This window comes from Pseudoalteromonas sp. HL-AS2, assembly GCF_031198805.1.
Classification (GTDB): Bacteria; Pseudomonadota; Gammaproteobacteria; order Enterobacterales; family Alteromonadaceae; genus Pseudoalteromonas; species Pseudoalteromonas nigrifaciens.
The window spans coordinates 3,056,591-3,114,261 of record NZ_CP133571.1 but is presented as its reverse complement, the minus strand read 5'-3'; the positions used below and the strand labels follow the sequence as shown (position 1 = coordinate 3,114,261).

Below are 57,671 nucleotides of genomic sequence, written 5' to 3'. Positions count from 1 at the left end.
AGCTTAAACTACCCACCCAAGTTACCGCTACGCAAAGCCCTGTTTATGTATATGTTGCGCACACCTTACTAGGGCTTTTAGCTACGTTATGTTTGCCGCGTCAGTTTCATATGAGCTTTATTGAAAACAATAACGACAATGAACTGGCCAAAGCGCGGTGGATATTTCCACTTTATTTGTTACTAATTAATTTATTTATTTTACCTATAGCTTACGCCGGCTTGGTTTACTTTAATGGCAATGATATTGGCCACGATTCTTTTGTATTAGCATTGCCTATGGCGGCAAACAATACCCTGGTAACGTTATTGGCATTTTTAGGTGGGTTTTCGGCAGCAACCAGCATGGTGATTGTATCGTCGATTGTATTATCGGTAATGATCACTAATGATTTTATTAATCAGTTTATTTTACGTCGCTCGCAGCTTACCTCAAGTAGCCGTGGGTTAGATAAAAGCAATTTATTACATGCGCGTAAAATTGTTATTGTGCTCATTTTACTACTTAGTTACTTTACTCACCGAGTACTTGGAGAAACCAGCACTTTAGCCACAGTGGGCTTAATGTCGTTTACTTTAGTGGCGCAGTTTGCACCTGCCATGATAATTGGTTTGTGGTGGCGACATGCCTCTTGCAGAGGCGCGCAACTGGGTATTTTAACCGGCTTTGTTATTTGGGGTTATACCTTACTATTACCAAACTTGGCCAGTGGCCTGGGGAGCCAAAGTAGTTGGCTAACAGAAGGGCCATGGCAAATAGCTTGGCTGGCGCCTACCGATTTATTGTCGCTTGGTTTGGAGAGTATTAGCCAAGCGTTATTGCTATCTTTAGGTGCAAATTGCTTAGTGTATTTATTAATGCCCTTTTTTAGCCAAGCCACTCTTGCTGAGCGATTACAAAGTAATAAGTTTATTGCACAACCCCATGATTCACGCCTAGATACTACATTGCATCCGTTGAGTTATCATGACCTGGGGGCTTTATTGCAGCGTTTTGCTGAAAAAGAGGCCAGCCAATCGTTAGTTAATCATTATTTTCCAGATGATAAAAGCCAATGGAAAAGCCCGGCTAAAGCCGAGTTAGAGTTATTGGTAGAGCGTGAAATGTCGGCAGTAATAGGCGGTGCGTCGGCACGGCTTATTTTAGACGTAGCTAAAAATGAGCAGCGCCAACCATTAGAGCAAGTGGCCGAATTTGTAGATGAAGCCAGCCAAGTACTTAAATTTAACCGCGATCTTTTACAATCCACAATTGAAAACATTCAACAAGGTATAAGTGTGGTAGATAGTGAATTGCGTTTAGTGGCGTGGAATAAAGGCTATAAACGTATGTTTACTTACCCAGACGAAGCTTTATATATTGGCCGGCCAGTAGCCGATATTATTCGCTTTAATGCGCTGCGAGGGTTATTTAATAGCGGTAATATTGCCATTGAAATAGATAAGCGCTTAGCGTATTTAAAGCAAGGCAGTGCTTATAAGTTTCAGCGTTCGCACAGCGATGGCCGAGTGTTCGAAATGCAAGGCAACCCACTGCCCGGTGGTGGCTTTGTAACTACTTATACCGATATTACCGAGTTTGTAAAACAACAAAAAGCACTAACGCTAGCCAATGTAAGCCTAGAGGAAAAAGTAGCAACTCGTACCGCAGCATTAACGCAAGCTAACCAAGAGTTATCGCAGGCAAAACAAGTAGCCGAGCAAGCTACTGTGAGCAAAACCCGCTTTTTTGCGGCGGCCAGCCATGACTTATTGCAGCCGTTTAATGCCGCCAGCTTGTTTTGTTCTTTAATGAACGAAAAAGCACAAAGCTCTGAGCTAAAAGCGCTAGCACTCAATATTAAAAACTCATTAGGCAGTGCAGAAGAACTGCTTAGCAGTATTTTAGAATTAACCAAGTTAGATTCTGGCTCATTTAAAGTGCAGGCCAGCGAGTTTGATGTTAGTAGTTTAATTGAGCCGCTACGCAACGATTATTCGGCATTAGCAGCAGAAAAAGGCCTTAAATTTATTGTAAAGCAATACGATGTACGCATACATACAGATAAAGCGCTGTTGCGGCGGGTATTACGTAATTTACTTAGTAATGCCATACGCTATACCGAGCGCGGCGAGGTACGCTTAAAAGTGTTGCTTGAAGATGACAGCCATGTGTCGTTTGTTATTGAAGATACCGGTGTGGGGATTGCCGCAAGCGATCAGCAAAGTATTTATCAAGAGTTTAAGCAGCTGGGCGAAAAGCCCAATGCCGAAGGCCTAGGGTTAGGACTGTCGATCACTAAGCGTATTTGCGACTTACTGCAAATACCTTTGGTTATGGGTTCTGAGCTAGGTAAAGGAACGCAATTTACGCTCACGATGGCATGCACAGTAAGTAAAGCGGTACAACCTACTCAGCGGGTAATGCTTAATCCCGATACCGAACTAGGTCGCTTGCGTATTTGGCTGCTTGATAACGATAAAAATGTGCTTGATGCACTTAAGCAACTACTGCAAAACTGGGGCTGCGAAATAGCCACGGCAACTAATTTAGCTGAGCTTGAGCAATTAAAAGCAAGCGCTGCATTACCACAACTACTTATTATTGATTATCAGCTCGATGATGGTGTAACCGGGCTTGAGGTGCTTAATAAGGCGCAGCTTACTAACTTGCCGGTAATTGTAAATACAGCAAATCATGATGAAAGCATACGTGAGCAAGTGCTTGATGCAGGTTATCCGCTATTGTATAAACCGCTAAAAGCACCGGCATTAAAGCGTATGATTAAGCGACTAACCAAGTAAGTTAACGATGTAGTGTTTGTGGGCTAGTTTACTTCTAACTTACCGACTTGCGATAGCTGGTTAAATAAAATGCCAGCTTGGGTGCGGTTATAAACGTTGAGTTTGCGTAAAATAGCAGAAACATGCTGCTTAATAGTGGTTTCTTGAATCGACATTTCAAAAGCTATTTGCTTATTCAGTAAACCGTCGGCAATCATGGCAAGTACGCGGTATTGTTGCGGGGTAAGCTTTTCGAGATTTAGGGCAAAGCTGCTTTGCTCGTCATTAACAACTACGTCGGTTAAATCAATATCTGCGGGCAGCCAAGTGTCGCCATTGAGTACATGGCCAATAGCTTCGCCTATTATATCGAGCGATGATGATTTAGGAATATAACCTGCGGCACCTAAGCTCATAGCTTGTTTTATAATGCTGGGAGTTTCGTTGGCAGAAACCATAATTACTAAAATGTCGGGGTAATGATTACGTAGTTGCGATAGCGCTTGTAGGCCATTAGCACCGGGAATGGTTAAATCTAAAAATATAAGTTCTATTTCTGGGTGTATTTTGAGTAAGGCAAACAGTCCGTCTATGTCGCTGGTTTCTTGTATATGTTCTTCAGGAACGCAGGTTGCGGCTGCTTGGCGTAATGCACTTCTAAACAACGGGTGGTCGTCGGCAATTATGGTATTCACAGCAAAAGACATTCCAAATATTCTCCAATACATTTAGTTATAAGTGATTTTGCACAGTGAAACAAGGTTTGTCTGTTGGGGATAACACAGACAAACCTTTCACATAATAAAGACTAGAAGCGGTAGCCAACAGTTAACGACACAGTACGTGGGTCGCCAAAGTAGCCAATTAAGGTATTATCACCGCCTAAACCAGGTTGGTATTTGCTTACATTCGTAGGATCACTCGGATCGGGTGCTACAAACTGGTAACCGCCAATCATGTATTCTTCATTGGTGAGGTTTTTACCATATACACCAGCGGTCCAATGGCCGTCGGCGCTGTACCAAGTAACGCCTAGATTAAGCAGTCCGTACGCGTCTTGAGTTAGTAGGCTGTCTTCTTCAAATAAGGCGTAATCACCACGGTGGTAGTAATTACCATTAACTACAAAGTCGCCCATATCTGTGTACATGCGGTACGTAGCGCCTAAGTTAAAGGTTAAGTCTGGCGTGTTTGATACGCTAAAGCGATCAGATTTATCAAAGGCTGCGCCGGTATTTGGGTCAAAATCAATTACGTTATCAAAGCTACTGTCTATATAACCAATTGAGGCATTAAAGCTTAGTGACTCAGTAGCAACATAGTTAAGCTCTATTTCTACGCCATCTGATGTTGATTCACCAATATTACCTAAACGTTGGTTTAGGTCAGATCCGCTGTCGCCTGGGAGTACCGAAATATACTGGCGGTCTTTATGATCAAGGGTAAACAAGGTTATGTTTGCGCGTAAGTTATTATTCCATTCGCTTTTCATACCAAATTCAAATGAATCAACAACTTCTGGCTTTGCTGCTGGTTCAGGCGTGGTGGCTCTTGGGTTAAATGTACCCGACTTAAAGCCTTGGGCGTAACTGGCAAAAAACATAATGTCGTTACTGTATTGGTACTCAACGCCCGCTCGTGGGGTAAAGCGCGACCAATCTTCGCTATCATCTAGTACGGTAGGTACTAGTTGTCCTTCTGGACGAACATAACCTGGGATCCAGCCCGACTCAGGGTAAACAGTGTCGAATATGAGGCCATTATTTACAATCGCTTCTTTGCTGTCTTTGGTATAACGCGCGCCTAGGGTCATTGACCATTTGTTATCAAAGTCGTAAGAGCCTTGAATATAGGCAGCTTTACTTGTTGAGTTACTACAACCACTTACTTCACGAGTTAAACCTGGTAAGTTTAAAGATTTACCAAATTCTTCGAGTATGGCTTCAAACTGGCCACACGACTCGCCATCGTAGTAATACAAGCCCGACACTAATTTATAGTTATCGCCTTGATGATTTAGTTGTATTTCGTGAGTGGTTTGCTCATCTTCATATATAGCGGGTACATCAAAAATACGCTTTGAGGTGTTATCAAAGTCGATATTGGTTGGCGAGTAACCATCTCGGCTGGCGCCAACATATTTAATGCTTGTGCTGTCACTCATATCCCAACGTGCGGTAAAACTATAACCTTCAAGCTCTACTTCGTTCCAGGTAGGTAAGCTGGTGTAAGAGTCGTATACGCTGTCGGGTACTGGAGCGTCAGTGAGTATACTAGGTAGTAAACGATAGCCGCCTTTTGAGTTTGAGGTGTCTTTGGTTTTATCCCAAGCAAGTTTAAAAAATAAGTCATCTGTTGGCGTGTACTCTAGGGTAACGCGGGCTGCGGTTACGTCTTTGTTGTAGTTTTCACGATCTTGATTGGTTAAATCTGAGGTTAAAAACTCACCAAAACCATCGCGGTTTAAAGTAGCAAAACCAAAGCCAACATAGAGCTTTTCATCAATAAGCGGTAGTTGCCCGGTAACTTTTAGATCTTTTTGACCATAACTACCTACCGTGCCTTTAATGTTAAGGGTTGCATCGCCATCCATTTCTTTGGTGACGTATTTAATTGCGCCGCCAATAGTGTTTTTACCATATAGCGTGCCTTGCGGGCCGCGTAGGACTTCAATTTGTTGCACGTCGAGCAAGTCAAGTACCGCGCCTTGTGGACGCGCTATGTATACGTCATCTATATAAATACCTACACCGGCTTCGTATCCCCATAGCGGATCTTGTTGGCCTACACCCCTAATAAATGCAGTAATAGTTGAGTTAGTACCACGGCTAGATTGCAGTGTAGTGTTAGGCGAAAATTGTTGTACTTCGGTCATTACACTAATACCGTTTTCAGCCAGTTCTTGTGCGCCAATAGAGGTTACTGCTACCGGTACTTCTTGTAAGTTTTCTACCGTTTTACGCGCCGTTACTTCAATGCGCTCTAGCTCGCCTTTGTTAACTTGGTTAGTTTGTTGTTCTGCTGCATAACTATTTGCACCGATCAGCGCCAATGACACAGCGAGTGTAACGGGTGCGACTTTTTTATTGAGCTTTATCATGTTGATTACCTTTTATTGTTGTGATTAATGCCAACGGAATAAATACCAGCTATTTATTTGCCTATACCTAAGTGCCGTTGTTTAAGCCTCGCCATCGCTAACTACTAAGATTGCTGCAGACCTTTACTCATTGCTCATGTCACCTGTTAACTACTTTAGAAGATTGTTACAAAAAATGAATTAGTACCATAGTGCTATACCTAGGTTAAACCCATATATAACAATGCCTGCAAGCCTAAATGTAACTATGTAGTACCATAGTGCTATGTATTTAATTACAAATAAGCAACAATATAATTAACATTACTGCGATGTCACCTCATCTTTGTAATAACAATAACTTTAGGAAAGCTTATGCTGAGCATGATAGGGCTAGTAGGTGGTTTAATACTGCTGATTATTTTAACTTTGCGCGGGGTAAATTTATTTATAGCCGCACCGCTATGCGCGTTACTTGTAGCACTGAGTAGCGACATGGCAATTTTTCCTGTCACGGCCGATATTAATTTTATTAATGCTTATATGGATGGTTTTGCTAGTTTTTTAAGTGCATGGTTTTTTATGTTCTTGCTGGGATCACTATTTGGTAAGTTTATGGAAGACACCGGCGCTGCCGATAGTGTGGCCAGTTATATAGTTGGCAAATTAGGTATGAAACATGCTGTTTTAGCAATAGTGATAGCGTGTGCGGTATTAACCTATGGTGGTGTTAGTTTATTTGTGGTGGCTTTTTCGGTGTACCCGATGGCGCTTAGCTTATTTAAAGACGCAAACCTGCCACGGCGCTTTATTCCGGCTACGCTGGCTTTTGGCTCGGTTACTTTTACTATGACCTCGGCAGGATCGCCCGAAATTCAAAATTGGATCCCAATAAAATATTTAGGCACCTCCCCCTATGCCGCATGGGAAGTAAGCCTAGTGGTGGCTATTTTTATGGCGACATTTGGCTATTATTGGCTCAATAAAATGATAAAAAAAGCGCTTGCCAATGGTGAACATTTTGAAGAGCGCGATGACGATCCAAGCGTGGTTGATCGTAAAAGGCCACACCCTATTACTGGGCTTATTCCGCTATTAGTGGTGCTGCTATTGTCATTCACTTTACATGATACATTACAACAAACCGCGCTTATTATTGCCCTACTAGGTGGCGTGCTGAGTATTATGGTAATTAACTTTAAGTACTTTCATGATCTGGCTGGCGCTGTAAATGTAGGAACAACCGGGGCATTAGTGGCAATAGGAAATACAGCCGCGGTGGTTGGGTTTGGTGCAGTTGCCAAAGTGTCACCAGCATTTACTGCCGCGGTTGAAGTAATGACCCATATGCCAGGTAATGAGCTAGTAGGCGCGGCCGTAGCGGTAAGTGTAATAGCGGGGCTAACGGGTTCTGCCTCAGGAGGGCAAGTTATTGCATTACCACTGGTTGCTCCAGGATATATAGATATGGGGGTTAACCCAGAGCAACTACACCGCGTGGTAGCTATTAGTTCAGGTGCGCTAGATACCTTGCCGCACAATGGTTATGTAGTTACTTTGATCCGCGCTATTTGTAAAGAAACACATCAGCGTGCTTATTGGTCTATGGCTGCGTTAACAACCGTAGTACCGCTAATTGGGGTTGCATTAGCAATTGGCTTATTTATTTTCTTTTAAGGGATAACAATGAAAACTAAATTAATAATGAGTGTACTGCTGTTAATAGTAAGCACAGTTGCTTATAGCAATGATAAAATAGCGCCTATGTTGGTTGAAAAACAACATTTTACCACTAAAAATTTTACTACTGTGTCGGGAGTTACGCTTAGCCAAGTAGACGTAGGCTGGGAGAGCTACGGTACTTTAAATAAAGCTAAAGATAATGTGGTACTAATTACGCATTATTTTTCGGGCACGTCGCATGCAGCTGGTAAATATAAAGCCGACGATGCCTTAGCGGGTTATTGGGATGCGTTAATTGGCCCAGGTAAAGCAATCGACACTAATAAATACTTTGTTATTAGCTCAGACACTTTAGTTAATGCCAATTGGCACGATCCTAATGTAATTACGACTGGCCCTGCATCAACTAATCCGGCAACAGGTAAACCGTATGGCCTTGATTTTCCGGTAGTGACCATTACTGATTTTGTTGAAGTGCAAAAACGCTTACTCGATAGTTTAGGTATTAACAAACTGCATGCCGTAATAGGTGCCTCAATGGGATCGTTTCAGGCACTGGAGTGGGCGGTACGTTATCCAGAGCAAGTAGAGCGCTTAGTACATGTAATTGGCGCAGCAACCATGGATGCATGGACTGTGTCGGCACTAGAAAAGTGGGCTATGCCAATTCGTTTAGATAAAAACTGGCAGCAAGGTAATTACTATAATAAAGAGCGCCCGCTTGCAGGGCTTACCGCTACGCTACTAAACATTACCCAAGATGCTATGCATCCGCTTATTTATAACGCTAGTTTCCCAAATTTTGAGGTGCTAGATGACGACGCACTGCAAGATATTCGTACTCTACCAAAAGTAAACCAGGTTTTAGAGGCTAGAGCATTAGCTAAAGCTAAGCTACAAGATGCAAACCATGTGTTGTACTTAGTGCGAGCATCGCAGTTATTTACCGCAGGTAGATCAGCCAATTTAACTGATGCCCTAAAAAAGGTGCAGGCAAAAACCTTATTGCTACCTGCCACTAACGATTTATTACTACGTCCCGAAAATGTCCGCAAAATGCACTCAATAATGGATGAACTAGGTAAGGAGGTTACTATTTCTGAAATTGCGGGAGGCTGGGGTCATTTAGATGGGCTGTTTTCGATTGCGCCTAAAGCGCAGCAAATTAGTGAGTTTTTAGCCAACTAGGAGGCCTGCATGAGCAAAACAATTTTAATAACCGGTGCAGCCAGCGGTATTGGCTTATATATAGCACAGCAATTAGCCGTAGCGGGTCATCATATTATAGTAACCGACCTAAATGCAGCGCACGCAAAAGAAGCGGCAGAAGATATTGTTACTAATGGCGGGAAAGCCCAAGGTTATGCATTAAATGTGGCCGACAGCGAGGCAATTACCGTTTTTTTTAAGCAGTTACCGCAAGCTGTTGATGTACTTATAAATAATGCCGGCATTCAGCACGTAGCAAAGCTTGAAGAATTTCCGGCTGATAAATGGCAATTTTTGCAGCAAGTAATGCTCGTTGGGCCCGCAATGATGACCCAAGCGGTATTGCCTAAAATGCGCGAACAAAATTTTGGCCGAATTATTAATATTGGCTCTATTCATGCCATGGTGGCCTCTAAATATAAGTCGGCCTATGTGGCCGCCAAACATGGCTTAATTGGCTTTAGTAAAACCATAGCGCTTGAAACAGGAGATGCCAATATAACCATTAATACCGTGTGCCCCGCGTATGTGAAAACTCCGCTAGTAGAGCAGCAAATTGCCGCACAAGCCAAAGAGCATGGTTTATCTGAGCAACAAGTTATCGATACTATTATGCTAGCACCCATGCCTAAAAAAGCCTTTATTGGTTTAGATGAAATACACCATACGGTAACCTTTTTAATGGCTGATGCGGCGCGAAACATTACCGCACAAGCTATAGCAATAGATGGCGGCTGGACCGCACAATAGGAGCTAACAATGGCAGGATTCGATAAAGTAGTAAGCAGTTACAGCGAAGCAATGGCAGGGCTTGAGGATGGCATGACAGTGATTGCCGGTGGTTTTGGCTTGTGCGGTATACCGGAGGGACTTATTGGCCAAATTAAACGCCAAGGTATTCGTAACTTAACTGTGGTGTCTAATAACTGTGGCGTAGATGGTTTTGGTTTAGGCGTGTTACTAGAGGATAAACAAATACGCAAAATGGTGGCCTCGTATGTGGGCGAAAATGCCTTATTTGAGCAGCAACTACTTAGTGGTGAGCTAGATGTAGAGCTTACTCCACAAGGTACACTGGCTGAAAAAATGCGCGCTGGTGGTGCAGGTATTCCTGCTTTTTATACCGCCACTGGAGTAGGCACGCCAGTGGCTGAGGGCAAAGAAACGCGCAATATTAATGGTCGAGACTACTTGTTAGAACACAGTATTACCGGTGACTTTGCCATTGTAAAAGCCTGGAAAGCGGATCGCTTTGGTAATTGTATTTATCGCCATACCGCGATGAACTTTAATCCTATGGCCGCCACCGCAGGTAAAATAACTGTACTCGAAGTAGAAGAAATTGTAGAGCCTGGGGAGTTAGAGCCAAGCCAAATACACACTCCCGGTATTTATATCGATCGGGTTATAAAAGGGGTGTTTGAAAAACGCATAGAAAAAGTGACCACCCAAGCAGCAAAGCAATAAGGAGTAAGCTAATGGCATTAACACGTGAACAAATCGCCAAGCGAGTCGCGATGGAATTACAAGATGGCTATTACGTTAATTTAGGCATTGGTATTCCTACCTTAGTAGCTAACTATGTCCCCGATAATATTGCAGTAATGCTGCAATCAGAAAATGGCCTACTGGGTATGGGGCAGTATCCTACTGCCGATGCGCTCGATGCTGATATGATAAACGCCGGTAAAGAAACCGTTACTGCCGCCACTGGCGCAGCAATTTTTAACTCAGCCGAAAGCTTTGCGATGATCCGCGGCGGTCATGTTGACTTAACCGTATTGGGTGCCTTTGAGGTTGACCAAAACGGCAATATTGCTAGCTGGATGATCCCCAATAAGTTAATAAAAGGTATGGGCGGTGCGATGGATTTAGTGGCTGGTGCAAAAAACATTATTTGTACCATGACCCACGCTAACAAGCATGGTGAGTCAAAATTACTCAGTGAGTGCAGCTTACCGCTCACCGGCGTGGGGTGTATTAATAAAGTAATTACCGACTTGGCCTTACTGGAAATTAAAGATGGTGCATTTCATTTATTAGAGCGCGCCCCCGGAGTGAGCGTAGAAGAAATTCAAGCGAAAACACAGGGGCGTTTAATTATCCCTAAAAACACACCCGAAATGACATTTTAATAATAGCTTATTAATTAAGCCCGCATTGTTGCGGGTTTTTTTATAACTTAAAAAGCTACCAATTTGAATCCGCGTTATAAAACCACTCATGTTAAGTAGGTTAGATCAAGCTCTGGCACGTTTTGAAGCTCGGCAACAATGTTTTTCGGCTGCTGTTGAGGTGACGCAGTCTATGGTTGATACCCTATTTGGTTCAAAAGAGCGTGTTAGTACCACAACACGCTTACCCAAAGGAGTCGACTCGCTTACCTTAAAAAAAATAATAACTGCATTTAATGAACATAAAGAAACAGCATTTACAGCTCAGCAAATGGGTGATTTAGTGGGTGTAAGCCGATCGACTGCTCGCCGATATCTAGAATACATGCTTGAAGCAGAGCAGGTTAGAGCTGATCAAAGCTATGGTAGTATTGGTCGTCCAGAGCGTTGCTATAAAATATGCCAATAAAATAAAGAGTACAGAGTAAGGTAAGGCCTCATTAGGTAAATAGATCGCTCGCTCGCACTACAAAAAATAGCTATTTCAAAGGATGGATCATTTTTTTTATATAATTGGCTGCATTTTAAGCGACTTCTATGGTGATGTTCGCTTTAAGTGATGTTATACTCTGGCCGAATAATTTTTCGACTTTATTAAGAGTAAACTAATGGCAGATTTATCGAAGTACAGAAACATTGGTATTTTCGCGCACGTTGATGCGGGTAAAACTACCACCACTGAGCGTATACTAAAGCTTACTGGTCAAATCCACAAAAGTGGTGACACGCACGATGGCACATCAGTTACAGATTTCATGGATCAAGAGTCTGAGCGCGGTATTACTATTCAGTCTGCGGCTGTAAGCTGTTTCTGGAAAGATCACCGTTTTAACGTTATCGATACTCCTGGACACGTTGACTTCACTGTTGAAGTTTACCGTTCACTTAAAGTATTAGATGGCGGCATCGGTGTATTCTGTGGCTCTGGTGGTGTTGAACCACAATCAGAAACTAACTGGCGTTATGCGAATGAGTCAGGTGTAGCACGTGTTATTTTCGTAAACAAATTAGACCGTATGGGTGCTGATTTCTTCCGTGTAACTAATCAAGTACAAAAAGTACTTGGTGCAACTCCATTAATCATGACTTTACCAATCGGTAGAGAAGATGAGTTTGTTGGTGTTGTTGACGTTCTAACCAAGCAAGCATATGTTTGGGATGCGACTGGTCTTCCAGAGAACTACACTATTGAAGATGTTCCTGCAGACATGGTTGACCAAGTTGAGGAATACCATGAGTTACTTATCGAAACTGCTGTTGAGCAAGACGATGAGCTACTAGAAACGTACATGGAAGGTGTAATCCCTTCAATTGAAGATGTGAAGCGTTGTATTCGTAAAGGTACTCGTGACCTTGCTTTCTTCCCAACATACTGTGGCTCAGCATACAAAAACAAAGGTATGCAGCTTATTCTTGACGCAGTTGTTGATTACTTACCATCTCCTACAGAAGTTGATCCTCAACCTCTTATGGATGAAGAAGGTAATGAAAACGGCGAATTCGCTATCGTATCTACAGACCTACCATTTAAAGCGTTAGCATTCAAAATAATGGATGACCGTTTTGGTGCGTTAACATTCGTACGTATTTACTCAGGTAAACTAAACAAGGGTGACACTATCCTTAATGCGTTTACTGGTAAAACTGAGCGTGTTGGCCGTATGGTTGAGATGCAAGCAGATGACCGTAATGAATTAGCTAGCGCACAAGCTGGTGACATCATTGCTATCGTAGGCATGAAAAACGTGCAAACTGGTCACACATTATGTGATCCTAAGCACCCAGTAACACTTGAGCCAATGGTATTCCCAACTCCAGTAATCTCGATTGCTGTACAGCCTAAAGATAAAGGCGGTAATGAGAAAATGGGTGTTGCTATCGGTAAAATGGTTGCAGAAGATCCATCTTTCCAAGTTGAGACTGATGAAGATTCAGGCGAAACTATTCTTAAAGGAATGGGCGAGCTTCACTTAGATATCAAAGTAGATATCCTTAAGCGTACTTACGGTGTAGACCTTATTGTTGGTCAACCACAGGTTGCTTACCGTGAAACTATCACTAAAGAAATTGAAGATAGCTACACGCATAAGAAACAGTCTGGTGGTTCTGGTCAGTTCGGTAAAATTGATTACCGTATTAAGCCAGGCGAAGTTGCTTCTGGTTTCACGTTTAAATCATCTGTTGTTGGTGGTAACGTACCTAAAGAATTCTGGCCTGCAGTTGAGAAAGGCTTTAAGTCAATGATGGGCACTGGTGTTCTAGCTGGCTTCCCAGTACTTGACGTTGAAGTTGAGCTTTTTGATGGTGGCTTCCACGCAGTGGATTCATCAGCAATCGCGTTCGAAATCGCTGCTAAAGGTGCTTTCCGTCAATCTATCCCTAAAGCGGGTGCACAACTTCTTGAGCCAATCATGAAAGTTGACGTGTTCACGCCGGAAGATCATGTAGGTGACGTAATCGGTGACCTTAACCGTCGTCGTGGTATGATGAAAGACCAAGAGCCTGGTTTAACTGGCGTTCGCATTAAAGTAGACGTACCGTTATCAGAAATGTTCGGTTACATCGGTTCATTACGTACAATGACATCAGGTCGTGGTCAGTTCTCTATGGAGTTCTCACATTACGCACCATGTCCTAATAACGTTGCTGAAGCTGTAATCGCTGCAGAAAAAGAGAAAAAAGCTGCTAAGTAATTAGCACCTTAACTCTTTAAAAAAACCCGCACATGTTGCGGGTTTTTTATTGCCCATAATTTATTGCATAAAGCGCACTGTTAATTACCTAATGGTATAAAAGTTACAAATAATTAAAATAAAAAATTAGTAAAACATATTTATAAACAACTAGTTGACATTGTTTTTGTCATTACTAAATAAGTAGTAGTAACAATTGAAATAGGCTCAGTGCTGATGTAGGATTCGCGAGAGCAAGCCTCAACTGAGGATAGATTGCATATGTGGAAGTCTCCAAGTGGGATATTGATTATATTTATTTTTATATAAGACGTTTACGAACATGATTAAGTTAGTGCCAAATTGGTCTCTACAACTGTTTAAATATATTACTGTTATAGGCTTATTTCTTTTAATACCTATATTTTCCACCGTTACTTTTAGAGTGGCGATAATCGTGTTGATACCAACACTACTCACATTTTTTATTGTTAGTAAGATGAACTTACAGCTATTACATTGCTACAAGCCTGGCATATGTTATAAACGAATATTTGGAGAGCGTTATATTAGTAGAGAAGAGATAAAATCTATTTCCTTTAAGTCATTTTTTATTAATACTATTTTTAAAGTATCTCTATTAAATGGTAGAAGTATATATTTTTACAATTGGAGATTAGATGAGAAAACTCGTACTGCCATTTATAAATTATACAGTGATAAAGTAATTGGTTAATTATCTATAATTACGAGCTTGCTTTGTTTTGTAAATATAACCTAATCTAGTAATAAAAAAGGAGCTATTTGTAGCTCCTTTTTTATTTTAAAGTGTGGCGCTAGCTAAGCTTTTTAATTAGCTTTTCTTTTAGCGCTTTCATCTTTGGCGAGCGTGACTTATTAAAGCTTTGTATTGGCATGGTAACCAAGTGCTCTTTTGGCAATGCGGGTATAGTTAAAGGGTATTGCCCTGCGGTGGGTACCGAAATCTCTTTAAGGTGCACTTTAAGTGCCTCTAGCATGGTATCGTTATCTACTTCACTAGGGCAGATAAATATACCTAGCTTTCTGAGTTTAACCCCCAGTTTTATACTGCTTGAATAACGCACTATAGGTGCAGCTAGTACTAAACCTAGTAATATAGGTGATAGCCACCAAAAAAATACCGGCGTGAAGTAATACGCTGTGCTACCCCAAGCAATAGCGACCAAAGTAGAAAATAACGTATAACTAAACGCTTCTTTCCATGGCACCATACGGCCTTCTCGTGGTTGAGCATCCCACTTAACTTTTTTGCCTAAAAACACACAAACAACAAAATAAGCATGAAACACCATCATTAATGGAGCCATGACAATAGCAAAAACTGTTTCTATAATTGCGCCTAACGTAAGCTTAATAGCACCACCGAAGCGGTTTTTTCTGTGCACCAAGGTTACGATTATCCCCATTAGTTTTGGTAGCAATAAAATAACAATAGTAAGATAGAGCAGAGCATCAATTAAATCGGTTTTAGCTATTTGCCAAGTAGGGAACAATTGATAAGCGCGGTTAAAATAAACGTCGCTATTTAAAGCACGTGTTACGGCATCAACCGTACTTAACGCGAGCATAAGTAACCATATTAATGACGAAATATAAGCGGTAGCGCCAAGTAAAAAGTGAAATTTGCTCATCAGCTTTAACTTTGGTGACGGGAGTAATCCAATGTGTTGAATATTACCCTGTACCCAACGTCTGTCGCGCACGGCATAATCTAAAATATTACTTGGGACTTCTTCATAGCTGCCTTCAATATCTGCAAGTAGTAATACTTCCCAATTTGCACTGTGTAGTAATGATGCTTCTACAAAGTCATGGCTGAGTATTTCACCACCAAAAGGAGCATTGCCTTTAAGTGTGGGTAAACCACAGCAGTCAATAAATGCGCTTACTCTAATTATGGCATTATGGCCCCAGTAGTTTGCTTTATCGGTTTGCCAAAATGCCGATCCTGTTGCCAGCATAGGGCTATAAAGTACCGAAGCAAACTGTAAAAAACGACCAAAAAAGGTATCTTGGCGTACCGGAATAGGAATGGTTTGAATAAGTCCTACTTGCGGGTTGTTAATCATGCTTGCCGTTAGCTCTAGCATGCATTTACCTGTCATAACGCTGTCGGCATCAAGGACAATCATATGATCGTACTGGCTTCCCCAGCGCTCACAAAAGTCGGTTAAATTACCTACTTTACGGTGTTTATTATCTTCGCGGCGACGATAAAACAACTGCTTTGATGTCTCGCCTAGGCGCTCACACAAAGCATGCCAAGCACTTAGTTCATTTTTAGCTATTGTTGGATCTTGTGTATCACTGAGTAAATAAAAATCAAAGTTGGCTAATTCCCCAGTCTCTTTTAATGACTGTAAGCTAACTTCAAAGCCTGCAATAACACGGTGTGTATCTTCGTTATAAATAGGCATTACTATGGCAGTTTTTTGCTGAGAAAATGCCTGACTATCAAGCTTTATAGGTTTTATGCGCCTAAGGGTAAGCGGATCAATACGCAGTAACTGCAGTACAAACCCTATAGTACCACTACAAAATGCGGTAACAATCCATGCAAAGGTAATTGAAAATAATGCCAGCAAAGCATATTCAAGTGGTGTCATACCATTTGAGTTTAAAATTTCAAACATAATAGAGATGCCATACGCAGATATACCAATTGCGGCAATGGCAAATAACCAAATACGAAGTGCCTTAAAGGGCATAGATATTTTGGTGGTTTGTTTACTTGATGTCATTTGGATACCAAACATAACTCCATACCTCGCTAATTTCTTTATCATGCAGCTTTAACGATAAGCGCATGTCTACAGGTTTGCCGTTTTGTGGAGCTATTTTAAAAGCAACTCGCCAGCCTAATGAATCAGGTAATTTTTGCACAGTTACATCTCTAACCTCACCCGTTGTTAATTGGATGTCGGCATTTAAATTTAACTTTTCTGAAAGCTTATTTATATCAGGCCCAGCAAAATCAACCGTAAATTGGCGATGGCTTTTAGGTGGCGGATTATCTTCACCCGGTAATGCCGCGCTACCAATGCGAGTGCGAACTGCGCGTGCCTTATCATGCTGAGTTAAGTAAGCATTAAAGGTGGTCATTTTATAGCTTAGCTTTAACGAATCGCCTGCTTTAAATGGTTTTTCAGGTACCCAGTAGCTCACTATGTTGTCGTTTGTTTCTGTATCTGTCGGTATTTCTACCAGCTCTACTCGACCATTTCCCCAGTCACCTTCAGGCTCTATCCACAGGCTAGGGCGGTTGTGATAATGCGCTTCAATATCAAAGTAATTATTAAATTCACGATCACGTTGCGCTAAGCCAAATCCCTTAGGGTTCTCGTATGAAAAAGAGGTTACGCTAAGTTGCGACGGATTATTAAGCGGACGCCAAATCCAGTTGTTATCCTGAGATTGGGTTAACAGTCCGTCTGAGTCATGCACTTCTGGGCGGTAATCGTCAAAAAACTTAGTGCTGTTTTCGCCGTGATAAAACATGCTTGTTAGTGGTGCTACGCCTAATTTTTTCACGTCTTTACGGGCAAAAATTTGCATATCTACTTTAACGCTGGTGTTGGTGGTAGGGTCAATACTAAACTTATAAGCGCCGGCAACCGATGGGCTATCAAGCAGTGCAAAAATGATAATGTTAGTTTGTTCTGGCTGTGGTTTTACTAGCCAAAACTCTTTAAACACAGGAAACTCCTCACCAGACGCTTCAGCAGTATCAATTGCTAACCCTCGCGCCGATAGGCCATACACTTGATTAGGCCCAACAACTCTAAAATAAGAAGCACCTTGAAACACCATTACTTCATCTTTGTACTCAGTGGTATTAATTGGGTAATGCAGCCTAAATCCAGCATGGCCTAATTGTTTATTGGCAATACTCTTGGCTATTTCATCTTTTAAAGGTGCTGCAGTACCATCGTACTGATAAAAGTCAGTACTAAACGGCAAACGGCTAAGTTTAGAATCGCTATCAACTGTATTAATTGTTACTGGTGTTTTATATAAAAAGCCGGGGTGAAACAACTGTAGCTCGTAAAGACCTTCATCTTTCCACATTGACTTGTCTTGTTTAAAACGAATAGAGCGATAATCTTGATATTCAATATTATTTAGCGCATCTAGCTCGATGTTTTTAGGGGCAATATACTCCTCACTCGCTAATTTTTGAGCGCGGGCGCTGATCACATCAAATAAACTGTCTTGCGGGATGGCAACGTCAAGCGTGGCGGAAAATGCTTGCTGAGCTGAAAAAACAAGAAACAAGCTAAGTAATGGTACTGAGGCTTTTTTCCATGTTGATATTAGGTGAATTGGTGCTTTCATTTTCGTTCCTTTATAAAAACATGACTTATTTTTACAGTTAAGATTAATATCGATTTATTAATTTGTTTCATTGGTACTTTTAATAATAAACGTATAAAAAGGCTCAAGTATGCTTTGTTGTTTACAGGCTAAATACGAGAGTGAGTAGATTTAGTACGGATAGTACACAAAGTTTACTGAAGCTTGTCTGAATTACATTTGTATAAAAAGAGAAAAGCCGCAACAGCGGCTTTTTAACAATTATAGTGTTGGCTTTTAGCTTTTAAACCTGCGAAATAAAGTAAGAGGTGCCAAAAAAATAGTTAACCAAAATAATGAGCCAGAGTCATCGTCATCATTTTGAGCCTCATCACTATTAACATTTATAGTAACTGTTTGCTCTAATGATATATTGTCAGCACTATCCTGGGCTTGCACAACTAAAGTAATAAGACTTTGTTGTTCATAATCAAGTTCAGCAGTCACCACGATCTGACCCTGGTTGTTAATAGTTACGCTATTGCTACCCGACACAATAAATTTAACAACGGGAGAGTCATTAGCATTTGGATCGCTAAACGCTAACTGGCCAATCACAGTACCAACAGGGCTATTTTCATTAACAATAAATGTCTGGTTAGCTGCTATAACTGGGGTTTGCTCCTCAGGTGTTAAAATAACCTCAGATTTTATATCAACAATTATTGGATCGTGATCTGATGCACGATATGGGCCTGCTGCGTATAAGCTTGATTGTTGAGCATCACTTTTAAACTCGACATTGTAATCGAGTAAAGTGGGCTCATCGGCATTAATATGCCAATCATTCGTTGCAACTATTTTGCTTAATAATGATGGGCTTACTAAGGCATAATCTAAGCTACCCGCACGTCCAAAAAAACTATAAGAGTAGCCAAGGGTATTACCATCAAGCTCTGCAACTGCATTTTTATAGCCATTGTCGGCAAATGCACGAATAGGATCTTCCATGGCATAGGCATTTAAATCACCAATAAGAATAATATCCTCATCATCAATACCGGTTGGCTTGCTATTAAGCCAGCTTGCGTATGCATTAGCGCCGGCAACGCGTGTTTCATTCCAACATGCTTGGCCATCACTTTTATCTTGGTTTGCTCCTGTTGCGCTACTGCAACCACCTTTTGATTTAAGGTGCGCTACTGCAGCGGTAAATACCTCATCTGTTGCTAATACTTTAAAGCTTTGTGCAATTGGTGGGCGGTTTCCAAAGTCAAACGGAGGTTGTGTGGTGATTGCTGCACTACCTACTTCTACTACTCTATTTACACGATAGATTAAGGCTGTGGTAATTGCATCACTACCAATTTTATCAAGGCCAAAATTAACAAATGCATACTGGTTAGCTGTGTCAAAGTCGTTAAGCGCATTTACTAAGCTAGCAATTGCACTAAACTCACCAAAGCCATCGTTTTCTATTTCCATTAAGCCAATAACATCGGCTTGTATTGCACTAATAGCACTAACAATTTTAGCTTCTTGACGAATAAACTCAGCTTCACTATCGGCACCACGACTAGTGGGGAATCCGGCCCCCTGACCATCGCCATTAAAATAATTAAGAACGTTAAAGCTAGCTACCCTTAGATCCGCATCTACGTGAAGTTCGGGAGCATTTTTACGTGCATTGGTAGTGATAAACTGCGGTGTTATGGTAGGGTGAATGCGATAAGTATCAAAGCTATATGCAAGCACCCCAGTTACAGTGTTAACGGTATCGCCAGTGCGTAGCGTATTTTCGGCAGATAAACCCGGTATAGGGTAAATTGGCTCAATATTTTGTAAAGTTGAGCCATCGTCTAAAAGAATTTTTTTAGTTAAGTTATTCGCTTCAAGTGTGTTGGCGGCATCACCGGGCAGGGCAACTTGTGTACCTTGATACAAACGCTCGGTTGCCAGCTCTATTTCACCATAGCGTCCTAAACCAAAGTTATTAGTCACTATTAATGGCTGCTCTAGTGTAATAAGCATGCCTTCAAATGCTTCTAAATCTGTTGTATTTGTAACTGGGAGTGAGATTTTAGTTGCTGATACAGTTAAACCCGAATTGCAAACGGCCACTTGGGTAACGCTACCAATTTGAGTGGCATTGAAATACTCTTCAACACTGCCTTGTACACGCACATGGTCGCCTACACTCACATTTGCTGCTGCAAAATAAACAAAGATGCCTTCAGAGGTTAGTGGGTTAGTATCGTCATCAACAGGTAAAGAGCTAATAAAAAAACCTTTTAACTGATTGTCACCTTGGAAGTTGGCCGTTACAACCCCTTCTAACTCTACTGTAGTATTAACAAATGGGCTGGCAGCACCAGTACCTTGAATGGCGTTAATGGTTGTTTTATCGTTGCCACATATCAGTGGTTCAAGTGGCTCTGGTTCAGGTTCAGGTGTTGTGCCGATACCAAAAAAACCTAGCCCTGAAAAGTCGTTTTTATCAAATTGTAGCCATTCGTCACTTGGGTTAAAAGTGGAGTCAGGGGTTGCCCGACCAATAAGAATATTTTCCTTACGGCGTAGCGTTTTATCTTTTGTAGTTACGCCCCCGGCAGACCAAATTTCTTTTACCCCACGCTGCCCAAAACTGTCAATAACATTAGAGCCTTGCATTAGTACTAATGCGTCGTCACCATTAAAGTTAACTGCACCACTAAATAGCTGAGCTTTTAATTTAAGCTCATCATTTGCTCTAGAGTCTGAAGTGACAATAACATAGGTACTGTTTGCAGCAAGCAACCCCGTAAGCTCTTCAGTTACACTGGCTGATCCAGAGCCATTTGAATACAAGCTAAGTGAGTAGCCATTTAAAGAAACCTCTGCGGATGATGTGTTATAAATCTCAATAGCTTTATTAAAGCCACTTCCCTCAACATATTCAGAAATTATCAGTTCGGCAGAGGCTGATGCACTAATGCTTGCAATAATAAGCGCTAATGGGGTTATTTTTGTTTTAAACATTGGTCATTATTCCCGTTTATAATTCCAGATAGGATATTAGTTTAGAGAATAAATATTACAAAAATAATATTCAGTGTGAATGATTGTAAATGCAAAGTAAGGCGGGCTTGTTGCCCGCCTTGTAAGGCTTACTTTTTAGCTAAGTATTGTGCAGCTTGCTTAGCAAAATAGGTAAGAATGCCGTCGGCGCCAGCACGTTTAAACGCCAGTAACGACTCCATGATAGTGGCCTCTTCAGCTAACCAGCCGTTATCAATAGCAGCTTTGTGCATAGCGTATTCCCCACTTACTTGATAAGCGAAGGTTGGCACGCCAAACTCATCTTTAACTCGGCGTACAACATCCAAATATGGCATGCCAGGTTTAACCATTACCATGTCGGCGCCTTCTTGCAAATCAAGCGCGACCTCGCGAATGGCTTCGTCAGAATTAGCTGGATCCATTTGATAGGTTTTTTTATCAGCACCCTTTAAGTTACTGGCAGAGCCTACCGCGTCTCTAAATGGGCCATAATAGCTTGAGGCGTATTTAGCTGAGTAAGCCATAATGCGAGTGTGAATGTAGCCATCGGCTTCAAGTGCCTCGCGAATAGCGGCAATTCTGCCATCCATCATGTCCGAAGGGGCAATAACGTCAGCACCTGCTCGGGCGTGCGACAGTGCTTGCTTAACTAGTATGTCAGTTGTGATGTCGTTAATTACGTAGCCACTTTCATCAATAATGCCGTCTTGTCCGTGGGTGGTAAACGGGTCTAGCGCGGCATCAGTAATTACACCTAACTCAGGGAATGCTTCTTTTAATGCACGTACTGTACGTTGTGCTAAACCATCATCGCTATACGCTTCTTCAGCATGTAATGACTTTTTGTCGGCCGGTGTTACCGGGAAAATAGCAATGGCGGGCACACCGAGCTCAACCAGTTCTTTGGCTTCTATAAGCAGTAAGTCAATTGATAAGCGCTCGATACCGGGCATTGATTCAATTGCTTCACGACGGTTTTTACCTTCGAGTACAAATACCGGATAAATAAGATCATTAACGCTAAGCTGGTTTTCAGCCATAAGACGGCGTGAAAAATCATCGCGGCGCATTCTGCGCATGCGAGTATATGGGAAAAGATCTAGACCAGATTGGGCCATATTTATACGCTCCTACTTTGGGATTGTGGGATTGGAAAATTAATCACTTGGTTACGACCATGCTGCTTGGCAAAATACAGTGCTTTGTCGGCACGTTCGGTAAAAATTTCAGGATTATTTATATCTTCAGCAACGCTAGTATACACTCCCGCGCTGATTGTAAATGAAATAGTAGTGCCAGCCACATGCACATTATTAGTAGCAATAGCGTGGCGAATTTTTTCAGCAATGGCTATCGCGCCATCATTTTGGGTATTGGGTAATAACACCACAAATTCTTCGCCGCCGTAACGTGCTACTTCATCAAGCGGGCGCTGTAATTGCTTTTTAATAGTATCAGCAGCAGTACGAATAACCTGATCGCCAGTTAGGTGGCCATAGGTATCGTTTATTACCTTAAATTTGTCTATATCAAGCATAATAACACTTAATGGTGTTTGTTCGCGACGCGAGCGGCGCAACTCCATCACTAATTTTTTATCAAAAAAGCGTCGGTTTTTAATACCAGTTAAGGGATCTTCCATGTTTAGCTGTTCAAGCTCACGGTTTTTTTCTTCTAGTTCTCTTAGCGTTACTTGTAACTCAAAAGTACGCTCATCTACTTGTGTTTCGAGCTCTTGACGCACGCTTTCTTGTAAAGATAGCCGCTCATGTAATAAGGCATCTTGGGCAGCACTTTTGGCTATTAAGGTTTGTTGAGTAGTTACTTGTTCATCGCGCTGTAAAATAAAGAGTTTCATCACCGCATATCCAAGGGAGAAAGCGCAGCTAAGAGAGCAAATAAACACAAAAGCCACTCTACTGTTTGTAAATATATAAAGCCCTGAAACAGTAATAATAAAATAAACAATTGCGGCTAAAAAGCTGCATAAAGCTAGCAAAAGTGCTTTTTGGGGTTCTGATGGGTTTTGGCGAATACAAAGTAAGGTTGTTACAACATAGTAGCCTAAAACAATGGGAGTGGTAATAAGGCAAAATAAGGTGACAACAAGTGTGGGAAAAAGCCAAATAAACGCAATAAGCAGTGCATATATAGCTATTATAATTTTTTGCACTTTAAACCATGTAACGGTTTTAGGCTGGCATACCTGTTGCTGTAGAGGTAAGAAAAGTATAGTTATCAGCATCACCAACATGGGGATCATAAGTTGTACTGTGCCCGCAGAACGTGTGTGGATGAAACTAAAGCCACAAATAAAATATAATAAGATGCTGAGCATTAATGTTATAGCGCCCGTGTAAGCAAAGTATTGCTTACGCGAAAAAGCATATAAAATAAGACAGCTAATCGCTAAAGAAAAAACAAAGCCAATTAATAATCCGTAAAGTAAATTAAGCTTACTTTTATATGTAAAGAGCGCATCTGCCTGCCATAAGGTTAAAGGCACGCGTAACCCTGAGCTATTGCTCACTTTAACGATAACAGTGGTATTACTGCGAGCAGGAAGCGTTAATTTTACCAGCAAAGGTTCGTTTTTTATTTGTTGTTGTGGCAGGAAAGGAGGGGCATTAATATTTATTGAGGAGGATCGTCGCTTATCGAGTAAGTGATATACCTGTACTTCATTTAATAGCGGATTATCGATAGAGAGTATTGGCGTTACACGCGTATTGAGCGTATTTTTAATTGTAAATTGGATCCAAACAGGGCGTTGTTCAATCCCTAAATTAAGTGGTTTGTTGGTTAACGTTTGCCACTGTTTAAGATCGCTCTGCTGGGCGGTTGCTATGGATGTAGGCGCAAAAGAATAATAAATAGAGTTAATTTTTTCAGATGTAAACTGCTCATCGATCTCTATCGTATTAGCGGCTGCTAAACCAGCAAAAAGGATAGTTAATAAGCTTAATAACACCCCAATAACTTTCATTACTTAGCTTTTAAACCAAAAACATTATAAAAGTTTAGAGTAGTTTGCTGCGCTATTGCCTCAGGAGTAAGGTTATATAATTGGGCAATTGTTTCGCACACATAAGTTAATAATGCAGGTTCATTACGGCGAGATTTAGGCTTTGGGCTAACGGTGCGCGGAATCAAAAAAGGCGCATCAGTTTCTATTAACAGTTTATTAAGAGGGATACTGGGGATTAATTGTTGTAGTTCTTTTCCACGGCGTTCATCGCAAACCCAGCCGGTAATGCCGATATAAAGCCCTAACGCTAAGTAGCTTTTTAATGCCTGAGCGTTACCTGTAAAGCAATGTAATACGCCGCGTACATTAAATTCTTTTAAAATACTGAGCATGTCTTCGCTGGCATCACGTTCATGCAAATATACAGGTAAGTTTAGCTGTTCAGCTAGGGCAAGCTGGCGCCTAAGCACGCTTCGTTGTACATCGCGAGGCGAAAAATCACGGTTATAATCAAGGCCGCACTCCCCAATGGCTATAACTTGTTTATGGCTTGCAAGTTGAGTGAGTTGTGTCTCAAGCTCATCAGTAGCCGATTTAGCATCGTGAGGATGTACGCCTGCTGTAGAAAATTGCTGATGCTCTATAGCCAGCTCAAGCGACTGCTCACTGGCTGCTACATCGCAGCCTATAATCAGCATATGCTTTACTCCCGCAGCATTAGCGCGGGCAATAATATCTTGATGCTGTTCATCAAACTGATGGTTAGTTAAATTAACCCCAGCATCAATTAAGCTGTATGGCATTATTGAGTACGTTTAACGCGTATAGAGCGGTTTTGACCTTCTTTTTTTAATAAAAAAGAATTAAATACACCACGACTAATAACCACGTTGTCATCTTCTTTTAGCGTTATGCCGTCAGATCCAATTTGGCGCCATTGTTGGCCGTTTTCTAGAGTAATAATTAACTCACCATAAGCTGCTTCTTTAATGGCTGATACAGTTGAGCTAATAGAGCTGTCATTTTCTTTCGCAATATTTTTATGCTCTAAACCAAACTCTTCTGCTTGTGTTACCGCTACAGCAACAGGTGCGGTGGCTTCTGTATTTGTTGGTGAGAGTGTTTTATTTACAGTAGGCTTGCTCAGCGGTTTACCGGCAACCGTATTATCGTAACAAAGCAGGCGGTTAAAGTCGTTTTCAATAAAGCTACATGCTTGCAGTGCTTGCTCGTTAATAGCTGTGGCTGCAAAAGTCGGTGCGCTTAACAAAACTAATAGTGAGAGTAGTTTTTTGTTCATGTTATTCCTCAGATTCTTGTTGTGGTTTAGCGGTATAAAATTTAGCTAAAATTAGGCCTAGCTCAAACAAAATAAGCATAGGTAGCGCTAATAAAGTTTGTGACAATACATCGGGCGGTGTTAAAAACATCGCTACTACAAAAACACCCACTACAATATAGGGACGTTTTTCTTTTAAGCTTTGCGTTGTTGTAGCGCCGCTCCAGCACAGCAGCATAATGGCTACTGGAATTTCAAAAGCGACACCAAAGGCAAAAAATAGTTTTAGTACAAACCCTAAGTAGCTACTAATATCCGGTGCTAAGGTGAGCATTGCAGGACCCGCACTGGTAAAAAAGCCTAAAATAATTGGCAGTACTACAAAGTAGCAAAAGGCAATACCACCATAAAACAAAAAGATGCTTGAGGCGAGTATTGGCATTAACATGCGTTTTTCGTGCTTATACAATCCCGGAGCTATAAAACCCCAAACCTGGTGTAATATCCACGGAATAGAGGCAAATAATGCGACAAATAACGTTAGTTTAAAAGGGGCAAAAAATGGCGCTGTGACATCAGTTGCTATCATGGTTGCAGTGCTTGGCAAATGTGAAATTAATGGCGCTGCAACAAATGTATAAATGTCGTTTGCAAAATACACTATTGCAATAAAAATAACTAAAATGCTTAATAGTGATTTAATCAGCCGATCGCGTAATTCAATTAAATGCGCGACAAACCCCGATTTTACTTCCTCAGCCATTATTTTTTATACCATTTAGTAAGTTGACCACAAAATGAGAAATTAATTTCACTTTGTATCATCAATATTTTGCTTATTAGAGGGATCGATTTGATTTTTTTTATAACTGTGGGTCACAGACTGAGCGGCCTGTTGTAGTTCAGTTAGTGAACTTTGTAGTTCAGGACTTAAATCGGTTAAGTTTTGTTGCTCCGCTTTTTTAAGGTTTTCGTGTAATTCGTGCACACGCAACTCTTCGCTCACTTCAGCTTTCACTGAGTTAGCAAGCGACTTTGCAGTTTTTATCCAGCGGCTTACCGTTCTAATTGCTACAGGTAAACGCTCTGGACCAAGCACCACTAAACCAACAATTAAAACAACAATTAGCTCCCACATCCCCATGCTAATTAAACCTTGTTATTGTCTTTATTTTTTTCAGTATGGGCAGAATCAAGCGGTGCACTTTCTTCTGATTTTTGAATCTGCTCTGGCTTTTCTTTATCTGTATTTTTTTCGTCAGACATTGCTTTTTTAAAGCCTTTAACTGCTCCACCTAAATCACCACCAATACCGCGTAATTTTTTAGTGCCAAACAAAAGTACAATAATTGCTAATACAATCAATAACTGCCAAAGACTAATACCGCCAAATCCCATGTTTATCTCCCGTTTTCATAATTATAAAGTGTATATTTTAAATACTAATTATACGCCTAAAAATGTAAATAGCACTTAGTTTATGTGCTACGCCATGCTGCTATAAAACCAATAATAGCGCTACTTATAGCGATACTTGCAGCAATTAAATCGTGCTGTAAATAAAATAATGCAGCAATAACCATAGCCGCACTGCTAAACAAACCTAAAACCAAAGGTTTATGAGATCTCTTCGGAGCCTGTACTTGAATTTGTGATGGGCGTTTTAAGCTTTGATAAATTAGATCGGGCAGCTCTGGCATTTTTTCGGCCCAAAAGGGTAATTGTGCATACATTTGCTTTATAACCGATAACGGACCAACTTGTTGCTTAACCCAGTCTTCTAAAAAGGGCTTAGCGGTTTTCCATAAATCTAATTGTGGATAAAGCTGGCGGCCTAAACCTTCAACATACAGTAAGGTTTTTTGCAGTAATACCAATTGTGGTTGTACCTGCATATTAAAGCGCCTTGCAGTATTAAATAAATTAACCAATACATGACCAAACGAAATTTCAGCTAAAGGCTTATTAAATATAGGTTCGCAGACAGTGCGAATAGCAAATTCAAACTCTTCAATACTGGTGTCGGGCGGTACCCAACCCGAGTCCACATGCAACTGCGCAACTTGGCGATAATCACGATTAAAAAAGGCTATAAAGTTTTCCGCTAAATAGCGTTTATCTTCTTTGTTTAAGGTGCCTACAATACCGCAATCTATACCAATATATTTAGGGTTTTCGGGGTGCTCACGAGAAACAAAAATATTACCTGGGTGCATGTCAGCATGAAAAAAGCTGTCTCTGAACACTTGGGTAAAAAACACTTCAACGCCACGCTCAGCCAGTAGTTTCATATTGGTGTTTTGCGCTAATAAAGCATCAGTATCTGATACCGCAATACCATAAATACGCTCCATTACTAATATATTGTGGCGGCTGTAATCGCTATAAACGGTAGGGATGTAAAGCGAATCTGAGTCTTCAAAGTTACGTTTAAGTTGAATGCCGTTTGCACCTTCGCGCATTAAATCAAGTTCATCAAGTAGAGTCTTTTTGTACTCTTTTACTACTTCCACAGGACGCAGACGTTTTGACTCGTGGTGTACTTTTGCTAACACCTTAGCGAGCTTTTCCATTAAGGCTAAGTCGGCGTTAATTTGTTGATTAATGTTAGGGCGGATTACTTTAATAACTACATCTTGCTCTATACCATTTGTGTCAACTAACGTTGCGGTATGTACTTGTGCTATTGATGCCGACGCCAGTGGTGTTTGTGAAAACTCACTAAAACGCTCGCTTATGTCATTAATTTCGAGAGCTTTTTCTATTATTTTTTGTGCAAGTTCGCCGGGAAAAGGTTCAACCTGATCTTGCAAAAATGCCAGCTCTAATGCAATTTCGTGCGGCAGTAAGTCACGACGCGTAGAAAGCATTTGGCCAAACTTAACCCATACTGGGCCAAGCTGTTGTAGGGCTAAACGTAATCGCAGCCCGGCGGGCTTATCTTTATGCTGATTACGCAGCCAAAATAAACTACCTCGGGCTATTTTCGCAAACCAAGGGATTTTATGTTTTGGCACTAACTCATCTAATCCGTAGCTAAGCAGTGTTTTAGTGATGTAATACAGTCGTGCAGTTGACACAAAAAATCCTTAGCGGGTAGTCAAAGTGGTTAGTAAGGCATTAATACGTTGTTCTATAGCAGCAACTTGGCCTTTAAGCTCACGGTTTTGTTGTTTAAATTGTTTAAGCTCTAACGGATGAATGGTAATTGCCAATTCATCTTGGCATAAGCTTGTTAGGGTGCGGCTTAACTGCGCTTTTGCTTTATTGCCGTGTTGCTGGAGCGTTTTGAAGTGTAAATATAATTGTTGTGCGGGAGCATCACCAAGGTGCGATGAAAGCTGCTCAGGCCAATCTATATCTAGTGTTGAAAATGCATTGCTATAGGTTTGAGCTATGTTTAAATCGCCTTGTAAATCAAGTTTGTCTTGGCGAATTAGCTGGGTAAGCATGGCTGGGTTTTTTAGCGCAAGCAGGGTGTTAAGGTCGGCGCTAATCATGCAATCTGCGTCTGTATCACTGGTTGCGCTATATAAATGAAGTTGCTTGTCGCTAAACACTAGCTGCAGCTTTAGCTGAGAGCCCCTAACATCAACGACTAAGCGCTGATGCTTAACTGCTGCCAACTTTCCCGATAGGCTTGTATCGAGTTTAAGTGCTTGATTAAGTATTCGCTCCACGAGCGAAAGTACTAAGTTGGGTAACATAAAAAAATCAGTTGAGGGAGCCTCAGTAGAATTTTTTTCGGTTGCTTGCTCAAGCGCCATAATTATTTACCTTAGTATTTAAAGCCGCGATGCAGCGCAACAATACCACCGGTTAAGTTTTGATAAGTGGTTTGCTCAAAGCCTGCATCAGACATCATGCTTTTAAGCGTGTCTTGATCTGGATGCATACGAATCGACTCAGCTAAATACTTGTACGATTCGCTGTCGTTTGCCACTAACTTACCCATAGTTGGTAATAAGTTAAATGAATAAAAGTCGTATGCCTTACTGAGTATTTCATGCTCTGGCTTTGAAAACTCTAATACCAGTAAGCGCCCGCCTGGTTTTAAAATGCGGTACATTGAGCGTAATGCTTTGTCTTTGTCGGTTACATTACGTAAACCAAATGCAATAGTGATCAGATCAAAGCTATTATCTGGGAATGGTAAGGCTTCAGCGTTCATTTGCACGTAGTCAATATTGCCAACTAAGCCTAAATTATGGAGTTTTTCACGGCCCACTTTTAACATAGACGAGTTAATATCACCGAGTATAACCTGACCGGTTTCTCCGACTAGTTGGCTAAATTTTGCAGTTAAATCGCCCGTACCACCGGCTAAATCTAAAACATGGTGGCCTTTACGAACGCCAGAGCTGGCTATTGTTTGACGTTTCCATAAACGATGTACCCCAAAAGACATTAAGTCATTCATTACGTCATATTTTGCCGCAACTGAATGAAATACGTCTGCAACCATTGAGGCTTTATCGTTTTCGGCTACCGTTTTATAGCCAAAATGCGTGGTCTTTTGTGGTGTTTCGCTCATCATTAATCTCTATCGTGGTAATAAAGACTAGTGTACTTGATTGTGCCCTGAAGGTGCAATTTGAATATGATTTATCAGCTAATTAATGCTCCGCAGTAAAGCTATTTTGCCCTAAAGAGCGTGCTTTAAATGCCGCATTAGAAGCACTTTTAGTTAATTGCTCAAAGTCAGCTTGTTGTTGCTGTGCAATCCCCAAAGAGAGCTTAATTGCAGGTAATGCCAGCGCGTTTTTTGAGCTGATAAAGCGCAGCTTTGCAACACCAGCGCGTACTTTTTCTGCAATTAAATTGGTTGTTTCACAATCTACGTCGGTAAGTAGTACAGTAAATTGATCTTTTGCAGTACGCCCCGCTAGGCCGCTTTGAAACACATATTTTTGTACTTGTTTAGCCACTTTGCTTAAAATTGCTTCTGCGATTACATCGCCAAAGTTATCAATAAAGTGATCTAAATTGTCTATTTGAATAGCAATAGCACAAACCGGTTTATGTTGATTTGCCCATATTTGCACTTGCTTGGTTAAATAATGGCGTTTATACAAGCCAGTTTGACTATCAATAATATGTTGTTTACGCAGGGTGTTAAGCTGCTTTTTAGTTTTTTCGTGGAGTTGTTTAGCATTACTTAATTGTTGTTTAAACTGTTTGTGTTGCGTTAACAGTGTTGCTGTTTGCTGATCTAGCCTTGTAAGTGCGATCCGGCTATTTTTAATGTTATTTTCATCAAGCGAATGCATACACTCGCTAATATGGCCGGCAAAATTAATAAATTGTTTTTCAGTGTGTTGTGCGCTTTTAGACAGCGAGTTAATTACCCCATTAACATTCTCTATCATCGACACTTCAGTGGCATGGCCTTGATTTAAATGCTCAAAATAGAGTTGCTCGGTAAATAAACTGTCAATAAGAGTGTTACTTGCAATAGCGCGCTCAATGGCGCTATTAAGGTCGTTGTTTACTTGGCTAATATAAGTATAAACAACCTGATAATTAAGTGGTGTAGGTGGCAAAACATGGCGCTCTAAAAATACACACACTTTTGTCATTTTATCTTGTGCTACAGCCATAGAGTCATGGAACATCATTTGCAAATACCAACTAAATACATATGCGTATTAATTTATAAACTCATCCAATGAAGCGTTTCGCATCCAAGCACTTGTACCATAATCATTATATCGGTTATTTAAAAGTAAAAACGACAGTTAGTTATCTAAATTGTAACTTTAGCAACATAATGGCTGCTTTTATCATCAATTACTTTTTGTTTCATTCAAAAGCATGTTTTATTATTGGTTATTAAATACCAACCTGCTTATATCAGTCGTATTAGTTTTTGCGTGCTTGGTCGTATTTATCTTGCTATTTATTTAGCCTGCGATAGGTTTACAAAATCTATTTAATTGTGAAGCTATATAATAATGAATCAACTTTTATCTCGACCATTACGCCACTCGCTACTGGGAATTACTTTTTTATGCACCTTAAGTGCATGCCAAACAACCTCACTTAATGCCGATAAGCAATTTACTCAAGTTGCCGAAAACATTGTGCAAAATAGACAAGATGCTAGCCCTTATAATAATCCTCAGGGTGTAGATGGCTACTTACTACCTAACTTAACTGCCGAGTATTTAGCGCAAGAATATAAAAAAAATACCCAGCTACTTGCCGATTTAGATACGGTAAACATTGATAAGTTAAGTGATGAAAATCGGATTAACTTTAGTATTTTGCGTGCTCAAGTGCAAAATAGCGTGGATGAGTATGTATTTAATGCCCACTATATGCCGCTTACATCTGAATATGGGTTTCATTCAAGCTTGTTGTTTATGGTTAAAAGTTCACAATATAAAACGTTACAAGATTATAAAAATTATTTAGCGCGATTAGCTCAGGTACCACGCTTTTTTGAGCAAAATATTTATTGGATGAAACAAGGTTTAGCAATAGGGTTAACGCAGCCTAAAGCTGTACTTAAAGGTTATGAAGATTCAATTAGTGTTTATATTGTTGATGATGTAACACAATCTGAATTTTATCAGCCATTTTTAACGAATACTGCAGGCTTAAGTAGCAGCGAATTTTATGAGCTGCAACTCCAAGCTAAAACAATAATTAAAGAACAAGTAATAGCAGCATATAAAGATTACCTCACCTTTTTTACTGAAGAGTATCAAGCAGGTGCTCGAGACAGTATTGGTATTTCGGCAACGCCTAATGGGGCTGCTTTTTATGCTAATCGCGCCAAGCATTACACCACTACAGATATGACCCCAAAAGAAATTCATGAGTTGGGCCTAAAAGAAGTGGCACGTATCCGTAGCGAAATGGAAGAGGTAATAAATGAAGTTGGTTTTAAAGGCACGTTCGCTGAATTTATCCACTTTTTACGTACTGATCCGCAGTTTTACGCAACTACTCCAGAGCAGTTACTAAAAGAAGCTGCTTATATTGCTAAAAAAATGGATGCGCAACTGCCTACATTATTTCATACCTTGCCGCGCAAACCTTATGGCGTAGTGGCTGTTCCCGCCAATATTGCTCCTAAATATACTACAGGGCGTTACTCGGGTTCGAGCCGCGACGATCAAGCTGGTTATTACTGGGTAAACACTTATGCGCTAGATAAGCGACCTCTTTACGCGCTAGAGGCGTTAACGCTGCATGAAGCTGTACCAGGGCACCATTTACAAATATCACTTAATGCTGAGCTAGAAAATTTGCCGAGTTATCGTCGTGATGCTTATTTATCAGCATTTGGCGAGGGGTGGGGGCTTTATTCTGAGTACTTAGGAATAGAAGCTGGGTTTTATCAAGATCCATATAGCCGTTTCGGACGTTTAACCTATGAAATGTGGCGCGCTGCACGTTTAGTTGTTGATACGGGAATGCATATGTATGGCTGGAGCCGTGAACGCGCGATGAACTTTATGGGCGATAACACTGCTTTGTCGTTGCACAACGTTAAAACTGAAACAGATCGTTATATTTCATGGCCTGCGCAGGCGTTATCGTATAAAATTGGAGAATTAACTATTAAGCGCTTACGTAAAGAAGCGGAGCAGGCCCTTGGCCAAAAATTTGATGTGCGAGAGTTCCATCATCAAGTGCTACGCCATGGTTCAGTACCGTTATCTGTACTTGAGCAGCAAATTCGTTTGTATATTAAAAACGAACTAGCTAAACAGGATATTTAATTAATCCGCATCAATCGTAATGGCTTATATTAGGGTCTGTTTATCTTTCAAGGTTAAATTTGCAGCAGTGTGTTTGGTATTTAGGCAAGGCAGAGCCTATGTGGTGTGGTTACTCCCCATAAATAGGCGATAACGTAGCATCAATGCCAAACATGCGCTGCCCGAAGGGTTCTGCCTAGGGGCGATTGACTCTTTGTTGCCTACATGGATGTAGGTAAGGGGCGTGAGCAGGACGCGGAAGCTTTGCTCGGTTTTTACTTAGCCCACTAGGTTACAAACCTCGCGCCGTGATTAAATCGCCCCTAGTTTGAACAAATTTCAATCCGCAAAGGTCAACAGACCCTAGGGTTATAAATTAATAAAATGCGCATATCATCTATAATAAGTGATATGCGCATTTGTCTATTGAAGCCATTTTCATTTATTGGCGAAAAAGTACTGCAGAGGGGTTTTGAGTGAACAATTTTATAGTTCTAAGTATTAATGTATTTGCGAGCCTTTTTATTGTTGTATTAGGGTTTATAGTTTTATCGGTTATTATTTTTTATTTTAGAGATATAACCCAAACAAAGCATGCAATTAGGCGCAACTATCCGGTAATTGGTCGGTTTCGATATTTTTTTGAGCGCCAAGGAGAATTTTTCCGCCAGTACTTTTTCGCACTTGATAGAGAAGAAATGCCGTTTAATCGTGCTGAACGTAGTTGGGTATATCGCGCTGCAAAAGATGTTGATCATACTGCTGCGTTTGGCTCGACTCAAAGCCTTGAAGTAACCGGTACAGTGATGTTTATGAACTGTGCATTTCCTACTTTAGATGAAGAAGCGCTCGATCCTAGTAATGTGACTTTAGGCCCTTACTGTAAAACACCTTACACCACTAATTCAATATTTAATATTTCAGGTATGAGTTTTGGTGCTTTGTCAAAACCTGCAGTACGTGCTTTATCTAAAGGAGCTAAGCTTGCTGGCTGTTGGTATAATACCGGTGAAGGCGGTTTAAGCCCGTATCATTTAGAAGGCGGGGGAGATATTGTATTTCAAATTGGTACTGCTAAATACGGTGTGCGCGACGATAATGGCAATTTAAGCACTGCTAAATTAAAAGAAATAGCAGCTCACGAACAAGTAAAAATGTTTGAAATAAAGCTAAGCCAAGGCGCTAAACCAGGTAAAGGCGGTATGTTACCAGGGCGAAAAGTTAACGCTGAAATTGCAAAAATACGCGGTATTCCCGAAGGGCAAGATTCAATTAGCCCTAATGGCCACCTTGAAATTAAAAAGCCGTCAGATATTCTTGATATGTTGGCAACCGTACGTAACGCAACCGGTAAACCAACCGGCTTTAAAGCGGTAATTGGTGAGTATACTTGGTTAGAAACTCTTTTCGCTGAAATAAATCATCGCGGTATTGAGTCAGCGCCCGACTTTATTACTATTGATAGTGCAGACGGTGGCACAGGCGCCGCACCACAGTCATTATTAGATTCAGTGGGCTTACCACTGCGAGAAAGCTTGCCATTAGTAATTAACTTGTTAGAAAAACATGGGCTCAGAGAGCGAGTAAAGGTTATTGCCTCAGGTAAGTTAATCGTACCCTCTAAAGTTGCATGGGCATTAGCACTGGGGGCTGATTTTGTTGTATCTGCTCGCGGCCATATGTTTGCACTAGGGTGTATTCAAGCAATGCAATGTAATAAAGACACTTGCCCTACAGGGATCACCACGCACGACAAGCGCCTGCAACGTGGCTTAAATGTGGCAGACAAAGCACAGCGTGTGGCAAACTATAATAAGTATGTGCACTATGGAGCGGGCTTAATCGCGCACTCGTGCGGCGTATCTAGTGCGCGAGAGTTAAAACGTGAACATGTGCGTATAGTTCAAGAAAGTGGTCTTTCAGAGCCATTAGATAAAATTTACGAAAATTATAAATAACACAGTGAGCATTAAATATATGAGTGCTTAAGCGCACTAAACTAAGCTGCTTTTTTATGCACTCAATATTTATTAGGTCATTAATTAAGGCCCATTGTTACGTAATATAACAATGGGCCTTAATTTTATTTATTTATTTATTATTTGCTTGAATGCCGGTAATTTTTAAACGCTCTAATTCACAGCTAAATAAAAATTCCAGCACTTCTAAATGACGACGAACTTCATCAATATTTCGCCCTACAGCATATAAACCATGGCCACGTATAAGCACTCCGTGTTCAATAGGGGTGTGTAAATGATGGTCGCTTACCAATAAACTTAAATGGTCTATGTCTTGGTCGTTATTAAAAATAGGAATGCTTAGGGTTTCTAAATGCGAGGTAAAACCGGTTAAAGCTTTTTGCATTTCGTAGCCAGTTAAATCGAGTTTATGACTTTTTGTTATTTGCGAAAGCACGGTAGCCGCAACAGAATGCGTGTGCAGTACACATTGCGCTTCGGGAATTAGCTGATACAAGCTCAAGTGCAGTTGTGTTTCGGCTGAGCGTTTTTTTGTTCCTGCCAAAGGCTTGCCTTGTAGATCTAGCTGTAAAAATTGCTCATTGGTCAACTTGCCTTTATCTTGGCCACTAGCTGTTATTACAAAGCCCGACTCAGTTCTTGCTGAAAAATTCCCACCGGTTGCGGGTATCCACTCTTTTTGGCTAACCCACTTCCCAGCTTCAATAAGTTGCGAAATAGCGGTATTGTTGTTTTGCATATATTCCTCACAAACGAGCATCAGTTAATTGTATTTAGACGGCTAAACTTCTATCTTAAGTGATGGTAGCACCGCTTTGCGTGCAAAACCACAATTAAGGATATAGAGTGTTAATAACTAAGCTACCAGCATAAGGTATGTTTTATCAAACTCTAATAACAATTAAGTTGGTTTAGCTAAAAACACTAAAAACTTAAAAGAGGGCGGCACAAAACTATGTCAACTTTAACACTTACATTATTGCAAAGCTCACTACACTGGCTCGATAAAGACGCTAATTTAGCTATGTTTAATAAGCAGCTAGATGCAGTGACTCAGCAGTCAGACTTGATTTTACTGCCCGAAACCTTTGCCACAGGCTTTGCAATAAACTTAGATTGCGCTGAGCCTGAAAACGGCAAAGTACTTACCTGGTTAAAGGCGCAAGCGCATAAACATAACGCAGTAATTGCAGGCTCAGTATTTGTTACGCAAGGCAGTAAAAAGGCCAATCGGTTTTATTGGGTGCAGCCCAATGGAGAAGTAGACTTTTACGATAAGCGTCATTTGTTTTGTTTAGGCAACGAAGGCGACTTTGTAGTAGCAGGACAAGCTCGCAAAGTGTTTACTCTTAATGGCTTTAAGCTATTACCACAAGTGTGCTACGACCTACGCTTTCCGGTATTTCAGCGCAATAACAACGATTACGATGTAATGATTAATATTGCTAATTGGCCCGCAGTGCGACGCCATGTTTGGGATACATTATTAATGGCGCGAGCGATGGAAAATGTATGTTATGTGGTTGGGGTAAATCGCATTGGTGATGATGCCAATGGTGTTGCTCACAATGGTGGCACAGCGGTATATGACTTTAAAGGTGATGCTTTAGTAAAAGCTGCAGATAATAGCCAAGCGCTAATAACCACTACTTTGCACAAAGCACCATTAAATGACTTTAAGGCTAAATTTCCGGCGCATTTAGATGCGGATGCTTTTAACTTAGTATAAAGCAGCTTAAATTAGCCAGCGGCTAATTAAGTGTTAAAATAGCCGCTGATATTTATTGGCGGCAGCACTATGAACAACTCTTTAATTACTCCAGTTATTTTAGCGGGCGGCATTGGCTCTCGTTTATGGCCGTTGTCGCGCCAAGCAATGCCAAAACAGTTTTTACCCTTACTCGATGCTGAACCTACTGGGCAGTCGTTATTACAAAATACCCTAACACGGGTAACCGGTAGGGTATTCAATCGAGCTATTTTAGTGTGTAACGAACAGCACCGATTTATTGCCGCTGAGCAAGCTGCTAGTGCAAATCCGCGCGTATTACTTTTAGAACCCACAGGTAAAAATACTGCCCCAGCAATTGCTTTAGCTGCGCATTATGCGCTACAAAATGGCATAACAGGGCCACTGTTAGTTATGCCAGCGGATCATCATATAAATAATTTTAACTTACTCACCGAGCAGTTACACGGCGCGACAATATTAGCTGAGCAAGGTAAATTAGTTACCTTTTCTATTACGCCTACCGAGCCACACACAGGTTACGGGTATATAAAACAAGGAAGCGCCATTACCGGTACTGACTGCTTTGAAGTAGCTGAATTTAAAGAAAAACCCAGCTTAACCACCGCAACAAGCTACCTGTTAGATGGAAGTTATAGTTGGAATAGCGGTATGTTTTTGTTTACTGCTGCAGCGTATTTACAAGAGTTGGCTCGCTTTGCACCTAAAATTGCCAATTGTGTGGCTAACGCCGCCAATTTTAGTCAGGACTTAGGCTTTACACGCCCCAGTGCAAAAACGCTCGAAGCTTGCCCGAGTGACTCCATAGATTATGCTATTTTAGAGCGCAGTGATAACGTAGTTGTCATGCCTGTTGCCTTAAACTGGAGTGACGTAGGTGGTTTTTCATCACTTGCTAAGTTGCTAAAAAAAGATCCGCAAGGCAACAATGTAAATGCTAATTATGTAGCGCAAAACAGTAAAAACAATCTAATAATAAGCGAAACCGATCATACTATTGCCACCTTAGGGGTAAGTAATTTAGCTGTTATTCATACCCACGATGCCACACTTATTGCGAATCAAAATGAGCTTGATGCACTGCCGTTATTACTCAAAAAAGTAGCGCTTACGCAAACTGACAAGTTAACCCACCACCAAGTTGTTTATCGGCCGTGGGGAAATTATCGTACCTTGGTAGAAAGCAGTGGATTTAAGGTTAAAAAAATAACCGTAAACAGCGGCGCTAAGCTCTCTACGCAGCGCCATCAATATCGTGCCGAGCATTGGGTAGTTGTATCTGGGGTTGCCGATGTATGCATTGATAAGCAAGCACTAACACTCAGTGCAGATCAGTCTTGTTATATTGCCGCTAAGCAAATTCATAGTTTGGCTAATAATAAAAATGCGCCGTTAATAGTAATTGAGGTACAAACAGGCACTATTTTAGATGAAAGCGACATTGAACGGTTTGATGATAAATATGGCAGAAACTAACAACGCTTTACTGCAGCCCTTTGCGTACACACCTTAAATACTCTTCTAAACTTTGCTGCCAAAGGTCGAGCGCTTCATTGATGGCGTTTTTTAGCGGCTTTTTATCAAGCATACGACGCTCTATTTTTTTCAGCGCTAAACCATAACGGTTAAAGCCCAGCTGTAGTGCGGTATTGGCTTGGCGATGTAATAATTTAATGCATTGCTCGGGCTGTTGTTCTACGAGCGCTTGGCAGTGATTTAGTTTACTGCGGGTAGAGAGCACAAACTCGTTATAAATAGACGACACTTCATCAATACTAAAAGAGCTGGTAAGCGTTTCGCTAGCGCTTGCGTCATATAAAGTATCAACCAAATCTACAGCTACAGTAGCCGTTTTAGTTGACTGTGAATCGCTTAGTGCTTGGCGCAATTTTTGGTGTTTAATAGGTTTACCTACAATGTCTTTTATACCCAGCGCTAAGTACTCTTTTACCTCACTAGGGCTTAAGCTTGCAGTAAAGGCTAGTACGGGAGTGCGCTGGTTTTTATGCTCAATTTTAGCCAATGTTTTAAGTACTTGTTGGCCGGTCAAATCAGGTAGGTTCATATCGAGCAGCACTACATCAAAATGATGCGCTTGCATTAACTCTATTGCAGTTTTACCGTCTTTTGCTAACTTAATTTTATGTTCGTCGTCGGCCATAAATTCTACGGCTATTTTTTGATTTAAATCTAAATCCTCTACTAACAACACCTTTAAACCGGTTAAATAATCTTTACTTTGATGACGTTGCGCTACTAGGCTGAGTTCGCCCAGCGCACACGTAATATCAAAGCTAAACACGCTGCCACTCCCTAGGCTACTGGCTATTTCTAACTTGCTATGCAGTTTTTCGAGTAAGCGGCTGGTTATTGCTAAACCAAGGCCTGTACCGCCTTTTTCTTTTCCGGCGCTACTTTGCACATAGGGTTCGGTTAGGTAGGCTATTTCGTCATTCTCGATGCCGGGGCCTGAGTCTTTTACGCTTATTTTAATAGTGTGTTCAAGTTGTTTTTCAGTGATTAGATCAATTTGAATTTTAACGCTACCTTGGTCGGTAAATTTAATTGCGTTACCCACAAGGTTAATAATAATTTGTCTGAGTTTTTGCTGATCGCAGTAGTAACAGGCTTGATCGGGTATATTGCAAAGTAGCTCAAACTTAAGTTGCTTTTGCTCTGCCAGAGGGCTTAGTAATAAGCATAAATTTTGTATCCAAGTTTTAAACTCAATATCTTCTTCGTAAAGAGCTTCGTCGCTTTGATCAAGGCTGGCGTAGTCGAGTACTTTATCAACCAGTAAATTAAGGGATTCGGCAGAGTTAATAATTGCCTCGCAATAGGCTTTATTGCGAGCATCACTTGTTTGGTTCATAACTAACTGAGCACTGCCTAAAATGCCGTTTAAAGGGGTGCGAATTTCGTGGCTGATAGTTGATAAAAACAACCCACGTATTTCTAGATCTTTACGGGCTTTTTTAGTGAGCTTATTAAGATGCTGCTCTCTGCGCTCATTACACAACAGTGCCATGCCAGCGGCATAAAACATAGGTGCTATAACCCCGTTTAAAAAAAGTAACGAGCTAAACCAAGGGCTTAATAGGGTGTCATGTTGCTCAATTTTTTGCATAAATATCGAGCGGGCAATAAAGCTTACGGCAACTAAAGTTAAAATTATAATATAAACAATGCTGCCGTTGGGATAGGGCTTACGTGCATACTTTATAAATATAAACAGTAAAAATGCAGCTTCAGCTATATGCTGTATATCAGATATAAACAGCCTATCTTGAATAGATGGCGAAAAAAAGCTGTAATAACCCAGCATTACGCTGCTAAAAGCAGTAAATGCACAAACAAGTTTAAAGCCAATACCGCGATAATCTAAAAACTGGCTAATAGCAAGGCAATGCACAATTGAGGCCGCAAACATCAATATATTGGCAATGCTAATGGCGACAAGTTCAGGGACTCGCCCGATCAGAGTAAAGCCAATAATAACGCCGAGCAATAAAACAGGATAAAAAATATAAAGCAGAGTGCCTGGAGTGTGTTTATTGGTGCGCCAGGTTAAAAAATTTAGCAGGGTCATTACAACCATAACGGCGATACTGGCAAAATATAGGGTAAAAGAGTCGAGCATTGAGGCACCAATAGCGTGTTATTAGATTAAAAGTATAACAATAATTACTTAACCGAAAATAGCTCGATATATTGTTTAACACATTGAACTGTATTGAAATTAAAACGTATATTTTATTTGCTGGGGAGCGACTTATTATTTAAAGTTTGAGTTTGCTGATTAAGCTTGCCCAGATACAAAAACAGACACGTATGTGCCTGTTTTGTGTTTAAACTAAAGTTTAAATTAACGTATTTCGTCTGGAATATGCTGCTGTGCCCACGATAGTAGCTCAATACGGTTACGACATTTTGTTTTTCTAAATGCGCTGTATAAATGAGTTTTAACTGTGTGAGGGCTAATGCTTAGCTCTTCAGCAATTTCTTTATTTTTTGAGCCATTACTCATTAATGAAATTATGGCTTTTTCGCGCTTGGTAAGTTTAACTGGCTCAATATCGCCTTCGGTAAGCTTATGCAGTGCATCTTTATTAAACTGCAACATACGATTTAATGCATTACACATTATATCTCTGCGATACCAAAGTTGATCTTCAAGTAGTAAGCGAATACCTTTCATCAATACATCGGCGTTATCTGTGGTGTAAAATACACCACGAATTCCGCTAAGTAAGGCACGATTAGCAAGCTCTGGGTTTTCATCCAAATTAAATAATACGATATCGCATTTAATCCGTAAATTAACCAGTTGCTCTTTTAATTTTCCCCACGCATCTTTGCTCGATGTTTCGATAAACAAAAGTCGTGTTCCTACAGGCACATCTAAAATATTGGTGCCTGTGGTTACGCTAATACCTTGCGTTTTTAACAAAGGTTCTAAAACGTTAATACCAATAGTGTTAATGGGCTCTTCATCTAATAACAAAAAGGCTGAACTGCTCATATTATTTTTACTCTTTTATAAAGCTTATGATTAAGTTTACCACGACCTCCACACCTTTTGTATTAGAAAGTCGCGTTGTAACGCAAAAAGCAAGTACGATATTATGATTATTTAAACATAAAATGTTGCAAATAAGTAATTATTTATTGATTGCGATTACAAAATAAAACAACCTAAAAAGCTTATAACTAATTGTATAAAATAAATAGCTGTTTATAGCGCCACTTTTTTGGTGTTTTGATAAGGAGGCCAGCCCATCTCTTTACCTGCAAGCATATGTAAATGAATATGATATACGGTTTGGCCACCATGTTCATTGCAATTCATGACCACTCGGTAGCCATCGTCGGCAAAGTTAAGTTGCTTGGCTAATTTAGCCGCTACTACATATAAATTACCTACTAAATGCGAGTTTTCAGGCGTTACATCGTTAATAGTAGCAATTGCCTTTTTGGGGATAATAAGCGCGTGAAATGGCGCCTGAGGGTTTATATCTTTAAAGGCGAGAGTATGCTCATCTTCATAAATAATATCAGCTGGGATCTCACGATTAATTATTTTAGTAAAAATAGTCTCTTGGCTCATTATATGGCCCCTAATTAAGTATGATTAAAGTAAGCTCCACTAATGACAAACTTTACAAGCAGTGTCAAACTGAAATCAAATAAAGGAGAAAATATGCGTAAATCAATATTATTAGGTAGTGCCGCAGCGCTATTGTTTAGTGTGTCGAGCATGGCAGAAAATATTCACTTTCCAGAAGAGTTTGTACCTCTGCAAGTTGGGGAACGTATTATTGAAAGCTCGATATTTAGCCGTGTTGATGACATAGAGCTAGCACCGGGTAGTTATAAATTAAAGCTTAAATACACTGACTTGTATGACCTAGGTTACGACGATCACGAAGTGGTAGAGTCTGAACCATTTTGGGTAAATGTAACTATTGAGGCGGGTAAAGATTATATTTTAGAGTTTAATCGTGCCAAAAATGCGGTTGCGGCTAAAGTATTTGCACAGTCGCCACAAGTAAGCTTAAAAGCAAAAGGAAGTGCACTGGCTGCGCCATTAAGTGTAATTTCTAATGCCCAGCTTACAAACACTGTGCCAGTACAGCAAGTTAGTAATACAACGGCAATGGCAACAAGCGCCAGCGAAGTAAGTAAACTCGTTGCACCTATTAATGGTAAGGGCATGCCCAGCGCAGCAGCAATGCTCGACTTTTGGTGGCAACAAGCAACCCCAGCTCAACAACAAGCCTTTTTAGAAAAAGTAACCAAGTAGCTTTTATGCAATTAAAAAAGGGCCGAATGTCGGCCCTTTTTGTATTTTAAACACTCGCTTATTAAGCTCGTTATTATTTGAATAATTTATTCAAATAATGCGTCTATAGTGCCATGTGCTAGTGGGTGATAACCCGGGCGTGCTTTTAAGTACACGCTTTGTGCCCAGTCTTTTTTGCCGTTATCAATAAGTGACTTATAAAGCGGGACAATTAGCTTGCGACGACCAATACTGGTTAAGTGCTTATCAAGCGCCGGATAAATTGGCTGGTAGCCATTACCTACCGCTAGCATAAACCAAGCAAAGGCACGTTCAGCGTTAGTTGATTGCGTTAAGTTATACGCAGTATCAAGCTCGCTCATATGTGTTTGGCTTAAATCGCGCGGTAAGTTATTTAAAAAGTGCAACCATTCATGCACCGACCAATTAGCTGTAGGCAATTGCGCTGCTGTGATATCGCCATTTAACCAAGTAGCTGTTGCTGTATCTACTTTATCAAAAGCATCTGATGTTGGATTAGGTGTATCGCTTGGTAAACCTGGCGCAAAAATCCATTCATTTACTTTATCCATGCTCACAATACCAGGGTACTTATCAATTAAGTTAGCTTTTAGGTAAGTAACAAATTGTGCAGTGGTTAAAGATTTAAAGGCAAATTCGTTAAAGTAAGTTTTTACAAAGGCGTCAAACTTATCGCGGCCATATTTTTCTTCTAGGTAAATTAAGAATAATTGCCCTTTGGTATAAGGTACAGAGCTAAACGCATCATCAGGATCGCGGCCATTAAGCTTTAAGTTAAGGCGCGTGTCTGGTGCATCAAGCGTTTTAATTTGGGCGCGAATACCTGCTGCATCAAGGGCTTGTTCCATTACTGCGCGGTCGCGACCAAATACTTCTTCCATAATGCGGTTTTCAACGTACGAGGTAAAACCTTCGTTTAACCATAAATCTTCCCAGGTTGCATTGGTAACTAAGTTACCAGACCAAGAATGAGCAAGCTCATGGGCAATTAGATTTACTAAGCTTTTGTCGCCTGCAACCACGGTTGGGGTAATAAACGAAAGGCGTGGGTTTTCCATGCCACCAAACGGAAAACTTGGCGGTAGCATAAGCAAATCGTAACGACCCCATGCATAATCGCCGTAAAGTGCGTTAGTTTTATCGATCATCGCTTGGGTGTCGTTAAATTCGGCAACTGAAGCATCTAAAATAGTTGGCTCAGCAAAAATACCGGTTTGATGCGACATTGCTTTAAATTCTAAATTACCTGCGCCAATAGCAATTAAGTAAGGCGAAATAGCTTGTGGCATATCAAAAATGTAGTCGCCATCTTTATAAAGTGCGTCTTTATTGTCGGCACTCATTACCGCACGTATATCTTTAGGGGTATGAATGCGCGCTGAGTACGTTACTCGCATTGCTGGCGTGTCTTGTACTGGGATCCAGCTACGTGCATGAATTGCTTGCGATTGGCTGTACATAAACGGGTGTGTTTTGCTGGCTGTTTGCTCTGGTGTTAACCATTGTAGGCCAGACGCTTCAGGGCGGCTATTATAGTAAATACGTACTTTTGGCGCTTGGCTTTTAAAAGTAATAGTTAATTTTGAGCCTTTAACATCATCGCGTGTTGCTAAACTAAATTTAGCTTTATGCCATGTGCCGTTTTGCGTTTGATACATTACTTTATCAATATCTAAATCGCGAGTATCGAGCACTAGAGTTTTACTGTTGTTATTTTGCCATTCTAAGGTGTGCTCAACAAAACCTTCTAATTGCTTGTCGGCAAAGTCGACATCTAAATCAAGGTTTAAATGCGTAGTAATAACGTCATTAAGATTAGCATACGAGTTTTGATCAATAGCATTGGCCATTGCTTGTGAGCACATACCAGCCATAGCTAGGCTTAAAAAAAGAGGTGTGATTTTCATAATTACCCTGAACACAAATAAATAAGTGTTGGTTTTATATCATGATTGGCGAGGCGGGTTGAGCAATTTTTACATTCAGATGCGCTATTTGCGACAATGCGTTAAACTAACGCGATTAGTTACCGGTATATTTAGAGAGCTTTGTGGCGCACTCATTACAAACGTTACATACATTTGCATTAACCAGCCAATGCCAACAATTTGTTAAAATTAATAACCTAGAGCAGCTTAAAACGCAAAGCTTTAAGCCCCCATTTTGCCTATTAGGCGAGGGCAGTAATACGGTATTTTTAAATGATTACACCGGTACTGTTATTAAAATGGCAACTCAAGGTGTACAAATAAAAGAGCGCGCAAACGATTACTTAATTAGCGTGGCCGCTGGCGAAAACTGGCATCAACTAGTCAGCGAGCTGTTGACTAAAAACATTCCCGGGCTTGAAAACCTAGCGCTTATTCCCGGTACTGTGGGTGCTGCGCCGGTGCAAAATATTGGTGCCTACGGAGTTGAATTGGCTAAATTTGTAGAGTCGGTTGAGTATTTTGATATAGCAAACAAAACCTTTAATACCTTAAATAATGCGCAATGTGAATTTGGCTATCGCGATTCTATTTTTAAACACGCGTTAAAAAATAAAGCGGTGATCACTACTGTGCATTTAGCCTTGCCTAAAGAGTGGCAGCCGGTATTGAGTTATGGACCGCTGCAGCAACTTGCAGCCGTTACGCCACAAGCGGTATTTGAGCAAGTAATAGCAACACGTAACAGCAAATTGCCCAATCCTTATACCTTACCTAATGCAGGTAGTTTTTTTAAAAACCCCATTATTACTAATCAATGTTTAGCTGCCTTATTAACAACCTTTGCAGATTTACCGCATTATAAACACGGTGCAAAGCACCATAAAGTGGCTGCGGGTTGGCTAATAGAGCAAGCGGGTTTAAAAGGCTACCGCATTGCAGGTATTGAGGTACATAAACAACAAGCCCTAGTGCTAGTAAATTACGGCCAAAGCCAAGGAAGCGATTTAATTGCGATGATTAAACATATTCAACACAGCGTATTTTCTCGTTACAACATTATGTTAGAGCACGAAGTACGCTTAATTAATAACAATAGTGAATGCCATATTACAGCGGAGCCAACGCCATGAAAGCACCCGATGGAAATAAACTCGCCATTTTAAATGCCCTCAATCAAGGTGGTTTTATTTCAGGGCAGGTATTAGGCGAGCAACTGGGTATTAGCCGCGCAGCTATTAGTAAGCATATTAAAAGCTTACAAGAAATGGGCTTAGATATTTTTAAGGTAACTGGTAAAGGTTACAGCTTAAATAGCCAAGTCGGACTGTTAAACCAAGCGCAAATACAACAACACTATCAAGCGTTAGGTGCAACTACCGCCAAAGTAGAAGTACACCCCATAATAGACTCCACTAATAGTGAGCTAATGCGCCGCATACAAGCAAAAACTGAGCTTGAATCGGGTACTGTTATTGTGGCCGAAATGCAGCAGTTGGGGCGTGGGCGTCGGGGCCGGGTTTGGCAGTCGCCATTTGGAGCCAACTTATATTATAGTTACTTTTGGCGTTTAGATGATGGCATACAAGCCGCTATGGGCGTATCTATAGTGGTTGGCTTAGCTGTATATGATGCTATTAAAGCGCTATACAACATAGAAGTAGAGCTAAAATGGCCTAACGATATTTACCTCAATAAACAAAAGCTCGCTGGCGTATTAGTTGAGCTCGACGCGCAACCGCAAGGTCCTTGTCAGTTAGTTATAGGCATAGGTATTAACTTACAAATGCCAGAGAGCTTTAGTCAGCACATTGATCAAGCATGGACTGATTTAAGTCAACATACGCAGCAGCTTAATAAAAATCAGTTGGTTGCCTCGCTTACTTATTATTTAGAGCAGCGTTTAGAGCAGTATAGTGAAAGCGGTTTACAGAGCATGCATCAGCAATGGAATGCTTTAAATGCATTTGCTGGTGAATGTGTAGAGCTAAATACCGGACATCGTAGTTGGCGCGGAATATGTGAGGGAATAGACTCACAAGGCGGAATTCGTATTCGCCAAGATGGTGAAGTAAAAAGCTATTACGGCGGCGAAATTTCGCTCAGAAAGGCGCAACTATGAAATTACTTATTGATGTAGGCAATACTTCACTTAAAGCTAAGCTGTGGCAAAACGAGCAAGTTCAAGCATGTGATTTAAATAATTTACCTTGGCATGCAATTACACACGTTATTTATGCTTGCGTAGGGCGCAGTGAGCTACTTAATGCTATTTTAGCGCAAGCCGCCTTTAATAGTATTAGCTGCTTTGAAGCTAAAGTAACTAAAACGCTAGGTGGGCTCACCTGTGCTTACGAGCACTTTAATAATTTAGGCATAGATAGATGGCTGGCACTTATTGCAAGTTTTACCTTGTATCCAAATAAGGCCTGCATAGTTGTTGATGCCGGTACGGCTACCACAATTGATGTACTCAATTGTGACGGGCAGCATTTAGGTGGCTGGATTTTACCTGGCCTTGATTTAATGACCCGCTCGTTAACGCAAAATACCCAGCGCGTTTTTGATGATGAAAATACGCCATTTACTAATCAACTGGGAATAAACACCCCAAATGGTTTAAAAAATGGTGCCTTGGTTGCCACCATAGGAGCAATTAACCAAGCTAAACCTTATTTAAATGATAAAAATACGCAAATTATTTTTGCCGGTGGTTATGGTTCGTTATTACAACAGCAATTCAAAGAGAGTATTTTTGATCCAATGTTGGTTATTAAAGGCTTAAATTATTGGTATGAATTAGATGAAAATAGCAATAAATTATAAAAAAGCCGGTTTTTGCCTGAATTGTGAGCATTTAAACAATAAATTCTCATTTATTTTAATTTTATAGTTGCATCCCAATAAAGCTTACTCTAATATCTCGCCCCGTACTAAAGCAGTGCCGACTTAGCTCAGCTGGTAGAGCAACTGACTTGTAATCAGTAGGTCAACCGTTCGACTCGGTTAGTCGGCACCACTTTCCTTTTTACCGAAAGTGCATTAGTAAAGAATTATCGTGGAGGGGTTCCCGAGCGGTCAAAGGGATCAGACTGTAAATCTGACGGCTCAGCCTTCGCTGGTTCGAATCCAGCTCCCTCCACCACTTTATTCTTGACGGTTAGAGGTATTTTAAGAACAGGTTCCTAACGCGGGCATCGTATAATGGCTATTACCTCAGCCTTCCAAGCTGATGATGCGGGTTCGATTCCCGCTGCCCGCTCCAGTTTATGGTGATGCTGATATAGCTCAGTTGGTAGAGCGCACCCTTGGTAAGGGTGAGGTCGGCAGTTCGACTCTGCCTATCAGCACCAGTTTTAAGAACCTCCTTAAACGCTTCCTTTATCTGTCAGAAAAAACTATTTGAAATTTGAAAAAATCAACTTAATCTACCTATGGTGGATTATTTTCATATGTAATATAGATACACAAAACTGATAGGTTCCGTCATGGCAAAAGCAAAGTTTGAACGCGTAAAACCGCATGTTAACGTAGGTACAATTGGCCACGTTGACCACGGTAAAACTACATTAACTGCAGCAATCACTAACGTACTTGCAAAAGTATACGGCGGTGTTGCTAAAGATTTCGCATCAATCGACAACGCTCCAGAAGAGCGCGAGCGCGGTATCACAATTTCAACGTCTCACGTTGAATACGATACGCCTACTCGTCACTACGCACACGTAGATTGTCCTGGTCACGCCGATTATGTTAAAAACATGATCACTGGTGCTGCTCAAATGGACGGTGCTATTTTAGTAGTAGCTGCGACTGATGGTCCTATGCCACAAACACGTGAGCACATCCTACTTTCTCGCCAAGTTGGCGTTCCTTACATCATCGTGTTCATGAACAAATGTGACATGGTTGATGACGAAGAGCTACTTGAGCTAGTAGAAATGGAAGTTCGTGAACTTCTTTCAGAATACGATTTCCCAGGTGATGACTTACCACTAATTCAAGGTTCAGCACTTAAAGCGCTTGAAGGCGAGAAAGAGTGGGAAGATAAGATTGTTGAGCTTGCAAACGCACTTGATTCTTACATTCCAGAGCCAGAGCGTGACATCGATAAAGCATTCATCATGCCTATCGAAGACGTTTTCTCAATCCAAGGCCGTGGTACTGTTGTAACTGGTCGTGTTGAAGCTGGTATTATCCGCATCAACGACGAGATTGAAATTGTTGGTATCCGTGATACAACTAAGTCAATCTGTACTGGTGTTGAAATGTTCCGTAAACTGCTTGACGAAGGTCGTGCTGGTGAGAACATTGGTGCACTTTTACGTGGTACTAAGCGTGAAGACGTTGAACGTGGTCAAGTACTAGCTAAGCCTGGTTCAATCAAGCCACACACTACTTTTGAATCAGAAGTATACGTACTTTCAAAAGATGAAGGTGGTCGTCATACTCCATTCTTCAAAGGTTACCGTCCACAGTTCTACTTCCGTACAACTGACGTAACTGGTGACGTACAGTTACCAGAAGGCGTAGAAATGGTAATGCCTGGTGATAACGTTAAGATGACAGTAACTCTAATCGCGCCAATCGCGATGGACGAAGGTCTTCGTTTCGCTATCCGTGAAGGTGGTCGTACTGTAGGCGCTGGCGTTGTTGCAAACATCGTAGCGTAATAATTAACGTTTAAGTTAATTGTTAGAAAAAGGTCACTTAGGTGGCCTTTTTTAATGCCTGTAATAAAGTGCAGGTTTCAGGTTTTAGATATTAGGTACGAGGCTTCAGGTAGAGCAGAGCGGTGTTAACTTTATCGTCGTAGCGTGGGTTGAGGCTTACGAACCTCGAGGATAAAGCATGAGGGTGGCGTTGTTGGCTTAGATTTATGCAAGTTGAGGATAGAAAAACGCGGCCATTGGCCGCGTTATATATTGAAGTTAGTGTTAGTTATGTTTTTCTAACCTGATACCTGATACCTGATACCTGATACCTGATACCTGATACCTGATACCTGATACCTGATACCTAGAGCCTAATGCTTTTTCGCATACGCTTCGGCTTGTTTCCAAACGCGTAGTGTATTGCCGCTTAAAATCTTTTTAATGTCGGTATCACTGTAGCCCCTGTCCATTAAACCTTGTACTAGGTTAGGATAGCTAGATACGTCTTTTAAGCCAATTGGCAGCGAATCGCCAACACCATCATAATCAGAACCAATACCTACATAATCAATACCAATTAGCGCAACTACGTGATCAATATGATCAAGCACCTGCTCGAGGCTGGCAAATGGGTAGGGGTTTTTAGCGCGATATGCAGCATCAAAATCATTACTTAATTTGGTGCCTTCTTTTTTTGCAGACTCTTTTGTACTTTTTAGCTGCTTGCCCCAACTACCTGCTTTAGCGGTAACAAAGCTTGAGCCAAAGTTAATTTGAATAACCCCGCCATTTTTTTTCAGCGCCAGTAGCATGTCGTCATTCATATTACGCTCAAAACCGGGTGTGTATTTGCGTAGCGATGAATGCGAAGCTATAACGGGTGTTTTAGAGAGTTCTATTACCTGATAAAACGCATCATCAGAAATGTGCGAAACGTCGATTAACATGCCAATGTTGTTCATTTCAGTAACTAGCTTTTTACCAAAAGGGCTTAAGCCTTTCCATTTACGGCGAATGTCGTATGACGAGTCAGAAATATGATTGCTTTGCGAATGAGCAAGGGTAATATAACGCACACCACGGTCGAAAAAGTGTTGTAGATTTTTCATATCACCTTCAATAGGTGAGCCATTTTCCATGCCCATAGCAATCGAAAGCTTACCTTGCTTAAACTGCTCTTCTATATCGGCAGTTGAGCTGGCAATTGCAAATTTGTCGGGTGCACGTTGTGCAATTGCTTCCATACTATCAATAAGTAAATTAGCAAGTTGATAGCTTTTACCTTTGCCTTCAAATTCTAAGTGAGCAGGAATGTAAATCGACATAAATGGGGCATTTAAACCGCCTTGTATAGCGCGAGGGTAGTCAAAGTCACCATCGTCGGTGGCTTTGGTAACGTCGGCCCATTTGTCGTGTAGACGGTAAGGTACATCAATATGGGTATCAATTAAAATTGTGTCTTTTGCCAGCTTAATTGCTTTATCTGATGCGGTTATTGTTGTTGCATTGGCTTGGCTACTTAATGCTAGTGATATGGCTACCACTAGAGTGCTGAGTTTTATCATTTTATGGCTCTTTGGGTAAAAAGCCATTGTGTACTTTCAATACAAAAGTTACAAGTGCTACAAAGTTAACTGTATCTAATCAAACGATTGTGCCTGATGCTCTTCACTTTGCAGCGCTTTAAATTCGCCTTTGGAAATGATAGTTACCGACTCATGTAGTTCTGAGAAAAATACCATAGCTTCACCACTTTTAAGCTGCAGCTTTACTTGGTTTACTTTCGACTCAATACTGGCTTCTACTTCGCCATAATCAGTGCCTTCGCGCAGTACATAGCTTTCTATTAGGTTGTATAAGGTGTCTTTATCAAGTTGCTCGTAAGGAATGATCATACTGACTCTTTGTTGGTTTTATTTAATACATATTGGCCAAAATAACTTGGCACTGCTTGCTCTAACCAAAATACCGGCTTAAATGGATTTTTACCGCTAATAAAGCCCACATGCCCGCCTTTTTCAGAGATGCGCAGCGTAACATGCTCACTCACATCTTGCCTACTTGGTACGGCCTTTATAGAGAGCATAGGATCGTCTTTGGCATGAATAATTAATGTTGGCACCGCTATATGTTTTAAATACGGCATAGCACTGGCTTGGCGGTAATAATCATGTGCATTTTCAAAGCCGTGTAAAGGCGCGGTAAGTTGATTATCAAACTCTAACAAGTCGTCAATTTCCATTAATTGATCGGTAGTTATCGATATTTGCTGCTTAATTTGTGGCAATTTACGCTGCATTGATTTTTTCATGCGATCGAGTAAATATTTTTGATAAATTTTACCTAAACTTTTTCGAATAACATCCGATGATGCCGATAAATCATAAGGTGCAGATACCAGTGCTGCTGCACTTAGCGGGCATTGTTGCTGTTGTTCGCCTAAATACTTAGCTAATACATTACCACCTAGCGAAAAGCCTACCGCAACTAAAGGTCGGTTTGGATATAGCTGCTTTAAGTGGTTTATAAAAAAGCTTAAGTCGGCGGTATCACCACTGTGATAAGCACGTGGTAAGCGATTTACTTCGGTGGAGCAGTTTCTAAAATGCATAAGCACCACTGCAAAACCTTGCTTTTTTAAGGCTTTCATCATGCCTTTGGCATAAAAGCTATTTATATTGCCTTCAAGTCCATGTAGTACCACAGCAAGAGGAGCCGTTTCGTTATGCGGTAGCGACCAAGCAAGCTCGATAAAGTCACCATCGGGAGTATCAAGTTGCTCCAATTGGTAGCGAGTATGATGAAATGGGCGGAAAAAACGCGGCATTATGGTCTGAACGTGACGATTGGTCATCCACCATGCGGGTTTGAACTTATGGATCATGTTTGTACTACACACTTTGCAATAAACGAGGCGCTAGTGTAGCAAATTTTTCGGCTAGGAAAATAAAAAGCGCCTAATCAGTAAACTGATAGGCGCTTTGTGCGTCGTGCTTAATTTTGGTCAGGAATTTCTGCTTCTTGTACTTTCTTAATAAAGTAGTATACAAAGAAAAGGCACAAGCTAATAACGATCCCCAGAAAACCAAACGATAAGAACAGTACTGGGTCGGTAAAAAAATCTCTGAAGAATACGTCCATAACTTGCCTCCTAATGTCTATGGGTTAATCATAAGCTGGGTTTAGGAATACAGTTATGATCAAGATCAAGTTATTTACCTAAGTGAAATAATGAGCGATATGAAGTTGATTTGGATCATGTTTTGAGAAGAAGGTATTAGGTTTAACTGATGGGTAAAGGGAGCAGGTGAAAACAGCTTTGACCACTGAGAATATAAGGATTAAAGAGGTTTTAATTTTTCCCTCTAAAAGCGCAGCGCCTTTTAACCTGTTTGTGAATAAGTCACTTAAAGATCTTTTGCACAAACAGAAAAGAATGAGCAGTAAAAGAGGGTAGGACTCATAAGTATTGAAATATGCGCGAGCTGTTTTTTCTGGCGCTTTGTACCTAAAAGCTGGCCTTTAAATATAATTCAATATTATTTGGCTCGGTACACTCTACCAATTCACATTCATTTACTGCATTTATTAGCATTTGCTGTTGCTGCTTTTCAAGCTTGAGCTCAGCGCTAAGCAGCTCTTTGCGTATGTTTGCATAGTCAGTAATAGCTTGTTGGTGTACTTTTAAATAACTGCGTGCTGCGCGTAGTTGCTGCATCACGTTATTATCGAGCTCATTAACAACTTGTGTTAATACTCCAAGCTGCTGACTATTTACAACTAAGTTTAGTGAATCTAAATACAAGAGTAATAAACACAAATTAACGTTTTTACCTTGCTGGTTTTGTAACTCCAGCAAGGTTTGTTGTTGCACTGGCTTGGCGTACAAAGTGCAGGAAAATTGCCAAAAATGGTCGCTATTGAGCAAGTTCATCGGCGAACGCCTGCTCTTTTTGTTCCATTTCGTCTAGTGCCATAAGGAGCGCTTCTTCAATGTCGTTAAGCTTAGGTGTAAGTGTGGCTTGTTTGGCTAGTAACTCTTTTAGCTTGGCTTTATTGTCATCAGAATATAGCTCGTTATCACCTAATGCTACTTCAACCTCATTGAGCTCTGCAGCGTATTTGTCGAGTTGCTTTTCGAGCTTTTCAATTTGTTTTTTAAGCGGTTGCGTGGCTTTTCTAAATTCGGCCTCAAGGCGTTTTTGCTCTTTACGGTTAATACCTGAATTAGCTTTTACTTCGTCACTTTGCTCTGTTTTAGTCGCTTCTTTATTGGCGTTAAGCAGCCATTGGTAATACGCATCTAAGTCGTAACCAAATTGAGTTACTTTGCCGTCATCTACTAAGTAAAATTCATCGGCGGTGTTTTTAAGCATATGGCGGTCGTGCGATACAGTAACCATAGCGCCCTCAAAGCCTTGCAGTGCCATAACAAGTGCATGGCGCATTTCTAAATCAAGGTGGTTGGTTGGCTCATCGAGTAGTAATAAATTTGGCTTTTGATATACCAGCATGGCAAGTACTAAACGTGCTTTCTCGCCCCCCGAAAAGGGTGCTACTGGCTCAAGCGCTTTATCACCAATAAAGGCAAATCCGCCTAAAAAATCACGCAGTGATTGCTCAGTAGCCTTTGGGTTTAGTCGTTGTATATGTGTTATTGCATTGGCTTTTAAATCAAGAGATTCAAGTTGATGCTGCGCAAAATAACCAATATTTAGCCCATGGTGCTGAATAACTTCGCCAGCTTGAGGCTCTAAATCACCCGAAAGCAGTTTAATTAGCGTTGATTTACCCGCGCCATTTCGGCCAAGTAAAGCAATGCGGCTGCCTGGTACTAAGTTTAATTCTATATTATTTAAAATGGTGACATCACCATATCCCGCTTTGGCTTTATCTATTGTCATTAGTGGGTTTGGTAATGCTTTTGGCTCGGCAAACTCAAAGTTAAATGGTGAGTCGGCATGTGCTGGAGCTAATTTTTCCATACGCTCAAGTGCTTTCACGCGGCTTTGTGCTTGCTTAGCTTTACTGGCTTTTGCTTTAAAGCGAGTTATAAACTGTTCTAGATGAGCAATTTGCTCTTGTTGCTTATCAAACATGGCTTGCTGCTGTAGCATGCGCTCGGCTTTTTGACGCTCAAACTGCGAGTAGTTGCCTTTGTACACGTTGATAAGTTGTTTATCTATATGCCAAATTTGATCAACTACGGCATCTAAAAACTCACGGTCATGCGATATCAGCACTAAAGTGCCAGTATAAGCACGTAAAAAACGTTCAAGCCAATATACTGCGTCTAAATCAAGGTGGTTAGTGGGCTCATCAAGTAATAACAGGTCGGCATCGCGAATAAGCGCTTGGGCTAAATTTAAGCGCATACGCCAGCCACCCGAAAATGAACTTACTGGGTTTTCTATTAAGTTATTAGCAAAGCCTAAACCATGTAATAGCTCACCAGCGGTTGATTCAATGCTGTAGCCTTTAATGTTTTCAAGCTGAATATGTATTTTAGCTTGTGCGTCGCCATCGTTAGCTTGCTCGGCTTCACGCAGTGCAATACGCATAGCGTAATACTGCGGATGACCTTGCAGTACATAGTCTATTGCGCTTATTTCAAGTGCGGGAGTTTCTTGTTTTACTGACGCTATAGACCAGTCTTTAGGTATAGTAAAGTTACCGCCATCGAGCTGTAGCTCTGCTTTGAGGAGGCTAAATAGGGTTGATTTACCACAACCATTAGCGCCTACTAGGCCTACTTTATGCTCTGGAAATAACGTAGCAGATGCATTTTTTAATAAAGCTTTACCGCCACGAAGAAGTTCTATTTCTGAGATTTGGATCATAAATGCGTTACTTTACTGTGCCCTAATTGAATTGCCAATATGATAACACGGATCGTATTGGGCATATCAACCGTATCAACGCATCACGTAATACGATAAAATAACATTAGGTCAAACTGTGGGAAAAATCTCGTGAAACAAAAGAAGCGATTTATAGCTGGGGCAACATGTCCTGAATGTAAAGCCATGGATAGGTTAATGCTTTACAAAGAGCATGATGTAGAAAAAGTAGAATGTGTAGAGTGCGGCCATAAAATGGCACAGCCAGAACAGGCTGTGCAGGCGTCAACACGCCAGTTTGAACAAGTTATAGGCGTGTTTAAACCAGGAGATTAAATCCTTTGCTGCATAGCGGCATATTAATAATGCGGCGGCGGTGGCTCAGGTTCGTTTGACATCATCGATGATGATGACTGCGATTCTTTAATTTTTTCAGCCAGTAGCTCTGTTTGGCGTTTCATTTTTGCCAACAGCTGCTGGTGAACTTTTATTTCGTCATTTAAAATATCAATTGTTTCGTCTTGAAAAGCCACTTTGGCCTCAAGTTCCATTAAGCGATGTTCAATTGTGTTCATTATTCTCTCGTATAATAAATCGCTCTGCGATACCGCTGGAGCTTTCGGTTAATAACGACCTGCCGTTATCTGTAAATGTTACATCGAGCACCACGGCCGATTTAGGCTTACTGCCTTCACGTGGTGTCACTTGCCAAGTTTGAATTTTTTCACCGCTCGATATTTGCCATAAATCAATGCGTTTATTAGGCGACCCAGTTGCTAGCAAATCACCTTGATCGTTAAAGCGTACCGCCGTAAAAACTTTCTGACGCGCAATATACTTCAGTTTACTTACAAGGTCACCTGTAGTCAGCTTCCATACATTTGCTTGTGCCATACTGTCGGCCGTAAATGCATAGCGACCTTGTGGGTCAAGCGTAACTTGAGTAACACGAGTAGGGTGGTTAAAGCGATGAATCACTTGCCCTGTACGCGTATCCCAAAAGTAAGCAACGTAATCGTTTGAACCACTTAAAGCATAGCGCCCGTTAGGGGCAAGATCGACCGTGTTTACTTTTTCTTGGTGGCCTAAAAACTCAATACGGCGGCCAGTTTCAAGGTTAATAAACACTACTACGCCATCGCTGCGCCCGTATAGTACGCTACGGCCTTGATTGCTTATAGCAATATCGCGAATACTGGATTTTTGTATTTTGTAGTAACCTTTATTTTCGCCGGTGGCAATATCCCATACCGCAAAGGTGGTTTTTTCGGCGGTAACAGCCACACTGTTGTCAAAAGCGATCGCAACGGCATAAACCAGGCTATCTTGGGCTTGTTGCTGAAACCATTGGTATTTAAGTGCTTGCTGTTGATTATCCCACAGCGCGACCCCATGGTTAATGGAGGAGACTAAGCTGTATTTACCATCATGCGATAGCGCCGATGAAAACGCGCCTTGTGCAGCATGTTCATAACTGGCAACAGCTTGTTGTTTTTCATCACTACAGGCGATGGCCGATAAACAGCAAAACACGATAAAAAAAGTACGAAATAACGGCATATTACAAGCATTTCCTCTTAACTCTTAGTGATTGAGAGGTTAGACTAGGTCTCGTTGAAGGCCTAGGTTGTTTGTCTAATCACTGGATATGTTTTTAGTTTAGCTAACAACGTAAATTTTAGTTATTAAACAAGCAGCCTATCATGTAGGTCGTTAATCTTTAACTAGTAATAATACAATAAATGGCAACTGCAAAGTGTGTCGGAGATTTAAAATGAAAAAGACGATTAAATTGTCATTGATTGCAGCGTCAGTTTTAGCGCTTACAGCATGTAATCAAGAAGCAAAAAAAGAGCAAGCTGAAGTTAAACTAGACACTGTAGCGCAGCAACAAGCATACGGTATTGGCGCATCGGTAGGTAACTTTTTAAATAAAGACTTAGCCGATAAAAAAGAAATTGGTATTGAACTAGACCAAGCGCTGTTAATTCGTGGTTTTGAAGATGCACTTGCTGGTAATGCAAAAATTGACGAAGAAAAAATTCGCGAAGTATTAACTGAGTTAGATACATCAGTGCGTACTAAGCAAGAAGCACAAGCAAAAGTAGAGTCTGAAAAAAGCAAAGAAGCGGGTGTAAAATACCTAGCTGATAACGCTAAAAAAGAAGGCGTTACTGTTACTGAGTCTGGCTTACAATACGAAGTGATTACTCAAGGTGATGGCGAAAAACCAGCTGCAACTGATGTAGTTAAAGTACATTATAAAGGCACACTTTTAGATGGTACTGAATTTGATAGCTCATATTCACGTAACGAGCCAACAACTTTCCCTCTTAACCGTGTAATTACTGGTTGGACTGAAGGTTTACAACTTATGCCTGTTGGTTCTAAATATAAATTTACAATTCCTTCTGAGCTAGCTTATGGCGACCGTGATTTAGGTAAAATTCCTGCTAATTCAACACTTGTATTTGAAGTGGAATTATTAGAAATTCAAAGTGATGCAGATGCTGCAGCAGCAGAGTAAATAAGAGATAAGCTAAAAATAATTTAGCCTACATATACAAAAAGGGACTTTAAGTCCCTTTTTTAATGCGTATAAATAACGGTGCGCTTGTTAATCCGTATGATTAGCAAATAAGTTATCAATAAGCTCATCTTCTAGCGCAAAGCGCGCTTCAAGTGCTTCACCAAGAACAGATAAGTCATTGTCAAAGCCTACTAGTAAATCTTCTTTATCAACTTCAGCGTATTTATCGTTAAAATCTAGCGCAATGTCG

At 40.8% G+C, this 57,671-nt stretch carries 48 protein-coding genes and 4 tRNA genes (2 of these 52 running past the window's edge); 23 read left to right on the top strand and 29 right to left on the bottom strand.

Translation table 11 applies throughout. The features are described from left to right. Window positions 1-2,783, top strand: partial view of a PAS-domain containing protein gene (locus RB215_RS14495; RefSeq protein ID WP_309216621.1) — the 3' portion only. It extends 673 nt beyond the left edge of the window; only the last 2,783 of its 3,456 coding nucleotides appear in the window; its start codon lies beyond the left edge, outside the window; its stop codon occupies window positions 2,781-2,783. 23 nt (window positions 2,784-2,806) lie between these two features. Here the strand turns inward: RB215_RS14495 and RB215_RS14490 are convergent, their stop codons facing one another. Continuing rightward, window positions 2,807-3,469 carry a response regulator transcription factor gene (locus RB215_RS14490; RefSeq protein WP_011329573.1) on the bottom strand — a complete coding sequence of 221 codons (663 nt, stop codon included), beginning with the start codon at window positions 3,467-3,469 and terminating at the stop codon, window positions 2,807-2,809. 101 nt (window positions 3,470-3,570) lie between these two features. Further along, window positions 3,571-5,862: a TonB-dependent receptor gene (locus RB215_RS14485; RefSeq protein WP_058374420.1), complete on the bottom strand. Its 2,292-nt coding sequence runs from the start codon at window positions 5,860-5,862 to the stop codon at window positions 3,571-3,573. Between the two features lie 354 nt (window positions 5,863-6,216). Between RB215_RS14485 and RB215_RS14480 the strand changes: the two genes are divergently transcribed. The 7 genes from RB215_RS14480 to fusA all read left to right on the top strand — a co-directional run bounded on the left by RB215_RS14480 (window position 6,217) and on the right by fusA (window position 13,600). Further along, on the top strand, window positions 6,217-7,518 hold the full coding sequence (locus RB215_RS14480; protein WP_011329571.1) for a GntP family permease: 1,302 nt from the start codon (window positions 6,217-6,219) through the stop codon (window positions 7,516-7,518). Window positions 7,519-7,527: 9 nt separating this feature from the next. Continuing rightward, complete coding sequence (locus RB215_RS14475) at window positions 7,528-8,712, top strand: homoserine O-acetyltransferase (RefSeq protein WP_309216620.1); 1,185 nt, start codon at window positions 7,528-7,530, stop codon at window positions 8,710-8,712. Between the two features lie 9 nt (window positions 8,713-8,721). Next, window positions 8,722-9,483 (top strand): 3-hydroxybutyrate dehydrogenase, encoded by a 762-nt coding sequence (locus RB215_RS14470; RefSeq protein ID WP_089368891.1) that lies wholly within the window; start codon window positions 8,722-8,724, stop codon window positions 9,481-9,483. A 9-nt stretch (window positions 9,484-9,492) separates the two neighbouring features. Further along, on the top strand, window positions 9,493-10,200 hold the full coding sequence (locus RB215_RS14465) for a CoA transferase subunit A (RefSeq protein WP_011329568.1): 708 nt from the start codon (window positions 9,493-9,495) through the stop codon (window positions 10,198-10,200). An 11-nt stretch (window positions 10,201-10,211) separates the two neighbouring features. Beyond that, the gene (locus tag RB215_RS14460; RefSeq protein WP_024594936.1) at window positions 10,212-10,868 is read left to right on the top strand and encodes a 3-oxoacid CoA-transferase subunit B; all 657 of its coding nucleotides are present in this window, start codon (window positions 10,212-10,214) and stop codon (window positions 10,866-10,868) included. 88 nt (window positions 10,869-10,956) lie between these two features. Continuing rightward, a complete protein-coding gene (locus RB215_RS14455) occupies window positions 10,957-11,316 on the top strand; it encodes an HTH domain-containing protein (protein WP_226898045.1) in 360 nt (119 codons plus the stop codon). Window positions 11,317-11,515: 199 nt separating this feature from the next. Then, window positions 11,516-13,600: an elongation factor G gene (fusA, locus tag RB215_RS14450; RefSeq protein WP_011329565.1), complete on the top strand. Its 2,085-nt coding sequence runs from the start codon at window positions 11,516-11,518 to the stop codon at window positions 13,598-13,600. 815 nt (window positions 13,601-14,415) lie between these two features. On the opposite strand, the gene mdoH is transcribed toward fusA, so the two are convergent. The 14 genes from mdoH to RB215_RS14380 all read right to left on the bottom strand — a co-directional run bounded on the left by mdoH (window position 14,416) and on the right by RB215_RS14380 (window position 30,800). Continuing rightward, the gene (mdoH, locus tag RB215_RS14445) at window positions 14,416-16,377 is read right to left on the bottom strand and encodes a glucans biosynthesis glucosyltransferase MdoH (protein ID WP_089368883.1); all 1,962 of its coding nucleotides are present in this window, start codon (window positions 16,375-16,377) and stop codon (window positions 14,416-14,418) included. After that, window positions 16,349-17,956 (bottom strand): glucan biosynthesis protein G, encoded by a 1,608-nt coding sequence (locus RB215_RS14440; RefSeq protein WP_182678397.1) that lies wholly within the window; start codon window positions 17,954-17,956, stop codon window positions 16,349-16,351. Before RB215_RS14440 ends, mdoH begins: the two co-directional genes overlap by 29 nt. A gap of 255 nt (window positions 17,957-18,211) precedes the next feature. Next, window positions 18,212-20,932: an ExeM/NucH family extracellular endonuclease gene (locus RB215_RS14435; protein ID WP_309216618.1), complete on the bottom strand. Its 2,721-nt coding sequence runs from the start codon at window positions 20,930-20,932 to the stop codon at window positions 18,212-18,214. Between the two features lie 128 nt (window positions 20,933-21,060). Further along, entirely contained in the window at window positions 21,061-22,071 is a 1,011-nt protein-coding gene (gene hemB, locus RB215_RS14430; protein WP_309216617.1) for a porphobilinogen synthase, read from the bottom strand. A gap of 2 nt (window positions 22,072-22,073) precedes the next feature. Then, window positions 22,074-23,939: a diguanylate cyclase gene (locus tag RB215_RS14425; RefSeq protein ID WP_309216616.1), complete on the bottom strand. Its 1,866-nt coding sequence runs from the start codon at window positions 23,937-23,939 to the stop codon at window positions 22,074-22,076. Next, window positions 23,939-24,724, bottom strand: coding sequence for a TatD family hydrolase (locus RB215_RS14420; RefSeq protein WP_309216615.1), 786 nt, complete (start codon window positions 24,722-24,724; stop codon window positions 23,939-23,941). The genes RB215_RS14425 and RB215_RS14420 overlap by 1 nt, the downstream gene beginning before the upstream one ends. Further along, window positions 24,724-25,221: a hypothetical protein gene (locus RB215_RS14415; protein WP_011329557.1), complete on the bottom strand. Its 498-nt coding sequence runs from the start codon at window positions 25,219-25,221 to the stop codon at window positions 24,724-24,726. The genes RB215_RS14420 and RB215_RS14415 overlap by 1 nt, the downstream gene beginning before the upstream one ends. A 1-nt stretch (window position 25,222) precedes the next feature. Further along, window positions 25,223-25,963 carry a twin-arginine translocase subunit TatC gene (gene tatC / locus RB215_RS14410; RefSeq protein WP_011329556.1) on the bottom strand — a complete coding sequence of 247 codons (741 nt, stop codon included), beginning with the start codon at window positions 25,961-25,963 and terminating at the stop codon, window positions 25,223-25,225. A gap of 48 nt (window positions 25,964-26,011) precedes the next feature. Then, entirely contained in the window at window positions 26,012-26,344 is a 333-nt protein-coding gene (gene tatB / locus RB215_RS14405) for a Sec-independent protein translocase protein TatB (protein WP_008467380.1), read from the bottom strand. A 5-nt stretch (window positions 26,345-26,349) separates the two neighbouring features. Then, complete coding sequence (gene tatA / locus RB215_RS14400) at window positions 26,350-26,598, bottom strand: Sec-independent protein translocase subunit TatA (protein ID WP_008467382.1); 249 nt, start codon at window positions 26,596-26,598, stop codon at window positions 26,350-26,352. An 80-nt stretch (window positions 26,599-26,678) separates the two neighbouring features. Continuing rightward, window positions 26,679-28,280 carry a ubiquinone biosynthesis regulatory protein kinase UbiB gene (gene ubiB, locus RB215_RS14395; protein WP_197182254.1) on the bottom strand — a complete coding sequence of 534 codons (1,602 nt, stop codon included), beginning with the start codon at window positions 28,278-28,280 and terminating at the stop codon, window positions 26,679-26,681. 9 nt (window positions 28,281-28,289) lie between these two features. After that, window positions 28,290-28,967 (bottom strand): SCP2 sterol-binding domain-containing protein, encoded by a 678-nt coding sequence (locus RB215_RS14390; RefSeq protein ID WP_309216614.1) that lies wholly within the window; start codon window positions 28,965-28,967, stop codon window positions 28,290-28,292. Between the two features lie 11 nt (window positions 28,968-28,978). After that, window positions 28,979-29,734 carry a bifunctional demethylmenaquinone methyltransferase/2-methoxy-6-polyprenyl-1,4-benzoquinol methylase UbiE gene (gene ubiE, locus RB215_RS14385; RefSeq protein ID WP_011329553.1) on the bottom strand — a complete coding sequence of 252 codons (756 nt, stop codon included), beginning with the start codon at window positions 29,732-29,734 and terminating at the stop codon, window positions 28,979-28,981. Window positions 29,735-29,816: 82 nt separating this feature from the next. Continuing rightward, window positions 29,817-30,800, bottom strand: coding sequence for a GGDEF domain-containing protein (locus RB215_RS14380; protein ID WP_041454617.1), 984 nt, complete (start codon window positions 30,798-30,800; stop codon window positions 29,817-29,819). A 354-nt stretch (window positions 30,801-31,154) separates the two neighbouring features. Here RB215_RS14380 and RB215_RS14375 point away from each other — a divergent pair, with 354 nt between their 5' ends. Together RB215_RS14375 and RB215_RS14370 are read left to right on the top strand one after the other, a co-directional pair. After that, on the top strand, window positions 31,155-32,933 hold the full coding sequence (locus RB215_RS14375) for a DUF885 domain-containing protein (RefSeq protein ID WP_309216613.1): 1,779 nt from the start codon (window positions 31,155-31,157) through the stop codon (window positions 32,931-32,933). A 455-nt stretch (window positions 32,934-33,388) separates the two neighbouring features. Next, complete coding sequence (locus tag RB215_RS14370) at window positions 33,389-34,870, top strand: FMN-binding glutamate synthase family protein (protein WP_011329550.1); 1,482 nt, start codon at window positions 33,389-33,391, stop codon at window positions 34,868-34,870. A 133-nt stretch (window positions 34,871-35,003) separates the two neighbouring features. Here the strand turns inward: RB215_RS14370 and RB215_RS14365 are convergent, their stop codons facing one another. Then, a complete protein-coding gene (locus RB215_RS14365) occupies window positions 35,004-35,633 on the bottom strand; it encodes a methylthioribulose 1-phosphate dehydratase (RefSeq protein WP_179807649.1) in 630 nt (209 codons plus the stop codon). Between the two features lie 216 nt (window positions 35,634-35,849). Between RB215_RS14365 and RB215_RS14360 the strand changes: the two genes are divergently transcribed. Together RB215_RS14360 and RB215_RS14355 are read left to right on the top strand one after the other, a co-directional pair. Beyond that, window positions 35,850-36,623: an amidohydrolase gene (locus RB215_RS14360; RefSeq protein WP_309216612.1), complete on the top strand. Its 774-nt coding sequence runs from the start codon at window positions 35,850-35,852 to the stop codon at window positions 36,621-36,623. 69 nt (window positions 36,624-36,692) lie between these two features. Next, a complete protein-coding gene (locus RB215_RS14355; protein ID WP_309216611.1) occupies window positions 36,693-38,120 on the top strand; it encodes a mannose-1-phosphate guanylyltransferase/mannose-6-phosphate isomerase in 1,428 nt (475 codons plus the stop codon). A gap of 7 nt (window positions 38,121-38,127) precedes the next feature. Here RB215_RS14355 and RB215_RS14350 read toward each other — a convergent pair whose 3' ends face one another. From RB215_RS14350 to RB215_RS14340, 3 genes are all read right to left on the bottom strand, one after another. Further along, window positions 38,128-40,284 carry an ATP-binding protein gene (locus RB215_RS14350; RefSeq protein ID WP_309216610.1) on the bottom strand — a complete coding sequence of 719 codons (2,157 nt, stop codon included), beginning with the start codon at window positions 40,282-40,284 and terminating at the stop codon, window positions 38,128-38,130. Window positions 40,285-40,509: 225 nt separating this feature from the next. Then, entirely contained in the window at window positions 40,510-41,166 is a 657-nt protein-coding gene (locus RB215_RS14345; protein WP_086994433.1) for a response regulator transcription factor, read from the bottom strand. A gap of 213 nt (window positions 41,167-41,379) precedes the next feature. Further along, window positions 41,380-41,751, bottom strand: a complete 372-nt coding sequence (locus RB215_RS14340; protein WP_011329544.1) for a histidine triad nucleotide-binding protein — start codon at window positions 41,749-41,751, stop codon at window positions 41,380-41,382. 93 nt (window positions 41,752-41,844) lie between these two features. Between RB215_RS14340 and RB215_RS14335 the strand changes: the two genes are divergently transcribed. Further along, window positions 41,845-42,447: a DUF2057 family protein gene (locus RB215_RS14335; protein ID WP_182678386.1), complete on the top strand. Its 603-nt coding sequence runs from the start codon at window positions 41,845-41,847 to the stop codon at window positions 42,445-42,447. Between the two features lie 86 nt (window positions 42,448-42,533). Here the strand turns inward: RB215_RS14335 and RB215_RS14330 are convergent, their stop codons facing one another. Next, complete coding sequence (locus tag RB215_RS14330; RefSeq protein WP_011329542.1) at window positions 42,534-44,375, bottom strand: M1 family metallopeptidase; 1,842 nt, start codon at window positions 44,373-44,375, stop codon at window positions 42,534-42,536. A 143-nt stretch (window positions 44,376-44,518) separates the two neighbouring features. Between RB215_RS14330 and murB the strand changes: the two genes are divergently transcribed. From murB to tuf, 8 genes are all read left to right on the top strand, one after another. Continuing rightward, entirely contained in the window at window positions 44,519-45,529 is a 1,011-nt protein-coding gene (gene murB / locus RB215_RS14325; protein ID WP_208834992.1) for a UDP-N-acetylmuramate dehydrogenase, read from the top strand. Continuing rightward, window positions 45,526-46,518: a bifunctional biotin--[acetyl-CoA-carboxylase] ligase/biotin operon repressor BirA gene (gene birA, locus RB215_RS14320; RefSeq protein ID WP_179807643.1), complete on the top strand. Its 993-nt coding sequence runs from the start codon at window positions 45,526-45,528 to the stop codon at window positions 46,516-46,518. The genes murB and birA overlap by 4 nt, the downstream gene beginning before the upstream one ends. Next, window positions 46,515-47,222, top strand: coding sequence for a pantothenate kinase (locus tag RB215_RS14315; protein ID WP_011329539.1), 708 nt, complete (start codon window positions 46,515-46,517; stop codon window positions 47,220-47,222). Before birA ends, RB215_RS14315 begins: the two co-directional genes overlap by 4 nt. Before the next feature lie 117 nt (window positions 47,223-47,339). Beyond that, a tRNA-Thr gene (locus RB215_RS14310) sits at window positions 47,340-47,415 on the top strand. 41 nt (window positions 47,416-47,456) lie between these two features. Next, window positions 47,457-47,541: transfer RNA gene (locus RB215_RS14305), tRNA-Tyr, on the top strand. Window positions 47,542-47,586: 45 nt separating this feature from the next. Further along, window positions 47,587-47,661, top strand: a tRNA-Gly gene (locus RB215_RS14300). A gap of 12 nt (window positions 47,662-47,673) precedes the next feature. Next, window positions 47,674-47,749, top strand: a tRNA-Thr gene (locus RB215_RS14295). A gap of 135 nt (window positions 47,750-47,884) precedes the next feature. Next, window positions 47,885-49,069, top strand: a complete 1,185-nt coding sequence (tuf, locus tag RB215_RS14290) for an elongation factor Tu (protein WP_011329538.1) — start codon at window positions 47,885-47,887, stop codon at window positions 49,067-49,069. A gap of 353 nt (window positions 49,070-49,422) precedes the next feature. Here the strand turns inward: tuf and RB215_RS14285 are convergent, their stop codons facing one another. The 5 genes from RB215_RS14285 to RB215_RS14265 form a co-directional block, all read right to left on the bottom strand. Beyond that, complete coding sequence (locus RB215_RS14285; protein WP_011329537.1) at window positions 49,423-50,616, bottom strand: dipeptidase; 1,194 nt, start codon at window positions 50,614-50,616, stop codon at window positions 49,423-49,425. A 75-nt stretch (window positions 50,617-50,691) separates the two neighbouring features. Further along, window positions 50,692-50,946 carry a YheU family protein gene (locus RB215_RS14280; protein WP_011329536.1) on the bottom strand — a complete coding sequence of 85 codons (255 nt, stop codon included), beginning with the start codon at window positions 50,944-50,946 and terminating at the stop codon, window positions 50,692-50,694. Then, window positions 50,943-51,935 carry a hydrolase gene (locus RB215_RS14275; protein WP_011329535.1) on the bottom strand — a complete coding sequence of 331 codons (993 nt, stop codon included), beginning with the start codon at window positions 51,933-51,935 and terminating at the stop codon, window positions 50,943-50,945. Before RB215_RS14275 ends, RB215_RS14280 begins: the two co-directional genes overlap by 4 nt. A 624-nt stretch (window positions 51,936-52,559) precedes the next feature. Beyond that, on the bottom strand, window positions 52,560-52,985 hold the full coding sequence (locus tag RB215_RS14270; protein WP_089368873.1) for a TIGR02444 family protein: 426 nt from the start codon (window positions 52,983-52,985) through the stop codon (window positions 52,560-52,562). Further along, window positions 52,969-54,891 (bottom strand): ATP-binding cassette domain-containing protein, encoded by a 1,923-nt coding sequence (locus tag RB215_RS14265; protein ID WP_089368872.1) that lies wholly within the window; start codon window positions 54,889-54,891, stop codon window positions 52,969-52,971. Before RB215_RS14265 ends, RB215_RS14270 begins: the two co-directional genes overlap by 17 nt. Before the next feature lie 132 nt (window positions 54,892-55,023). On the opposite strand from RB215_RS14265, the gene RB215_RS14260 reads away from it, so the two are divergent. After that, complete coding sequence (locus tag RB215_RS14260) at window positions 55,024-55,227, top strand: YheV family putative zinc ribbon protein (protein ID WP_041454614.1); 204 nt, start codon at window positions 55,024-55,026, stop codon at window positions 55,225-55,227. Window positions 55,228-55,250: 23 nt separating this feature from the next. Here RB215_RS14260 and RB215_RS14255 read toward each other — a convergent pair whose 3' ends face one another. Both RB215_RS14255 and RB215_RS14250 read right to left on the bottom strand, forming a co-directional pair. Continuing rightward, window positions 55,251-55,466 carry a SlyX family protein gene (locus tag RB215_RS14255; RefSeq protein ID WP_011329530.1) on the bottom strand — a complete coding sequence of 72 codons (216 nt, stop codon included), beginning with the start codon at window positions 55,464-55,466 and terminating at the stop codon, window positions 55,251-55,253. Beyond that, window positions 55,453-56,451 (bottom strand): hypothetical protein, encoded by a 999-nt coding sequence (locus RB215_RS14250; protein ID WP_309216609.1) that lies wholly within the window; start codon window positions 56,449-56,451, stop codon window positions 55,453-55,455. Before RB215_RS14250 ends, RB215_RS14255 begins: the two co-directional genes overlap by 14 nt. Window positions 56,452-56,665: 214 nt before the next feature. Between RB215_RS14250 and fkpA the strand changes: the two genes are divergently transcribed. Continuing rightward, on the top strand, window positions 56,666-57,418 hold the full coding sequence (gene fkpA, locus RB215_RS14245) for an FKBP-type peptidyl-prolyl cis-trans isomerase (RefSeq protein WP_011329528.1): 753 nt from the start codon (window positions 56,666-56,668) through the stop codon (window positions 57,416-57,418). Between the two features lie 90 nt (window positions 57,419-57,508). Here the strand turns inward: fkpA and RB215_RS14240 are convergent, their stop codons facing one another. Further along, on the bottom strand, window positions 57,509-57,671 hold the final stretch of the coding sequence (locus tag RB215_RS14240) for an Rsd/AlgQ family anti-sigma factor (protein ID WP_011329527.1). It continues 308 nt past the right edge of the window; 163 of the gene's 471 nt are visible here — the last part of the coding sequence; its start codon lies beyond the right edge, outside the window — the gene reads right to left on this strand; the stop codon is at window positions 57,509-57,511.

What these genes read in the sequence shown, in the direction of transcription:
- RB215_RS14490 (WP_011329573.1), bottom strand. Translation starts at nt 3,469, where the DNA reads ATGTCTTTTGCTGTGAATACCATAATTGCCGACGACCACCCGTTGTTT.
- RB215_RS14485 (WP_058374420.1), bottom strand. Translation starts at nt 5,862, where the DNA reads ATGATAAAGCTCAATAAAAAAGTCGCACCCGTTACACTCGCTGTGTCA.
- RB215_RS14480 (WP_011329571.1), top strand. Translation starts at nt 6,217, where the DNA reads ATGCTGAGCATGATAGGGCTAGTAGGTGGTTTAATACTGCTGATTATT.
- RB215_RS14475 (WP_309216620.1), top strand. Translation starts at nt 7,528, where the DNA reads ATGAAAACTAAATTAATAATGAGTGTACTGCTGTTAATAGTAAGCACA.
- RB215_RS14470 (WP_089368891.1), top strand. Translation starts at nt 8,722, where the DNA reads ATGAGCAAAACAATTTTAATAACCGGTGCAGCCAGCGGTATTGGCTTA.
- RB215_RS14465 (WP_011329568.1), top strand. Translation starts at nt 9,493, where the DNA reads ATGGCAGGATTCGATAAAGTAGTAAGCAGTTACAGCGAAGCAATGGCA.
- RB215_RS14460 (WP_024594936.1), top strand. Translation starts at nt 10,212, where the DNA reads ATGGCATTAACACGTGAACAAATCGCCAAGCGAGTCGCGATGGAATTA.
- RB215_RS14455 (WP_226898045.1), top strand. Translation starts at nt 10,957, where the DNA reads ATGTTAAGTAGGTTAGATCAAGCTCTGGCACGTTTTGAAGCTCGGCAA.
- fusA (WP_011329565.1), top strand. Translation starts at nt 11,516, where the DNA reads ATGGCAGATTTATCGAAGTACAGAAACATTGGTATTTTCGCGCACGTT.
- mdoH (WP_089368883.1), bottom strand. Translation starts at nt 16,377, where the DNA reads ATGTTTGGTATCCAAATGACATCAAGTAAACAAACCACCAAAATATCT.
- RB215_RS14440 (WP_182678397.1), bottom strand. Translation starts at nt 17,956, where the DNA reads ATGAAAGCACCAATTCACCTAATATCAACATGGAAAAAAGCCTCAGTA.
- RB215_RS14435 (WP_309216618.1), bottom strand. Translation starts at nt 20,932, where the DNA reads ATGTTTAAAACAAAAATAACCCCATTAGCGCTTATTATTGCAAGCATT.
- hemB (WP_309216617.1), bottom strand. Translation starts at nt 22,071, where the DNA reads ATGGCCCAATCTGGTCTAGATCTTTTCCCATATACTCGCATGCGCAGA.
- RB215_RS14425 (WP_309216616.1), bottom strand. Translation starts at nt 23,939, where the DNA reads ATGAAAGTTATTGGGGTGTTATTAAGCTTATTAACTATCCTTTTTGCT.
- RB215_RS14420 (WP_309216615.1), bottom strand. Translation starts at nt 24,724, where the DNA reads ATGCCATACAGCTTAATTGATGCTGGGGTTAATTTAACTAACCATCAG.
- RB215_RS14415 (WP_011329557.1), bottom strand. Translation starts at nt 25,221, where the DNA reads ATGAACAAAAAACTACTCTCACTATTAGTTTTGTTAAGCGCACCGACT.
- tatC (WP_011329556.1), bottom strand. Translation starts at nt 25,963, where the DNA reads ATGGCTGAGGAAGTAAAATCGGGGTTTGTCGCGCATTTAATTGAATTA.
- tatB (WP_008467380.1), bottom strand. Translation starts at nt 26,344, where the DNA reads ATGGGGATGTGGGAGCTAATTGTTGTTTTAATTGTTGGTTTAGTGGTG.
- tatA (WP_008467382.1), bottom strand. Translation starts at nt 26,598, where the DNA reads ATGGGATTTGGCGGTATTAGTCTTTGGCAGTTATTGATTGTATTAGCA.
- RB215_RS14390 (WP_309216614.1), bottom strand. Translation starts at nt 28,967, where the DNA reads ATGGCGCTTGAGCAAGCAACCGAAAAAAATTCTACTGAGGCTCCCTCA.
- ubiE (WP_011329553.1), bottom strand. Translation starts at nt 29,734, where the DNA reads ATGAGCGAAACACCACAAAAGACCACGCATTTTGGCTATAAAACGGTA.
- RB215_RS14380 (WP_041454617.1), bottom strand. Translation starts at nt 30,800, where the DNA reads ATGGCTGTAGCACAAGATAAAATGACAAAAGTGTGTGTATTTTTAGAG.
- RB215_RS14375 (WP_309216613.1), top strand. Translation starts at nt 31,155, where the DNA reads ATGAATCAACTTTTATCTCGACCATTACGCCACTCGCTACTGGGAATT.
- RB215_RS14365 (WP_179807649.1), bottom strand. Translation starts at nt 35,633, where the DNA reads ATGCAAAACAACAATACCGCTATTTCGCAACTTATTGAAGCTGGGAAG.
- RB215_RS14360 (WP_309216612.1), top strand. Translation starts at nt 35,850, where the DNA reads ATGTCAACTTTAACACTTACATTATTGCAAAGCTCACTACACTGGCTC.
- RB215_RS14355 (WP_309216611.1), top strand. Translation starts at nt 36,693, where the DNA reads ATGAACAACTCTTTAATTACTCCAGTTATTTTAGCGGGCGGCATTGGC.
- RB215_RS14350 (WP_309216610.1), bottom strand. Translation starts at nt 40,284, where the DNA reads ATGCTCGACTCTTTTACCCTATATTTTGCCAGTATCGCCGTTATGGTT.
- RB215_RS14345 (WP_086994433.1), bottom strand. Translation starts at nt 41,166, where the DNA reads ATGAGCAGTTCAGCCTTTTTGTTATTAGATGAAGAGCCCATTAACACT.
- RB215_RS14340 (WP_011329544.1), bottom strand. Translation starts at nt 41,751, where the DNA reads ATGAGCCAAGAGACTATTTTTACTAAAATAATTAATCGTGAGATCCCA.
- RB215_RS14335 (WP_182678386.1), top strand. Translation starts at nt 41,845, where the DNA reads ATGCGTAAATCAATATTATTAGGTAGTGCCGCAGCGCTATTGTTTAGT.
- RB215_RS14330 (WP_011329542.1), bottom strand. Translation starts at nt 44,375, where the DNA reads ATGAAAATCACACCTCTTTTTTTAAGCCTAGCTATGGCTGGTATGTGC.
- birA (WP_179807643.1), top strand. Translation starts at nt 45,526, where the DNA reads ATGAAAGCACCCGATGGAAATAAACTCGCCATTTTAAATGCCCTCAAT.
- RB215_RS14315 (WP_011329539.1), top strand. Translation starts at nt 46,515, where the DNA reads ATGAAATTACTTATTGATGTAGGCAATACTTCACTTAAAGCTAAGCTG.
- tuf (WP_011329538.1), top strand. Translation starts at nt 47,885, where the DNA reads ATGGCAAAAGCAAAGTTTGAACGCGTAAAACCGCATGTTAACGTAGGT.
- RB215_RS14285 (WP_011329537.1), bottom strand. Translation starts at nt 50,616, where the DNA reads ATGATAAAACTCAGCACTCTAGTGGTAGCCATATCACTAGCATTAAGT.
- RB215_RS14280 (WP_011329536.1), bottom strand. Translation starts at nt 50,946, where the DNA reads ATGATCATTCCTTACGAGCAACTTGATAAAGACACCTTATACAACCTA.
- RB215_RS14275 (WP_011329535.1), bottom strand. Translation starts at nt 51,935, where the DNA reads ATGATCCATAAGTTCAAACCCGCATGGTGGATGACCAATCGTCACGTT.
- RB215_RS14270 (WP_089368873.1), bottom strand. Translation starts at nt 52,985, where the DNA reads ATGAACTTGCTCAATAGCGACCATTTTTGGCAATTTTCCTGCACTTTG.
- RB215_RS14265 (WP_089368872.1), bottom strand. Translation starts at nt 54,891, where the DNA reads ATGATCCAAATCTCAGAAATAGAACTTCTTCGTGGCGGTAAAGCTTTA.
- RB215_RS14255 (WP_011329530.1), bottom strand. Translation starts at nt 55,466, where the DNA reads ATGAACACAATTGAACATCGCTTAATGGAACTTGAGGCCAAAGTGGCT.
- RB215_RS14250 (WP_309216609.1), bottom strand. Translation starts at nt 56,451, where the DNA reads ATGCCGTTATTTCGTACTTTTTTTATCGTGTTTTGCTGTTTATCGGCC.
- fkpA (WP_011329528.1), top strand. Translation starts at nt 56,666, where the DNA reads ATGAAAAAGACGATTAAATTGTCATTGATTGCAGCGTCAGTTTTAGCG.